The sequence below is a fragment of the Catalinimonas alkaloidigena genome, assembly GCF_900100765.1.
Taxonomy (GTDB): domain Bacteria; phylum Bacteroidota; class Bacteroidia; order Cytophagales; family Flexibacteraceae; genus Mooreia; species Mooreia alkaloidigena.
Genome location: NZ_FNFO01000014.1, coordinates 1 through 57,671 on the forward strand (window position 1 = coordinate 1; position 57,671 = coordinate 57,671).

General features: G+C 58.3%; 46 protein-coding genes (1 of these 46 running past the window's edge). 6 read left to right on the top strand and 40 right to left on the bottom strand.

The window, feature by feature from the left end; all coding sequences use genetic code 11:
• Positions 1-622 precede the first annotated feature (622 nt).
• The gene (locus BLR44_RS25625; protein WP_089687757.1) at positions 623-2,359 is read left to right on the top strand and encodes a T9SS type A sorting domain-containing protein; all 1,737 of its coding nucleotides are present in this window, start codon (positions 623-625) and stop codon (positions 2,357-2,359) included.
• A gap of 320 nt (positions 2,360-2,679) precedes the next feature.
• Here the strand turns inward: BLR44_RS25625 and BLR44_RS25630 are convergent, their stop codons facing one another.
• Positions 2,680-3,954, bottom strand: coding sequence for a hypothetical protein (locus BLR44_RS25630; RefSeq protein WP_089687759.1), 1,275 nt, complete (start codon positions 3,952-3,954; stop codon positions 2,680-2,682).
• 528 nt (positions 3,955-4,482) lie between these two features.
• Between BLR44_RS25630 and BLR44_RS25635 the strand changes: the two genes are divergently transcribed.
• On the top strand, positions 4,483-5,559 hold the full coding sequence (locus BLR44_RS25635) for a phosphatidylinositol-specific phospholipase C1-like protein (RefSeq protein WP_089687762.1): 1,077 nt from the start codon (positions 4,483-4,485) through the stop codon (positions 5,557-5,559).
• A gap of 73 nt (positions 5,560-5,632) precedes the next feature.
• Positions 5,633-6,883, top strand: a complete 1,251-nt coding sequence (locus BLR44_RS25640; RefSeq protein WP_218127190.1) for a CehA/McbA family metallohydrolase — start codon at positions 5,633-5,635, stop codon at positions 6,881-6,883.
• A 321-nt stretch (positions 6,884-7,204) separates the two neighbouring features.
• Here BLR44_RS25640 and BLR44_RS25645 read toward each other — a convergent pair whose 3' ends face one another.
• The 30 genes from BLR44_RS25645 to BLR44_RS25790 form a co-directional block, all read right to left on the bottom strand.
• The gene (locus BLR44_RS25645) at positions 7,205-8,935 is read right to left on the bottom strand and encodes a RagB/SusD family nutrient uptake outer membrane protein (RefSeq protein ID WP_245706174.1); all 1,731 of its coding nucleotides are present in this window, start codon (positions 8,933-8,935) and stop codon (positions 7,205-7,207) included.
• 61 nt (positions 8,936-8,996) lie between these two features.
• Positions 8,997-12,089, bottom strand: a complete 3,093-nt coding sequence (locus BLR44_RS25650; protein ID WP_089687768.1) for a SusC/RagA family TonB-linked outer membrane protein — start codon at positions 12,087-12,089, stop codon at positions 8,997-8,999.
• 585 nt (positions 12,090-12,674) lie between these two features.
• A complete protein-coding gene (locus BLR44_RS25655; RefSeq protein ID WP_089687772.1) occupies positions 12,675-13,595 on the bottom strand; it encodes a DUF808 domain-containing protein in 921 nt (306 codons plus the stop codon).
• Between the two features lie 178 nt (positions 13,596-13,773).
• On the bottom strand, positions 13,774-14,190 hold the full coding sequence (locus tag BLR44_RS25660; protein WP_089687777.1) for a BLUF domain-containing protein: 417 nt from the start codon (positions 14,188-14,190) through the stop codon (positions 13,774-13,776).
• A gap of 329 nt (positions 14,191-14,519) precedes the next feature.
• The gene (locus BLR44_RS25665; protein WP_089687779.1) at positions 14,520-15,149 is read right to left on the bottom strand and encodes an alpha/beta hydrolase; all 630 of its coding nucleotides are present in this window, start codon (positions 15,147-15,149) and stop codon (positions 14,520-14,522) included.
• Positions 15,150-15,207: 58 nt separating this feature from the next.
• A complete protein-coding gene (locus BLR44_RS25670) occupies positions 15,208-15,684 on the bottom strand; it encodes a hypothetical protein (protein ID WP_089687782.1) in 477 nt (158 codons plus the stop codon).
• Positions 15,685-15,686: 2 nt separating this feature from the next.
• A complete protein-coding gene (locus tag BLR44_RS25675) occupies positions 15,687-16,160 on the bottom strand; it encodes a Dps family protein (RefSeq protein ID WP_089687785.1) in 474 nt (157 codons plus the stop codon).
• 39 nt (positions 16,161-16,199) lie between these two features.
• On the bottom strand, positions 16,200-16,499 hold the full coding sequence (locus tag BLR44_RS25680; protein ID WP_089687788.1) for a GNAT family N-acetyltransferase: 300 nt from the start codon (positions 16,497-16,499) through the stop codon (positions 16,200-16,202).
• Between the two features lie 110 nt (positions 16,500-16,609).
• Entirely contained in the window at positions 16,610-17,167 is a 558-nt protein-coding gene (locus BLR44_RS25685) for a hypothetical protein (protein WP_218127191.1), read from the bottom strand.
• A gap of 58 nt (positions 17,168-17,225) precedes the next feature.
• Positions 17,226-18,041, bottom strand: coding sequence for an alpha/beta fold hydrolase (locus BLR44_RS25690; RefSeq protein ID WP_089687792.1), 816 nt, complete (start codon positions 18,039-18,041; stop codon positions 17,226-17,228).
• 162 nt (positions 18,042-18,203) lie between these two features.
• Entirely contained in the window at positions 18,204-19,022 is an 819-nt protein-coding gene (locus BLR44_RS25695) for an alpha/beta hydrolase (RefSeq protein WP_089687793.1), read from the bottom strand.
• Between the two features lie 168 nt (positions 19,023-19,190).
• Complete coding sequence (locus BLR44_RS25700) at positions 19,191-19,946, bottom strand: alpha/beta fold hydrolase (protein WP_245706175.1); 756 nt, start codon at positions 19,944-19,946, stop codon at positions 19,191-19,193.
• Between the two features lie 73 nt (positions 19,947-20,019).
• A complete protein-coding gene (locus tag BLR44_RS25705) occupies positions 20,020-21,012 on the bottom strand; it encodes an alpha/beta hydrolase (protein WP_089687799.1) in 993 nt (330 codons plus the stop codon).
• A gap of 384 nt (positions 21,013-21,396) precedes the next feature.
• A complete protein-coding gene (locus BLR44_RS25710) occupies positions 21,397-22,305 on the bottom strand; it encodes an AraC family transcriptional regulator (RefSeq protein ID WP_089687992.1) in 909 nt (302 codons plus the stop codon).
• A 309-nt stretch (positions 22,306-22,614) separates the two neighbouring features.
• Positions 22,615-24,543 (bottom strand): sigma 54-interacting response regulator, encoded by a 1,929-nt coding sequence (locus tag BLR44_RS25715; protein ID WP_089687802.1) that lies wholly within the window; start codon positions 24,541-24,543, stop codon positions 22,615-22,617.
• A complete protein-coding gene (locus BLR44_RS25720) occupies positions 24,540-26,915 on the bottom strand; it encodes a tetratricopeptide repeat-containing sensor histidine kinase (RefSeq protein ID WP_143017476.1) in 2,376 nt (791 codons plus the stop codon). The genes BLR44_RS25715 and BLR44_RS25720 overlap by 4 nt, the downstream gene beginning before the upstream one ends.
• A 4-nt stretch (positions 26,916-26,919) precedes the next feature.
• On the bottom strand, positions 26,920-29,229 hold the full coding sequence (locus BLR44_RS25725) for a tetratricopeptide repeat-containing sensor histidine kinase (RefSeq protein WP_089687807.1): 2,310 nt from the start codon (positions 29,227-29,229) through the stop codon (positions 26,920-26,922).
• Positions 29,230-29,543: 314 nt separating this feature from the next.
• Entirely contained in the window at positions 29,544-30,089 is a 546-nt protein-coding gene (locus BLR44_RS25730) for a YceI family protein (RefSeq protein ID WP_176956210.1), read from the bottom strand.
• Between the two features lie 13 nt (positions 30,090-30,102).
• Positions 30,103-31,059 carry a ring-cleaving dioxygenase gene (locus tag BLR44_RS25735; protein ID WP_089687813.1) on the bottom strand — a complete coding sequence of 319 codons (957 nt, stop codon included), beginning with the start codon at positions 31,057-31,059 and terminating at the stop codon, positions 30,103-30,105.
• Entirely contained in the window at positions 31,056-31,403 is a 348-nt protein-coding gene (locus BLR44_RS25740; RefSeq protein WP_089687816.1) for a cupin domain-containing protein, read from the bottom strand. The genes BLR44_RS25735 and BLR44_RS25740 overlap by 4 nt, the downstream gene beginning before the upstream one ends.
• 243 nt (positions 31,404-31,646) lie before the next feature.
• Positions 31,647-32,711, bottom strand: coding sequence for an ACR3 family arsenite efflux transporter (gene arsB / locus BLR44_RS25745; protein ID WP_317042814.1), 1,065 nt, complete (start codon positions 32,709-32,711; stop codon positions 31,647-31,649).
• A 2-nt stretch (positions 32,712-32,713) separates the two neighbouring features.
• Positions 32,714-33,502: a metallophosphoesterase family protein gene (locus tag BLR44_RS25750; protein WP_089687820.1), complete on the bottom strand. Its 789-nt coding sequence runs from the start codon at positions 33,500-33,502 to the stop codon at positions 32,714-32,716.
• 3 nt (positions 33,503-33,505) lie between these two features.
• Entirely contained in the window at positions 33,506-34,219 is a 714-nt protein-coding gene (locus BLR44_RS25755; RefSeq protein ID WP_176956211.1) for a low molecular weight phosphatase family protein, read from the bottom strand.
• Between the two features lie 53 nt (positions 34,220-34,272).
• The gene (locus BLR44_RS25760; RefSeq protein ID WP_089687823.1) at positions 34,273-34,602 is read right to left on the bottom strand and encodes an ArsR/SmtB family transcription factor; all 330 of its coding nucleotides are present in this window, start codon (positions 34,600-34,602) and stop codon (positions 34,273-34,275) included.
• 239 nt (positions 34,603-34,841) lie between these two features.
• A complete protein-coding gene (locus BLR44_RS25765; RefSeq protein WP_089687826.1) occupies positions 34,842-36,278 on the bottom strand; it encodes a DUF1593 domain-containing protein in 1,437 nt (478 codons plus the stop codon).
• Positions 36,279-36,666: 388 nt separating this feature from the next.
• Positions 36,667-37,752 carry a replication initiation protein gene (locus tag BLR44_RS25770; RefSeq protein ID WP_089687829.1) on the bottom strand — a complete coding sequence of 362 codons (1,086 nt, stop codon included), beginning with the start codon at positions 37,750-37,752 and terminating at the stop codon, positions 36,667-36,669.
• Positions 37,753-38,533: 781 nt separating this feature from the next.
• Positions 38,534-38,860, bottom strand: a complete 327-nt coding sequence (locus tag BLR44_RS25775) for a hypothetical protein (RefSeq protein WP_089687831.1) — start codon at positions 38,858-38,860, stop codon at positions 38,534-38,536.
• A gap of 799 nt (positions 38,861-39,659) precedes the next feature.
• Positions 39,660-40,310, bottom strand: coding sequence for a nucleotide-binding protein (locus BLR44_RS25780; protein WP_089687835.1), 651 nt, complete (start codon positions 40,308-40,310; stop codon positions 39,660-39,662).
• 362 nt (positions 40,311-40,672) lie between these two features.
• Positions 40,673-41,776 carry a Fic family protein gene (locus BLR44_RS25785; protein WP_089687839.1) on the bottom strand — a complete coding sequence of 368 codons (1,104 nt, stop codon included), beginning with the start codon at positions 41,774-41,776 and terminating at the stop codon, positions 40,673-40,675.
• Between the two features lie 217 nt (positions 41,777-41,993).
• On the bottom strand, positions 41,994-47,855 hold the full coding sequence (locus BLR44_RS25790) for a T9SS type A sorting domain-containing protein (RefSeq protein ID WP_089687843.1): 5,862 nt from the start codon (positions 47,853-47,855) through the stop codon (positions 41,994-41,996).
• 494 nt (positions 47,856-48,349) lie between these two features.
• Here BLR44_RS25790 and BLR44_RS25795 point away from each other — a divergent pair, with 494 nt between their 5' ends.
• Together BLR44_RS25795 and BLR44_RS28745 are read left to right on the top strand one after the other, a co-directional pair.
• The gene (locus BLR44_RS25795) at positions 48,350-48,916 is read left to right on the top strand and encodes an HPP family protein (RefSeq protein ID WP_089687847.1); all 567 of its coding nucleotides are present in this window, start codon (positions 48,350-48,352) and stop codon (positions 48,914-48,916) included.
• Between the two features lie 577 nt (positions 48,917-49,493).
• Positions 49,494-49,742 (top strand): hypothetical protein, encoded by a 249-nt coding sequence (locus tag BLR44_RS28745; RefSeq protein ID WP_143017477.1) that lies wholly within the window; start codon positions 49,494-49,496, stop codon positions 49,740-49,742.
• Between the two features lie 56 nt (positions 49,743-49,798).
• Here BLR44_RS28745 and BLR44_RS25800 read toward each other — a convergent pair whose 3' ends face one another.
• The 5 genes from BLR44_RS25800 to BLR44_RS25820 form a co-directional block, all read right to left on the bottom strand.
• Positions 49,799-50,803, bottom strand: a complete 1,005-nt coding sequence (locus BLR44_RS25800; protein WP_176956213.1) for a rod shape-determining protein — start codon at positions 50,801-50,803, stop codon at positions 49,799-49,801.
• Positions 50,804-50,952: 149 nt separating this feature from the next.
• Positions 50,953-51,636 carry an MCP four helix bundle domain-containing protein gene (locus tag BLR44_RS25805; protein ID WP_143017478.1) on the bottom strand — a complete coding sequence of 228 codons (684 nt, stop codon included), beginning with the start codon at positions 51,634-51,636 and terminating at the stop codon, positions 50,953-50,955.
• Between the two features lie 81 nt (positions 51,637-51,717).
• Positions 51,718-52,128: a GreA/GreB family elongation factor gene (locus BLR44_RS25810; RefSeq protein WP_089687856.1), complete on the bottom strand. Its 411-nt coding sequence runs from the start codon at positions 52,126-52,128 to the stop codon at positions 51,718-51,720.
• A gap of 60 nt (positions 52,129-52,188) precedes the next feature.
• Positions 52,189-53,133, bottom strand: coding sequence for a hypothetical protein (locus BLR44_RS25815; protein WP_089687861.1), 945 nt, complete (start codon positions 53,131-53,133; stop codon positions 52,189-52,191).
• A gap of 185 nt (positions 53,134-53,318) precedes the next feature.
• A complete protein-coding gene (locus BLR44_RS25820; RefSeq protein WP_089687864.1) occupies positions 53,319-53,573 on the bottom strand; it encodes a CBU_0592 family membrane protein in 255 nt (84 codons plus the stop codon).
• Positions 53,574-53,667: 94 nt separating this feature from the next.
• Between BLR44_RS25820 and BLR44_RS25825 the strand changes: the two genes are divergently transcribed.
• Positions 53,668-54,579: a LysR family transcriptional regulator gene (locus BLR44_RS25825; RefSeq protein WP_089687867.1), complete on the top strand. Its 912-nt coding sequence runs from the start codon at positions 53,668-53,670 to the stop codon at positions 54,577-54,579.
• 9 nt (positions 54,580-54,588) lie between these two features.
• Here the strand turns inward: BLR44_RS25825 and BLR44_RS25830 are convergent, their stop codons facing one another.
• The 4 genes from BLR44_RS25830 to BLR44_RS25845 all read right to left on the bottom strand — a co-directional run.
• The gene (locus tag BLR44_RS25830; protein WP_089687870.1) at positions 54,589-55,836 is read right to left on the bottom strand and encodes a sensor histidine kinase; all 1,248 of its coding nucleotides are present in this window, start codon (positions 55,834-55,836) and stop codon (positions 54,589-54,591) included.
• Positions 55,833-56,510: a response regulator transcription factor gene (locus BLR44_RS25835; protein ID WP_089687873.1), complete on the bottom strand. Its 678-nt coding sequence runs from the start codon at positions 56,508-56,510 to the stop codon at positions 55,833-55,835. Before BLR44_RS25835 ends, BLR44_RS25830 begins: the two co-directional genes overlap by 4 nt.
• Before the next feature lie 23 nt (positions 56,511-56,533).
• The gene (locus BLR44_RS25840) at positions 56,534-57,397 is read right to left on the bottom strand and encodes a phosphatase PAP2 family protein (RefSeq protein ID WP_089687875.1); all 864 of its coding nucleotides are present in this window, start codon (positions 57,395-57,397) and stop codon (positions 56,534-56,536) included.
• A 78-nt stretch (positions 57,398-57,475) separates the two neighbouring features.
• On the bottom strand, positions 57,476-57,671 hold the end of the coding sequence (locus BLR44_RS25845) for a phosphatase PAP2 family protein (protein ID WP_089687878.1). The gene runs 578 nt beyond the window's last position; only the last 196 of its 774 coding nucleotides appear in the window; its start codon lies beyond the right edge, outside the window; its stop codon occupies positions 57,476-57,478.

A 57,671-nucleotide genomic window follows, 5' to 3' on the forward strand; every position in this document is an offset into this window, starting at 1 on the left:
TTTATTTAGACTTAATCTAAATTGATGCAAAACTAGAGGTTCCCCCACGAGACGGATAACGCAAATGGGAATTTTACTGACGCGAACGGGAAGATCCTCCAAGCGTCTTCCCGCTCGGCGGCTGCGGCAACCGATGTCGTCCCCCGACTACCTGAGGCGATTCCCTCTTCGGCCTGCGTTAGCTGAAAGAACCATTCTCTTTGAAGGACTGCCGCACAGCATACGTACAACGCTCCCTGATGGAACGCCAGAGGAGGCATACCATGCTGATGCTCGGATGTCGTAACCCAGGGGTGGATATGAAAGCTACGGGGTGGGCCATACAGGTCAGCAGGCATGTGAGTAATAAAGAAGACTCTTCACAAGGCTCCGAGTCCTACCCAGCGTTGAGACACGTGGTGAAGATTTTCGAACCAGAGCGGGGTATTTCGCCGGATTACGCGTCCACTGTTCAGTAGCGAAAGGTCCCGGTGTGCGCATGCCAGGGCCTACGCAATAGACCTTTGGAAGAGCGGTGTTGATCCCGACCACATCGCCGGGATGCTGCATCTTTTACCACACGGGAGCCCGAAAGCGCTTCCACCTCCCCTCACAACCTGTTCACGCTTTTGGCAAACGATCTATGAAACCCCTTCTACTCTATTTTCTGACGGTATGCAGCCTGTTGTCTTGCGAACTAGCCGCCCAAACCCCCACGCCCGCGTTTCCGACGGCCGAAGGCTTCGGGAAGTGGGCCACAGGGGGGCGGGGCGGTCAGGTGGTGGAGGTGACGCGCTTGGATGACGACGAGCTTGGCAACCTGGAAGGAAGCCTTCGCTGGGCTTTAAAACAACACTCCGGTCAGCCCCTCACCATTGTTTTTCGCACTTCCGGCACCATCGACCTGAACGGTCACGATCTGCGCAGCAAGCGTAGCAACCTTACGATCGCGGGCCAGACCGCCCCGGGAGATGGCATCTGCATCAAAGGGGGAAACGTGAACCTGGGAGGAAGCTACAACGTGATTGTGCGGTTTCTGCGCATGCGGGTAGGCTTACGAAACGGTACAGATTTTATTCCGGGTGCCAGCCTGAGTCTGGAAAACGGTGGCAATTTCATCATCGACCACTGCTCCTTTTCCTGGTCGGCCGAAGAGAACACCGGCTTTTACGACAATACCCATTCGACCGTCCAGTGGTGTATCGCCTCAGAAGGGCTCTACAATGCCGGACACGGAAAGGGCGCCCGGAGCTATGGCTCAGTCTGGGGAGGACGCAAAGCGACGTACCACCATAACCTACTGGCCCATAACGTGTCCAGAAGCCCCCGCTTCGGCACCTCTACCAAGAACGACCGGCACATGCTGGTTGATTACGTGAACAACGTCAACTACAATTACGGTCGGCAAAATGCCTGTTACGGAGGTGAGAACGAGCTGGGCGCCGCCGGGTCGGTCCACATCAACCTGGTGAACAACTACTACAAACCGGGGCCGGCCTATCCGGGGGAAAGACGCAGCAACCTGGTACGGGCTTCTTATGAAGTGGGTGCACAGCACCATTATTTCTCACATTGGCACCTGAGTGGCAACTACATTGAAGGCGAGGCCAATGCTTCCATCAACGAGGACAACTACCTGGGCCTTGAGATTGAGGAATACGTGGAGCACCTGCCCTCGACGACCATCGATAGCCTGAAAGTGGATCACATTGCAGTAGAGGAGCCCGTCAGTACCCAAACGGCTCACGAAGCCTATGCGCAGGTGCTGGAACAGGTCGGTGCCTTTCCGCGGGACAGTGTTGACCGACGCCTCATCGAGGAAGTACGCACGGGCACGGCCGTTGCGTCGAGTAGTTTCAACGCCTATCGGGTAACGGGCATCATCGACAAACCTTCCGATGCAGGAGGCTATCCTGTGCTGCATACCTACCACGTCGTCAACGACACGGACCATGATGGCATCGCCGACTACTGGGAACGCGCCAACGGGCTGGATGCCACCGATGCAGAAGACCGAAACAGACGCAGCACCGAAGGGTATACGTACCTGGAAGTCTACCTCAACGGCCTGGCCGGCGAATACCTGGACGGGTTTGTGTACCCCCTGATCGACACGGTGGTGACCAACAGTCCTACTCCTTTTCATGATCCTGCCCTCCACATCAGTGCTTATTTAGACCAGTCCGGCCATCGGATGGTGGTAAAATCTCAGGCGCGTGTCCAGACCATCACGCTTTTTGATGAGTTGGGAAGACGGGTAAAGCACGTCACCGCGCCGGCCCTGACCAGCGTCAACCTGATGGATGTGCCGAGCGGGTGGTACGTCGTCCAGTTTGAAACCGATACTCACAGCATACAGCGAATGCGCCTGGTTAAATAAAGGCCAGGGTTTCGGAGCGCAACTCCCGTGCGAAGGGTCAGCTGCCTCACTTAGCCCCCTCCCTGCTTTCGCAAGAGGTGCAGGGTCGTGTTCCTGCCGGAAAAGACACAATTGACAAACAGCGATTGTGCGGTGATCCTGTTCTTTTCACCTACAACACACCTACGCGGTGGAGACGTGGCGGCATGTACGTAATCTGCTGTAACGCTTATCGTTAATGCGGCCACGTATATGCTCCCGAGGCATTGCCTCGCCTGTTCCGGCAATGCCTCTCTTTAGTCGGTTAACAGGCACACACAAATCCCGAACGGGGTTTACGCTTACGGAAGGTTACTGACGGAGTAAAGCTCCATCAGCTGGTTCTTTTTCTCGTTATGATGAACATAGTCTAAAAACGCAGGGTAGCCGTCCCGATCCAGGAGGTTTTTACCTACGCACCCCTTGTAAGAAAGACCCGAGAGGGTCAAAGTCGGATAGCGCGTTCCGAACGCCGCAGGTAGCGTTTGCAGCACCAGGTTTTCCGCGTTGTCGCGTGGGTAATGAATCGACCACCGGGTAACATCCTGGTCATTACTCCAGGCACCTACCAACACATCAAACTCCTCAGTAGCGGTGAACTGAAACGTAGCATAGGCAGAGTTCATCACCGAAAAATCTCCTTGAAAAAGCTCAATGGATAACGAGGGAGGAGGCCCACCAAATTTTTCATAGACATAATTTTTATCCGCCAGCGTAGCGGACCAGTAGGTGCGGTAAAGGTCGAATCCCTCCACGTACCCGACTTTAAAGAGAGAAGGGCTTTCCGGCTCTTGAAGCAGGATCTGTGCCAGCACATACCCATCCAATCCCTGGTAACTGGAAAGCGTTTCTTCCTGAAATGCGGTGAGTTCCATGTACATGTGCTGGACTTGGTCGAACGAGAGCTCCACCACCTGGTCTATCGGGGCGAAATCCTGTTCAAAATCCAGCACTGGGTTATTTCCCGTGAAAAGATCATGAGCAAACCATTTGTAGCGGGGGGTGAAAGTACCGTCATGGAGCACCAATAGCATGTCCTGAGGGGCCTGTTCATGCACCCTGACATTGACATCTACCTTTCCTCCACCGCTTCTTCCACCTGTATCTACCAGCCCATGTGCATTGCTCATAGACCAATTGAAGAAATTCCGGCCACTAAATTGTGGGGCATCTTCAATTTTGATGGTGGCTTCTTTACTTGTTAATCCCTCGTAACCAACTCTAGTCGGGTCAGGGATACGCCAGGTTTGGTCAACCGGCACCTGGGTGTAAGTCGTGAGTTGGTATTGATCGAAGGCCTGGTTTGCTGCGACCAGGGTGATGTTCACCCAACCCTCTACTGATTGCGTGGTTGTCAGCGTAGTATCGTTTGTCAATTCGGCTGAAGCCAGCACTTCTCCTTTCTTGTCCGAGACGACGACCCAATGCTCCAGATTATCTCCGGAAAAGTGCTCGGTAGCCGCAATCGTAATCAAAGACGTGGCAACGGGCTCCGGCAACTCGTTCGGGGTGTCATCACCGCAGGAAAGCAGCACAAATCCCGGTACCAGGAAGAGACTTTTTATTTTCAGGCACATAGCAAGGGGTTGATTTATAGAAAAAAGTGAGTCGGTATAAAAGCATCTCCAACGAGCGTGTAAAATAAAGCCGTTACGCTTCCCGTTGTGTACAAATTTCGTCCAGACCCTACCTGGGATCAAACAAATACGACAGGAAGTCAGGCAACCGTGCGTCGCCCTGGGCAACCCGCAATACTCCCGGTTTTCACGTCACTTGCCTTGCTCGTTTCGCGTGATAAAAAAGGCTACGCTCGGGTAAGCCCTCCGGAATCGCTCTCCGCCCTTTAGTCTCTGGATTCATAACCCAACCTTCACATCCGGGAAACACACAAGCGCGTAGCCCGATGCACTTTTACAGGGGGAGCGCCGTACGCCTCGCCTGTTGGCTTTAGCTACTACTCGCCGATCCGAAGCTGCACTTCCTATGGGAAGCGCAGCTTCGGATCGGTTGAGGCTCGCTGATGCCTGAAACTACAGCACCCCCTCAACGACCACCCGCCATTCGCGACCCGACCATTGCAACTATTAAGATCCAGGCTCTTACGTATGACTCTACAAAGCGCTTCTCTGTTTTTACTCGGCTTGCTGCTGCCCATCCTCGGCCGGGCACAGGACGACCAACGCCCGATCAACCAACTCCAGGTAATTGGGTCGCACAACAGTTACAAACAGGCCATCGAACCTGCCTTGTTCAAGGTGCTGGAAGGCTACGACCGGGAAAAGATGCAGGGCCTGGCCTACGAACACATCCCCATTCCGGAGCAACTGGACAGGGGGCTGCGCAACCTGGAAATCGATGTCTACGCCGATACACAGGGGGGGAAATACGCCCACCCGAAAGGGCTGACGATGGCTCCGCCCGACAAGCCGTACGACCCCGAGGGTCTGATGCAACAACCCGGTTTTAAAGTCTTTCATGTGCCGGACATCGACTTCCGAAGCTCCTGCCTCACACTGGACCTGTGCCTGTCGCAGTTGAAACGGTGGTCGGACGCGCACCCGAACCACACCCCCGTGTTCATTACCCTGGAAGCCAAAGGGGGCGGTACGTCGACCGGCAATCCGTGGGGATTGACCGTTCCGGAAGCCTTTACGGAGGCGATGTTCGACGAACTGGACCGCGTCCTTCGGCAGGGGCTCGGGGAAGAGAAACTGATGACGCCCGACGACGTGCGCGGCCGGCACAAGACGCTGGAACAAGCAGTGTTGAAAGACGGTTGGCCCACCTTGCAATCGGCCCGAGGCAAATTCCTGTTCGTACTGGACGATACGGGCGAAAAACGAGCGATGTACATAAAAAATCATCCTTCGCTCAAGGGCAGAGTCTTGTTCGTGAATGCCGAGCCGGGCACGCCGGAAGCGGCAATCCTGATTCGGAATAATCCGCAGGACGCCACCCTACCCGATCTGGTCAGGCGCGGATACATCATCCGCACGCGGGCCGATGCCGACACCCGACAGGCACGTACCAACGATTACTCCCACTTTCGGGCCGCCGCCGACTCGGGCGCGCAGATCATCACCACCGATTATTACCAGGAAAGCTCGTTTTTCGATTCGCCCTACCGGGTCGCCTTTGAGGGCGGCGTTTACGTACGGCCCAATCCACTTTTTCCTCAATAAAACGGCTTCTTTTGATTTCCGCCCCGACGCTGTTAGATCACGCTTTCGAAAGCATTCCTTCTTCTCCGTACACATGAAGTTCCTTTTTAGCCTTCCAGGCACCCCTGCCCTACGTCGTTGCACGTCCCCCCTACCCCTACTGCTCGTCTACCTCAGTTGCCTGATGCCGGCCGCCTTCCACAGTGCCCAGGGGCAGTCCGCCGCTGAAAATCCCTGGGCCGTACGCAAGTTAGCCCCCCTCCCCGCGCCGGCCAGTCTGACCGACGGCGTTTGGCTGAAAGGCGACCTGCACGTGCATTCCCGTCACAGCAAAGAATCGACCAACCACTCCATGGCCAAGATCCTGGCGAACGCCACCGCGATGGGCATGGGCTTTCTCTGCATCACCGACCACGACAATCATGTGCAGGGGGATGTGGCCCATCACACCTGGGCCGATCCCGCGTTCCGCTCCGACTCGTTGGTTTTGCTGTACGGGGCGGAATGGACCACTACCCGGGGCCACGGCAATACCTTTTCGGCGCGGCCTTACGACCACCAGCGCTTCTATAACGTGCGCGATCAGCGCGATTCCGTCGTGGGGCGGGTCAAAAACGAACTGGGCATCCATCTATCGGCCAATCATCCCAGTGGGAAAGACCACTTCGGGTACTCGTACGACTTGGTCAACTCCATCGAGGTGTGGAATTCGGCCTTGTGGGAAAAGAACCCAAATGCCCTCATGATCTGGGACGACATGCTTTCTTCCGGGCGGAAACTGACCGGGCGAGGCGGCAGCGACGCCCACCACGGGCTTCCTGAGACCCCGGAACAGGCCACCAAAGGCAGCGTCGAAGCAAAATACAATTACATCGGCACGCCCACGACCTGGGTGTTTGCCAAGGAGAAAACACCAGAAGCGGTGGTAGAAGCCCTGACGTTGGGGCGGGTGTCCATCAGCGTCAATCCCTACTCGCCGCGGGTCGAATTCTATGCGGACCTGAACGGCGACAACCAATCGGACCTGATGATGGGCGACAACGCAAATGCCCCCACGAAGCCGGTGCGTTTCAGCATCCAACTAAAAGGCCAAACACTTGCGGACTCTACCTACACGATCCGCGTGATCAAAGATGGCCGCACGTTTCAAACGCTGCAAGCCTCCGGTTCCTCTCCTGAAGTCACGTTTTCGGATACGCCGGAGGCCGTGGGGCGCACGTACTACCGCGTGGCAGTGGAAGGCCCCGCCACGCCCTTTCCATTCGCGCCGGAATCCATGGGCATCAGTGGGCACATGGTGGCCTTGTCCAACCCGATCTATTTCAACTTCGATCCGGAGTTTTAAGTATCGAACACCCGCCCACCATCCAGACCCGATCGTAACGCTTCTTGGGCATCTTTGTCAGGTTAGGTGATACGCCGCGCGGCGATAGCATTCCCTATGTACTGCTACTGCTACCTTGTCTTCGCGTGTCAGTTGCCTCAACACGCTGCTATCACAGAATTAGGAGCGCTGAACACACCGTAGTAACGAATTTAAATCCGTCGCTACGGTGTGTTTAGCGCTCCTGAGTGTCCGCCATTTCTAGCACAACAAAAAAGGTCGAAAGCCATACCGTGCCTTCGACCTTTTTTTGAGACGTTTTGAGTAATCCGTCGTACTTGCTTAGTAGCCCTGGTTCTGCACTAAAAACCCTGGTTCACTGGAAGCCCCGTCGATGGCCTTTTGAGGAATCGGGAACAACCGTTTGTGGACATCGCTGTCGGTCTTGCCCGTCCAGTTGCCTTCGTATTTGCCAAACCGGATCTGGTAGGTTCTGCGGTGGCCTTCCCAGTACAGTTCGAAGCCTGTTTCGCGGAACAGCGTCTCCAGGTCGATGGAAGAGAGGGCCGCCGGCGTCTGATCAGGGCGCGCGTTCCGGGAAGTGCGCAGGGTGTTTACATCTTCCAACGCGCCCGCAGGGTCGCCATTGCGCAGCCTGGCTTCGGCACGCATCAGGTAGATCTCGCCCAGGCGCATCAGCACCAGATCGACACTGCTGTAGGAGCAGCAGTTGGGGGCGGTGTGGCTAAACTGGTATTTCGAAAACCGGTGCCCGGTGTTGTGCAGGCTTCCCTGTTCCGTAAAATCGACGTTGAGCGTGTGGTCAACGTAGCGGATGTCGGCGCCGCTGGTGCGCTTGTTGATCACCGGGTAGATTCTCACCTTGCCGTCGTCGCAAGTCATGATGTTCCCTCCCGCATCTTTCCGGGGTCCCCAGATTACGCCACGGATCAGGCCTCGGTCGATCTCAAAGTCCTGAGCGTCGATGCAGTAATAATGCTCTTCATCGTTCGCGGGCGTAACGCCCGTCAGGTCTTGCAATTCGTCGGGGATGATCGTGTTCTTCTGGTAAAAACGGGCATCGGCCGTAGCCTGATCCACACTGCCGTAGGCATCAGCCCACGTTTGGATAAAATCGGGTGTAGCGGCGGTAGCATCGGTTCCGCGGGTGCTCGGAAACTCGGGGCGCGGCACCTGATCGCCCGAAATGGACCAATACGCCCAGCGCTGGTGCTCGGTTTCCAGCACGCCTCGCTGGTCCAACGCAAAGATCAGCTCAGGATTATCGTGGTTCCCGTCGTTGAACAACTCAAAGTATTCGGGCGACAGGGAATGCGCACCACCAATGATACTGCTCGTGTACTGGATCACCTTGTCCATGTCTTCCTTCTGAAAACTGGGGGTACCGTACGGATCGCGATAGACGGCCGCGTTCAGGTACAGACGCGCCAACAGTCCCCGCACGGCATCCTGGTTGAACCGACCCGGCCCCTGATCGTTGCGGATCACATCCACCACCGACAAAAGGTTGGCCTCAATGTAGTCGATCGCGGCCTGGCCCCGCAACAGTTCGGACACCTGGTCCGAGCTCTCTTTTTTGAACACCAGGCCCCAGTTGTCGAGCGCCAGCATGTTGAGGTAGGCGTCGGCCACGATCATTTCATACAGCGCATCCCGGGCTTCTTGGTTGCCCCCTTCCGCTTCGGCGGTTAACCGTTCCTTCGCCAGGACCGCTCTGGATAGGGTTAGCGTGATGTAGGTCCAGGCATCGCCCACCAGCGAGTTGCTGGGGGTCATCAGGTGCTGGTGTACCGCAATGAACTTGCCGCCGTCGTACCAGTCGGTACCACCCCGGTAGGGCAGGATGGCCTCGTCGGACGCCACTTCCTGAAGTCCGAAATTTACCGTATGCAGCCATACCTGACGGAGCATCCCGTACACGGGCGCAATCGATCCACTGACGACTTCGGCTTGACCGGTGCCGGTCAGCGACTCGTCCAGAATGTCTTCCTCCAGGGAAGTGCAACCTAAAAAGATGAGGATAAATAGAGTGAACGGAAGTGCTCTATTCAATTTTATAAATTTCATGGTATTTCTTTTTTGAGGAGATACAAAGAGAACGTTCGTGGTCTGATTAGAAAGTGACATTTAGCCCGATCAGGAAGGTTCTTGCTTTGGGATAGGTGAAGTAGTCGATCCCGAAGGTCTGGATGCCGCCTAACGTCGATCCGGTGTTGATTTCGGGGTCGAAGCCGGAGTAATCGGTGATGACGAAGAGGTTCTGACCGGTGAGTGACAGACGGATGCTCTGGAGCACGTTGGACAGGCCGATCCGGTCCGGCGCAAGGTTGTAGCTCAGTGTGGCGTTGTTGAGGCGCATAAACGAGCCACTCTCCAGGTAGCGGGTCGAAACGGTATTGGCGTTGGAGATGGCCTCGTTAGGATACTGGACCGCAAAATCCGTTGTGTTGTTGGATTTGGTCAACTGCGCCTTGGTGAACAGGCTCATGGCCGTGTGGTTGTAGACCTTGTTGCCGGCCACGCCGTTGAAGTTGAGCGCCAGGTCAAACCCTTTGTAAGCAACGTTCAGGTGATACGCGTAAAGCACCTTGGGAATGGCGCTACCCACCACACGGCGGTCGTTGTCGAGCGTAGCCCCGTCGCCGTTGGCGTCTCTGAACACGTTCAGGCCGTCTTCACCAATGCCCTCAAACTGAAACATGTAGAAAGCACCGATGGGCTCATTGTTGATGTACCCGTTGATGGTCGCGCCGGTTTGTCCCGACCCCTGGGCCGCGCCGGTGGTCAGCACCGTGTAGGGCGAATCTTTGACCTGATTCTGGATGTAAGTCAGGTTCCCCCCGAGCGAATAGGTGAAGTTGTCGCCTGCCGTACCGTAGTAGTCCAGCGTCAGCTCAAGCCCGTTGTTCTGGATCTTCATGTCCCGGATGTTGGTCCAGTAGGCATCCGTAAACTGCACCGGGTCGGCCGGCGGCACTTCCAGCAGAATATTCGAAGATTCCTTGTTGAAGTAATCCAGGCTACCGCTCAACCGGCTCTGGAAGAACGCAAAATCGATGCCCGCGTCGAGTTGGGTAGAGACCTCCCATTGCAAATTCGGGTTGGCCAAACGGGTGTACACAATGCCGTACGGGTAGCCGCCAATGGCATCGGCGTTGGGGTCCAGCGGATAGGTGTTGTAGCTCGCGCCACCCGTAATCAAACGGTCCTCGGCATAGCTCGCCTTGGTGATTTTAGAGGGAATTTCCTGGTTCCCGGTCTGGCCCCAGCTGGCACGCACCTTCAGGTTGTTGAACACCGATTTGTTGACGAAGTCTTCGTTGCTGAGGTTCCACCCGAGCGCCACCGAAGGGAAGTAGCCGTATTTGTTGTTCGCTCCGAATTTGGAAGAACCGTCGGCCCGCAGGGTGGCGGTAAACAGGTACCGGTTGGCGTAGGAGTAGTTGACTCGGCCAAAGAAGGACTGCAACTCGTTTTTCACGGCCGCCGCAGTCACGGTTGTGGGATACACCGTGGTACTGTTTTGGTCCTGGTACTTGGGCTCGATGTTGTTATTGGCAAAGCCGCGGTACGAAAACTCCCGGTTTTCGTCCAGGAAGGTCTGGTACGAATGCCCGGCCAAAAGCGTCAGGTTGTGTACCTCCTGTTGCCAGGTGTAGGTCAAAGTGTTTTCCACCAACTGGTTTGTGTTGGTGCTGAGCAACGAGACGAGCGACCCATCCGCAATGTTAGATTCACTGATCACAGACGGGTAAGGTTTGTACTGCTGGTCCCGGTTGGTTGCCGAATAGTCCACCCCCATGTTCAGCTTGTACACCAGGCCTTTTACCAATTCCACCGACGGCGAAATGGTGGCCAGGATGCGGTTGTTGAGGGCCTCGTCGCTGTAGATCTGGTACCTCTTCAGGGGATTCAGGGCATTGGTTATCAAGAGCGTCGGCTCACCGTTCGTGTAAGGCGGAACGGTCGGGTTCAGGCTGAGCATGTCGCTGATGGTGGAGCCGATGTTCGGACGTAGATTCTCGGTGTGCGAGGCCGTCAGGTTGTAATCGATCCGCAGCTTTCCGTTGAGGGCCTTTTGGTTGATGTTCAGTTTCCCGGAATAGCGCTTCAGGTTGCTGTTCTTCAGAATCCCGCCCTGGTCCTGATACCCGGCTGAGGCGTAGTAAGAAAATTTATCGGAAGCGCCGCCCACCGAGAAGTTGAGCTCCTGGGACAACCCCGTTTGCGTCAGTTCATCTTGCCAGTCGGTCGTGGCACCAAAGTCGTTCAACGTCCCGCCCTCGGCCTGTACCTGCCGGCGAAACTCGTCGGCACTGAACACATCGATTTTATTGGAGAGAGTCGACCAGGCCGTCGATGCCGAGAAATTCATCTCCGTTCTTCCGGATTTACCCTTCTTCGTGGTAATGACCACCACCCCATTCGAGGCGCGGGAGCCGTACACGGCCGTAGCACTGGCATCTTTCAACACATCGATGCTTTCGATATCGTTGGGGTTCAGAAAGTTGAGCGGGTTGGTTCCCAGTCCCTGCGAGGAGTTGTCGAGCAGAAAGCCGTCGACCACGTACAGCGGCTGGGTACCGGAACGCAAGCTTCCTACCCCACGGATGATGACGTTTTGCGCCGAACCGGGCTCACCGCTGGCACTCGTTACGTTGACGCCTGATACTTTTCCCTGCAAAAGCTGCCCTGGGTTGGTCACAACTCCGCGGTTAAAGTTTTCGCTGTTCACCGAACTGATCGCCCCTGTCACGTCCGATCGTTTCTGCGTACCGTACCCGACCACCACAATCTCGCTCAGCTGTTGTTTGTCGACCTCCAGCGCCACATCCACCACGGCCCGTCCGCCCAGGGCGATCTCGTGCGGCAAGTACCCGACGTACGAAAACACCAGAACCGCTTCAGGATTGCTGACCTCCAGGGTGTAACGGCCTTCGATGTCGGTGATGGTACCGTCGGCCGTGCCCTTGATGACGACGTTTACACCGGGCAACGCTTCGCCGGATTCGTCCGTCACGCGCCCGCTGACCGTGAGCAGGGTCTGGTTCACGCGTGTTTCCACCCGATGGGGTGTGTTGGCATACGCTCCCGCGAGCGGGGGAAGCACCCCGACGCCCAGCCCCAACAGGGACACCAGCAGGGGTCTGCAGACGATCGGCCTTTGCAGGGGTCGTCTTAAAGTAGGAAGAGAAAAGTGTCGCATACAATCGGTAAATAGGATAAGAATAGAATGGATTTGCAGGATTGGACAGCCCATGAGCACCGGTAGGCAGCGTTGCCATGGGACCTTACGTGTGAAGCTTGGGTGGGGTAACTCGCGTAAATAAGGGTGCAAATAGTCCCGTTTTGGGGGAAGATGGGGAAAGCGAAGATTACCCTTGCTTTAAATTATCGTCACAGGAAAGCGCCAAACAACCGCCTCGTGTTACCTATGTATTACCAATACCCACTCAATATAAAAAATAGTATGCGAAAACAAGGGCTCCGGAGAAGGGTCTGATCAGCGTCACGATCATCAGGAAACACCCCCGCAGGCGGCGACGTTTTTCCGGCGGATTTTTGTGGCTTTAGTCGCTCAAAGGGAACTTACGTGGGATAGCAAAGCGCATGCCTCCCACTAAAAAATGGTGTGCGAGCGTGATCCCCATCCGAGGGTAGTGAGGGCACCCGGAGCACCAAGGCTTCCGCCCCCCGTGTGACTCGAACCTTAACACGTCCGGCAACTTTAAAATAAGGGTCTGCGTAGGCGCACGCTTCCGTACCGCCACAAAGGTTCAGGTCAAGTGAGCTATCCCCGTGCAAAGAGTCGCTTCGCCAGGAGCACCAGCTTTTCGACCAGAAAGCCCAGCCCCAGGCCGGCGATGCCACAGGCCAGCGCCTTGGCCAACCAAGCCACCACCGGGAGGGCGGCCAGGGCATGTTCCAGTTCGTGCAGGAGGTGATTGGTAAACGGAATGCCGTGGGCAATGATTTCGCCGCCTACCCACAGCATGGCTGCCGTGCCCACGTATCCCAGGATGCGGAGAAAATGCGGCATCAGTTTGACGATTCCGCGCCCCACTTTGCGCAGCGTCGGCGAGAATTTTTCCTGCGTCAGGTGCAGGCCGATGTCGTCCGCTTTTACCAGCAGGCCCACAAACCCATACACCGCCACGGTGATGAACACTGCCACGGCCAGCATCACGACAATCTGGTTGGTCAGCTGCTGGTCAGTGACCTGGCTGTAAGCAATGGCGATAATTTCCGCCGATAAAATAACGTCGGTGCGGACGGCACTCGTCACCCGTTCCTTTTCCAGCTCTTCCGGCGTCATGACGCGCACGTCTTCGCGCTCCGGATCCACCTCGTGGTGTTTGCTGAGCATCGCGTGCACCTTTTCGTAACCTTCAAAGCACAGGTACGCCCCTCCTACCATCAAGATGGGCGTGATGGCCCAGGGCGCAAAGTAGCCGAGCAACAAGGCCGCCGGGCTGAGGATGAGCAGCTTGTTGAACAGCGATTTTTTAGCGATCCGGTAAATGATCGAAAGCTCGCGGGCCGGATTGAGCCCCACGACGTACTTGGGTGTAACGGCCGTATCGTCGATCACAATGCCCGACACTTTGCCGGTCGTTTTGGCAACCTGGGTGGGCACGTCGTCTAAGCTGGCGGCGCTGGCTTTGACCAACGCCGAAATATCGTCTAACAAGGCAAAAAGACCGGAGGGCATAGGCGCTAGTTCGCTGCGTACAGGGGTTGGTTGTCCACTCAATCCGGCAGACGGCTGTAAAATAGAGGAAATGGCCCATTGATGGCCTCCCCTTTCGCAAAAATTGTGGCGACCCCACCGCCTGACGGGCCTCCGGCAGCCCGTACCCGGTCAACAGCGGAGAACGGAAGGTTGCCCCCTAAAAGAATTTCTTCAACAGGCCCAGTACCTGTTGTCCGTTGGCTTCCTTCCCCATCAGAAGGCGGCTGAAAAGCACCCGGTCTTCCGGGGTGATGTCCGTATGAAAATCCACCTTTCCCTCGCCCAGCTTTTTTGACCCCATGTGCCAGCTGGGGAATGTTTTCTGGCGGATGGGCCCTACCGAAATCATGCGGGGCTGGTGATGGCGGGCATCGTGCTGGATCTTTTCGTATAACCCCATGAGCACCTTGTAGTCGCCTTCTACCAACTGAATGAACTGGGTGTCGGAATAGAGCAACACACCCGTGATGCCGAGGGCCGGATTGTTCTTTTGGCAGGCGGCCAGAATCCGATCTATTTCGGCAGACGTGCACGCCTTCTGGCGTTGACTGACGTAAACGAGTTGAGAAAGCATGATTGACTTATTTGGTTAAAAAATTTACTTTCTCTAACTCATATGATATTTTCTAGTTACGATGGGGCCGTTTTGGGTTCCTTGTTGGAGGTTAGTTTTCTAACAGAGTTACCACATGATTTGATTTCCGGTTCGTTTTTTCCTCCGTTATGCCTAGACGTTCTCTCCCCCTTCAGGAGAAGACACCCCTGAAGATCACCAACTTGCTACAGGAGGTAAGGCCAACCCACAGGATTTTCTTACCTACGTAAGGGAGTAGGGTCTTCGCGCAAGAAGCCGGACTGCGGCGGATGCCGCAAAAAGCAAGTGGTATAGCACGCTTCTGGTTGCTAGAAAGTCCCGTCCAGGATGCCCTGGGCGAACACCAACTCTTCCGGGTGGATGGTGTGGCCCATCCCCGGGTAAACCTTTTTCCGGACGTGTGCGCCCATCTCCGTCAGGACCATCTCGGTTTCGTCGACGCGGATGCGGGGCACGTGCGGGTCGGGATCGCTGGTCCCCAAAAATACAGGCGTTCCGGCAAAGTCGCCCCGGTAGCGCGACCGGTCGACCGTTTCGCCCAGCAAGCCCCCCGTCAAGCCCACGATGCCGCCGAAGCGCCGCGCATGTCGGGCACAAAATTCCAGCATCAGGCAGGCTCCCTGGGAGAAGCCCAGCCAGTAGAGGCGCTCGTCCGGAAAGCCCAGGCCTTCGAGGTTATCGCGCAACTCTTCCAGCATGCTCAGGCTGTTGGACAGATACGGCTCGTTCTTCGCAAGGGGTGCCAGAAAGCTGTTCGGGTACCAGGTGTGTCCGATGGCCTGCGGAGCCAGATAGGCCAGTTGATCCGTCGCCAGTCGCTCCCCGAGCGGCAGCATTCCGTCGGCGGTAGCGCCCCGGCCGTGGACCAGGATGAGCACGCGGTCGGCTTTGTCCAGGGGCACGCCCCCCCGGGCCACCCGTTCGTTATGAATGATCATGGGAAAAACGTTCGAGGTAAACAGGTCCGTATGCCGTTAAAGGTAGCGATTTTCTCACCTACATCAGATCCAGGATTACGTACTCGACCGCCCCCAGGTGGAACTCGGCCCCCTTCCGCAGGCCCTCCATTTTCTGAAACAGCGGCGATCCGGTCGAAATGCCGTACACCCGAACGCCCGCCACCTTCCGCTTCGGCACCGCCACCGCCACCAGAAAGTAGGCATAGTTCGTCCTGACCAGGCTGCCGTACCGGACCTGTTCGTGGACGTGCTCCGGGTGCAGGGCGCGTAACGCCCGTAGGTCTTCGGCCCGTTGGTCCAGGTCCGGCGTGTAGGTTGCCACGTCGTGTAATAGCCCTTCCAGAGGCGATTCTTCCAGTTGCGCGTTGTCCTGGTTTTCGCCCGCAATGGCGTCCCGCTGCTGGTGCTGCCAGGTATGCAGGCGGGTCAGCTCGGCTTCTTGCTGCTGAATCATCGCCTCGATGATCTCGCGTTTCAGGGCCAGCGTCAGGGCGGTCGTAGGGAACGGTTCCATCGTCACGAAAGCGAAGCGCGAAGCATCCAGGCCATCTTCTCGTGTTGCCGCAGCAGGCCCGTGACCAGATCGCTCGTGCCCGCATCCTTCCACTCGTCGGCAAAGCGGTCGGCCAGGGTGCGGAGTTCTTTGATCACCGTTTCGTGGTCGTCGATCAGCTGCCGGAGTTGCGTCGGAGCATCGTTGGTGTACGTCGGTTCCAGCAGGTTCGTCAGCTTCAGGAAGTCGGCCAGCCGGGCTTCGGCGTAGTGCCCCAGGGCACGGATGCGTTCCGCCACCTCGTCGACGCCGGCGGCCAGCGTCTGGTACTGAGTTTCGTACAGCGTATGCAAGGCGATGAACTGCGGCCCGGCCACGTTCCAGTGGTAGTTCCGGGTTTTGGTCAGCAGCACGTACTCGTCGGCCAGCAGCGTATTCAGGGCCAGCGCGACGTTTTGTTTGTGGTCTTCGGTAATGCCTAAGTGTGCGGTTTCCATGGGTATAAACGGATTAGGGCGTTGAACGAGGAAGAGCGTTTACGGACGAGGTGCTGTCAGGCGTAGCTTGCCGACCGGCAGGTCATGGTATTCAGGATGGCGCTGCAGGTAGGCCCGCACAAACGGGCACAGCACCACGATGGACGTGCCGGTCTGGCGGGCGTAGTCCAAGCCGGCGCGGGCCAGTTGGGAGGCAAGGCCCCGCCCGGCGATGGCCTCGGGCACCCAGGTGTGCAGAAAATAGAGTTGCTGGCCCTGAATGCGGTACTGAAGCTCGGCGCGTTCGCCGTCCAGGCGGATCTCAAAGCGCTGTTCGGTCGGATTGTGAGTTACCTCCATCGTAAAAAGGGGTGAAGCGTTGAACAAAGCTAACGCCCGCCACCAGGCAGGACAATTGTCAAACTACGGTTCGTCATGTACATATCATCGCCCACGGCGGTGCCCGCACGCTAGACCCGGAACATGGGCAGCGGATGGAGCGGATGCCGACGGAGGCGCTTTCCCGTTTCGCGGACAAGGAACACGTGGAATCCCAGGTTGGGCCACTGGCGGCGCACATGCCGGAGTTGCTGCCGGTCCACACCGAAACGGACCCACCCGAACGTAACGTCCATCCAGTCGGCGCGCCGGAAGGTTTCGACGAGGGGCGCATGCTGGCCGCGGTACGGGATAAGCTTGTGGTGCCAGTAAATCATCAGGGTGATTTCTTCCGTCCAGTCGGCGTGTCCGTGTTCGGTCAGGTAGCGGCGCGCCTGTTGCACCGACGGGGCCAGGTAATCGAACGTGTGGTCGGTCCAGATGCCCAGGTCGTGAAACACGGCGGCGACGGCATACTTCGCCGCGTGGCTTTCTTCCCGGTCCAGCAGAAGGCAATGGGAAAACACCCGGTGCACATGGTTGCGGTAGCGTGCAAAGTCCTGGCCCAGCATCGGCCGAAAGCGTTGCAGCAGCGTGTCGGGGAGCGCATGGACGGGGTGCATCAGGTTCGGAGAGTTAAGGGGAAACACGAAAAGCCGCCGACTTTTTAGGCAAGCAGCTTCTCGGGCCGTTGGAAAAAGAACGTGGTCAGTTGAGCTTGCTGATGTTGAGCAGGATCGTAGTCGTTTCCGTAGGGCGGGACAAGAAAGGACAGTGCCCGCTTTCGATCGGATAGATTCGGGTGATGCCCGCCGCGGTAAACATCATCTCCTGAAAATCGGGTCCCAGGTTGTTGTCCTGCAACGTGTGGATGAAGTACTTGTCCACCTTTCCCCAGTTCCGGTCGGTCACCGCAATCGGATCGTCAAACGGCGGGGCCGGTTCGGGTTGATACTGGTCCAGCACCAGTTGCTGTAGAGCGGGCGAGCCGTCCTGGATGAAGATGGGCACGATCTGATCGGACTTGATGCCGAAGGTCAGAAAATCTTCCGAAGGTTCCAACGCCGGGCCCAACAACGACTCCGTGTTGTAGGCGGCCAGCTCGAACAAGGTCTGTCCGTTGCCGGGCACAAACGCACCGACGTACACCAGCTTGTCGATTTTGTGGGGAATCTGTTCGGCCACCGCCGTCACCACCGCTCCACCCATGCTGTGCCCGACCAGAATGACCTTGCCGGGGATTTTTTTGATGGCGCTGACGACCGTCTTCTTGTACAACTCCATGGAAGTTTCGGCGGGAGGCGTTGGGTCGTCGCCGTGCGCGGGGAGCTGCACCACCACCACCTTCTGCCCCAACTCGTTCAGTTGGGCTTCGACAAACTGCCAAGCATACGGCGCCTGCCAGGCCCCGTGCACCAGAACGAACGTGTCGGGCGGGTGCGGAGACTCACAAGGTGGGTCGCAGGCGGTGAGCGCACACAGCAGCAGCGCCGTGCTCAGCCCGGAGACATAACGATTTTTCATGGGAGAAACGAATTCAGGAAGTGAGAAAGATGGAGGTATAGGGGTTCTGGCGGCACGGTTAGGCGGACTCTGGTGCCGAACCCAAGCGAGACGAACGCAGGAGAAGCGGTTGCAGCAGGCACCGGCCGCTTCTCCTGCGGAGAGCGGGCGGAATAAGAAAGATCAGACCGCAGCGGGCGCTACGGGAGCAGCACTGAGCTTTTTGAGCCAGTTCAGAATGTAATCGGCGTCTTCGCGCCAGGTAGCTTGTCCCAGCACAAAGTGGTTCCGCCCTTCAAATTCCTGGTACTCCATAATGGAGTTGTTCTTTTGGTAATGGTTAAAATTCCGGCGGTTGAGGTGCTCGGGGATGATGTTGTCGAGACTACCGGAGGTCAGCAGAAGCGGCGGGTGTTCTTTCTCGAAATCGACGTGCGCCGCACTGCTCAGCCCGCCCCGCGCCACCACCTTCGATTCGGGAATCGTGTTGGCTTCGTAGGCGGCCTTTTGCTCTTCCAGGGGCATCTCGTTCACAAAGGCGTACTGCCAGTCTTCGAACGACATCAGGTAGGTGTCGTCGAGCGAGGTGAGGATGCCCAGCACCTTCCAACCCGCCTTCAGAAACGAAAATTCGTACGGGAACACGCCCTGTGGCGGTACGGAGTGGATGGCTACCCCCGCGGCTACCAGGTCGCGGTTCACCAGAATCTGCGTGATGAGGCCGCCCAGCGAGTGGCCGATGGCGATGGGCCGTTCCGGCAAACTCGTCACAAACCGGGCGTAATGGTCGACCAGTTCGTCGAGGGTCAGGCGCGACAGCCCCAGGTTTTTGTCGGGATGCAGCGCCCGAAGTTCCTGCGGGGAGGCGTCTTTGAATGGCCACGGCGGCGCGTAGGTCGTGTAGCCACGGCTCTCAAAGTAGAGTTTCCAATTGTCCCAGCCGCGATGCGTCACAAACGCGCCGGTCACAAATACGATGGTTTTGCTGTTGACGGGAATCATGGGATGTGTAGTAAAGCGTTGATAAAAGGAAGCGAAAGAAAAGCGCTCCCCACGGCCACCGGGACGGCCACCGGGACGGCCACCGGGACGGCCACCGGGACGGCCACCGGGACGGCCACCGGGACGGCCACCGGGACGGGAGCGCTTCCCCCAACACAGGGAACAGGGTTATTTTTCCTGGGCGTATTCGTGCACGTCCACCTGCCGGGCCGCTTCGGCAATGAAGGCGGCCACCCGCTCCGGCTGGGAGAGCATCGGCACGTGACTCGTATTGAGTTCCAGCGTCGTGGCGCCGATCTTTTTGGCCAGGCTACGCTCCAGGTCGGGGTTGATCATGCGGTCGTTGCCGGCCACCACATACCAGGAAGGCCTGGTTTTCCAGGCGGCGTGGGTCACCTTTTCCTGCAAGGCCGAAAACGCCTGCGGTCCCTGCGTCACCAGGATCAACTCCCGCTCGGCTTCGGGCAGATCCTGCGCAAAATCCTCGTAGATGCCTTTGCGCGTCATGCTCACGAAGCCGTATGCATCGGGCCGGATTTCGTCGTTGCCGGGCGTTGCCGGAGCGGTTTGCACCAGTTCCAGAAACGACTGTCCTTCGTCAGGGACGGCGGCCGCCACGTAGACCAGCCCCTTCACGTTCGGATCGTTGCCCGCTTCGGTGACCACCACGCCGCCCCACGAGTGACCGACCAGTAACACCGGTCCGTCCTGCAAGGCGATGGCGCGTTTGGTGGCGGCTACGTCGTCGCCCAGGGAGGTCAGCGGATTCTGCACCGCGATTACATGCAGCCCCTGTGCTTCCAACAGGGGGATGATTTTGGCCCAGCTCGATCCGTCGGCCCAGGTACCGTGCACCAGCACTACGTTTTTCACACCGCCGCCGGTGCGTTGTGCGTCCGCTTCGTGCGTGAGGGAGAGTGTCATACTGATCAGGGTTAGTGCGCCCATCCAGGCGCGTGTCGAATTTTTCATCACCGTTACCGTTAGAGAAGGACGATCAGCCCAGGTACTTTTTGAGTTCGGCCGCCGCCTGGGTAAACAGGGACCGGACGGCAGGCAGCGTCGCCAGGGCGTTCAGCAACCCGAAGTCGTGAATCATGCCGTTGTAGCGCACCGTGGTCACCGGCACGCCGGCTGCGTCCAGTTTCCGGCCGTAGGCCTCCCCTTCGTCGCGCAGGACGTCGCTTTCGGCCACCTGAATCAGCGTAGGCGGCAGCCCCTGGAGCTGCTCCACCGACGCCCGAAGCGGCGAGGCGTAGATCTCCTTGCGCTGGTTCGGGTCGGTCGTGTACTGGTTGTACATCCACTTCATCAGCGAGGTGGTCAGGAAACGATCTTCACCAAATTCTTTGTACGACTCCGTCGTGAAATCCGAGTCCACGATGGGCCACAGCAGGATTTGCACCTTGAGGTGCGGCCCGCCGTTTTCCTTGGCTTTGAGGCAGGTAACGGTGCTCATATTGCCGCCCACGCTGTTGCCGACGATGCCCAGGTTGCTGCCGTCTACGTTGAGTTCCGCCCCGTTTTCGGCGACCCATTTGGTGGCGGCGTAGATCTCGTTGATGGCACGCGGATACTGCGCTTCCGGCGAAGGTGTGTAGTTGACAAACACAGCCGCGTAGCCCGACTCCACCACCAGGTCGCGGACCAGCCGTTTGTGGGTGGGATAGTCGCCCAGAATCCAGCCGCCCCCGTGGATGAACATGAACGCCGGCAGCGTCTCGGTTACCCCTTCCGGCCGGACCACGGTCAGCTTGATCGAGTACCCGTCGGCGGTGATCATCCGCTCCGACTCTTCAATCCCCGACACGTCGACGTCGACCGAGGCCTGCGCGTTGATCAGCACGTTGCGGGCTTCTTGTTTGGATAAACTCTCGACGGGCGGGCCGCCGGCATTCAGGACTTTCAGAAACGCTTTGGTGCCGGAATCGAGACGAGGGTCCTGCGCAAAAGGAACAAGGGTTGTGGGTTCTAAAATTGCGTTGTTCATGATGTGATGCATTTGAAAACTAAAAAGAGGGATAACTCAAAAAAAGAAGCTGCGGCCGCAGTACGTGAGTAGAACGAGAGCAAGGTAGCGCGGCCGGACAGGGAAGGCAATTGACAAACGACGGCTCCTGATGTACATATCATCGGCCTTGGTTTTCAGGGCTTTTGGCGTGCCTGAAACCCCAAACCACTCCTTAGGAAGAGGCGGTATCAGGTATCAGGTATCAGGTATCAGGTATCAGGTATCAGGTGGTAACGGAACTTGGGTTCGTGTGATGCGACGTTTCTGGCCTGCTTGAGTGCGCTTGTAAGCTGAAATGATTTTACTTCTCCTTGCGCAAAATGAGGCGCGTGCCGGGCGCGGGGGCGGCCTGGAAAGTCAGCGTTACGTCCCGTATTGACAGGCTACTTCTTTCTTGTAGTCGGTAAAGCTGGAGCCGGTGCCGTTCTTAAAGAATTTGCTGAAATGCGCCGCGTCCTCAAACCCCAGGTTGTAGGCAATCTGCTTCATGCTGCCCTGCGTGTAGGAGGCCTGCCGCTTGGCTTCCAGCAGAATGCGCTGTTTGATGTGCTCACTGGCGGGCAGGCCCGAGCTTTTCTTGACGATTTCATTCAAGTAATTGGGCGTCACGCACAGGGCGCGGGCATAATCGGCCACCATCTTTTTCGTGGCAAACTGCCGGTCGAGCAGCGCCAGAAACCGCGTGACCAGTCCGGCCTGGGGTTGCTTTTCTGGTGCAGGAGACACCTGCTCAAACTGCCGGGCCAGGTAGATCAATAAAATCTTCAGGAAGCCCCTCAAAAGTTCGCTTCGCATCAGAAAGTAATTCTCAAATTCCTGCTGAAGCTTGTTTACCAGAAGCTGAATTTCTTCCCGCAACGCAGCGTCAACCGCGCCGACGGGGTCGTGTGAAGCATTGTAGAACAGGCCGCTGTGAAACAACAGGTCGTGGTTGTCTTCCGTCCGGCTGAGAAACTCGGCGGTGAAGGCAATTACGTAACCCCGCGCGCCCTCGTCGGCCTGAAACAGATGTACCTGCCCGGGCGTCAGGCAATGAATCGTCTGGTCGGCAATGGGGTACTTGTCCAGGTCGATCAAGTGGTCGCCCCGGCCCTCCGTCACCCAGACGATTTCGAAATAGGTATGGCGGTGGGGTACCGAATGCTGCGGCCAGCGATGGGTCCGGACCCACTCCAGCGTACGGATTTCAAAGGGAAGAAGGCTGTCCACCTGCACGATGTCAGGGTCGGTGGCGGACGTAAACTGCGAAGTGAGGTCAATCGTTCGGATCATCACGGGAATCGTTGAAGTGAGCAGTACGGGAAGGAAACGGCAACAGCACAGGCGCCTTTTGCCGTGGTGGAGCGGAGGTGGGAGCAGAAAAGCCGGACGCAATGCACGTGTCTGTTGACCCCGCGACAAAAGCCATTTGTGTGCCGAAAGGAGGTCGTGCGGCAAAAAGAGCGGAATCCCGACCGGTTTCTTGGAATAGGTAAAATCGAGGTGTGCGGAGAACAACTCGCCTTGGCGCGCATCGCTAAAAACTCCGAATTTTTCGGAGGTAGGAAGGACGGATCTCCGAAACGTTCGGAGGCTATTTTGCTACGGTTGGTGCTTGGCGATGCCCAACCGCGCCATCCGCGATTCCAGCGTGGTGGGTTTGAGGTTGAGCAGTTCGGCAGCCCCACCCGCCCCGCGAATGCGGCCGTGGGTTTGTCGCAACACGGACGTGATGTACTCCCGCTCGGTGTCGTCCTGTAGTTTTTTTACGTCGTCGAGGGTCTTGACGGCGGGCAACGCTGCCGGTGTAGAAACAGACGGCGCCACGCGCGGATGGCCCAGCGGGCGAGGCAGCGTGAGCGGCGTGTGGCCGTCGTTCAGAATGACCGCCTGTTCCAGGATGTTTTCCAGTTCGCGGATGTTGCCCGGCCAGTCGTAGGCGGTTAGCGCAGTTAGCATCGGCTCGGCAATGCCCGGAAACGGCTTGCGAATTTTCGCAGTCACCTGCGCGGCAAAGTGGTGCGCCAGCGCCGGAATGTCTTCTTTGCGCTCCCGCAGCGGGGGCAGTGTCACCGGAAAAACGTTAAGGCGGTAGTACAAATCAAGCCGGAAGCGTCCCTCTGCCACCTCTTTCTCCAGGTGGCGGTTCGTCGCCGCGACGATGCGCACATCCACCGAAATCGGTGCCTGTCCTCCAATGCGTTCGATCTCTTTTTCCTGCAGCACGCGCAGCAGTTTCACCTGCATATCGAGGGGCATTTCGCCGATTTCATCCAGAAAAATGGTGCCGCCCCGGGCTTGTTCAAACTTCCCGACCCGGCGGGCGATGGCTCCGGTAAACGCTCCTTTTTCGTGACCAAACAACTCCGACTCGATCAGGCTGGCGGGCAGCGCCCCACAGTTGACCTTCACCAGCGGTTGGGACTTGCGAGGCGAGAGGTCGTGCAGGGCACGGGCGATCTTTTCTTTGCCCGTGCCGCTTTCGCCCAGGATCAGAACCGACGTATCGAATGGAGCCACCTGCGCGACCTGGTCCAGCACCTGCAGCAACCGGTGGCTGCGTCCGATGATGCCGTCGAACCGGGAGGCCGCTGGTCGCGGGAGGGGCACCGGGACGGCCGGGGCGGGAGTTTCTCCGGTCACGTGGGCCAGGAGCGCGGGACGCAGGCGGTTGAGAAGCGCAACGTGGGAAGCGGTGTACGTATCGGGCGTGCGGCTGTAAAAAGCGAGACGGAAGGCGCCGTTCGGCAGCGGCAGCGGGACGTACAGCCGGGCGGCCACATCGAAGGTGGTGGCCAGAAATTGTTGCAGCGGCTGGGTCTGACGCAGCTCCGCAAAGGCGTCGCCGTTGTGCCAGCCGGATTGCGCCTCTGCGGGCATCTGTGTATACAGGGTTTGCAGGTCGGCTTCCGAACGTCCGGAAATGGTCGACAGGGCACGCGCGTCCAGCATCTGGTACTGGTCAAAACCGATGCGCAGCAGGCTGCTCCACCGCGACGCCTGAGGTCGATCCAGCGTCACCACCAGGTAGTCGAACGGCAGGGCGTGCTGCAGAATGCGGGCCATGGACCCGAGCGTCTCCTCCCAGGTAGACGCTTCGTTCTTCAGTTCCAACAGTTGCGCCTGAAGGCGCGCTTCCTGCTGCAGCCGCGCTTCCAGGCTGTGTTCCAGCCGGTAGCGGGCGATTTCCAGGGTGACCAACACATCTTTTTCCCGGAAGGGTTTGACCAGAAAACCGTACGGCTGCGTGGCCTTGGCGGCCTCCAGTACTCCCTGATTTGAGTTGGCCGAAAGGTACACAAACGCGATGCCCTCATCGGCCAGCTGATACGCCAGGTCAATGCCCGTCTGCGCCCCTTTCAGGTAAATGTCGAGCAACACGAGCCGGGGATGGTGCAGCTGCAGGAGCGCCTGGGCGGCCGGAACCGAGTTGGCAATGCCACACACCAGATAGCCCGCGCGTTCCAGCATGAGGCGGAGGTCGTTGGCGACGATGAACTCGTCTTCGACAATCAAAATTTTTTCACTCATAACCCGTACGATTTTCCTGCGGCAAGCGGCAGGGTGTGGGGCATTGGCGTCTTTTCTTCTACAAAGGTCACCGCGACGGTAAGGCCGCCGCCGGGCGTGCTCTCGACACGAAAGCATCCTCCCAGCTGGTGGCTGAGGCCCTCCATCAGGCTCATGCCCATTGAACCACTTTTTTCCCGCGCAAAGTCAGGAAACAGCCCCACGCCGTTGTCGGCGACCGAAAGGCGATAGTGGCCCTCCTGCACCGCCTGCAGGCGAACCGTGATGAGGTCGGGCGCCCCCCGCTGGGGAAAGGCATACTTGATGGCGTTGGAAATGGCTTCGTTCAGAATCAGCCCCAGCGGCACGGCCTGCGCCACGTCCAGCTCCACCGCAGCGATGTCCAGTTGAAACGGGATGTGCTGCTGCTCGTCCAGGCTCTCTTGCAGGTAGGTAACCAGTTCGCGGATGTAAGCGGGCATGTGGATCAGCGCCATCCGATTCGACTGGTAGAGTTTCTGGTGCACCAGCGACATGGCCTGCATGCGGTGCTGGCTCTCGCGGATGGCGTGGCGCGCGGCCGGGTGCTCCAGGTAGGCCGATTGCGTGTTGAGCAGGCTCATGATGATCTGGAGGTTGTTCTTCACGCGGTGGTGTATTTCCTTCAGCAGCCATTCCTTTTCCACCAAAAGCTTCTGCTGTTCTTCCAGGGCCTGCTGCAGCGAGCGGGTGGTGGCCAGGTTCTCGGCTTGTTGCGCCTGGAGCTGCCGGTTACTGCGCTGTTTGAAGCGGTAGCGGTTGAAGAGCAGCCCGACGATGAGCAGCATCAGGGTCAGCCCCCCGAAAGAGACGTTGCGCGTCAGGGCCGCTTGCTGCAACCGGGCGGTCTGGATGTCGCGTTCCCGGGTCAACAGGGCAATGTCCTGTTCTTTCTGGTCGGTTTCGTACTGAATTTGCAGTTCGGCCAGCTGCCGACTCTGGGCTTCCTGCAACAGCGAATCGCTCAAGGCTTTGTACCGGTGAAAGTGCCGGAGGGCCGACAGGTAATGGCCCGACGCAGAGTCGACCTGCGACAGCATCCGGTGAACGTCCCGCACGCGCGACAACGGGACGCGCCCCGGTGCCACCAGCGCCTTGGGCAGGTAACGGGCCGCATCGGCGAACCGCTGCCGGTCGAGGTAGAAGGCGCCCATTAGAAAATAAGCATCCGACGTAATGATGTTGCCGGGGGGCTGCTGCTCTTCCCACTGCACCATTTCCAGGTAGTACGCTTCTGCCCGGTGCGACTGCCCTAACGCGTGGTAACACTGCCCCAGGGCGCCCGCCACGCTGGCTTTGTCGGCCACTTCGACGGGGGGGTAGCGGGTAGCGATGTCCTGCATCAGCGCCAGGGCCTCTGCGGCCCGCTCCTGTTGGATCAGGCCCCGTGCCAGGTGCCAGGCGATGCGGTACAGGGGATCGTGCCGAAACCGGTGCATTGGATTGAAAAGCGGGTGGTGCGCGTAGGTGTTGGGGTACTGGGCACGCAGCGCGCCGAGGGCCTTCCGGTACCAGACCAGGCTTTGCTCGGTTTGCCCCAGCTCCCGGTACACATGCCCCAGCCGGGCGTAGAAAACCCCCGCCGCTGTGCTGTCGCCACCGGCTTCCATCGACCGGACGGCCTCGGTGGCGTACGACAAGGCTTTGGAAAAAATGCCCAGGGAAGAGTAGACTGCCGCCAGTTCGTTCAGAAGTTCCGGCGGGGGTGCCTGTCCCGCCGTTTGGTAGCGCTGCTGTACGTCCTGCAGCTCCTGCGCAGCCTGCGCGAGCGCCCCCTGATGGAAATGAACCAGAGCAAGGGCCTGAAGCGCCTCCCGTTCCCCTACCCGATCGTGCAACTGCCTGTACAACGCGTGTGCTTGGTCCAGGCTGTGCAGCACCCGCGCGAAGGTGGAATCGTGGAGCGGGATGCTGTTGCCCAGCGTCAGCCACGCTGCGGCCTCCTGACGGGATTCGTGGGCCTGCCGATAACGGTCGATGACCTGCCGGAAGCACGCCTCCCCTTCTGCCAGCTTCCCGCCTTTCAGGTGCACCTGCCCCAGCAACATGCCGCTGGCCTGTTGGGACGCCCGGTCGTGCAACGCCTCGCTCAGCCGGTACGCCTGTTGGGCAAAGAAGAACGCACTGTCTAGGTCAAGGGACACAATGCCCGGCCGTTCCAGGTAGCGCTGGCTCAGGTGTAGCCACGCGTCGACCCGGTTCGTGTCCAATGGTGTGATGCGCGCGGCGTAGCGCGCCTGCAGCGACATCCAGGCGGCTCCCCACAGCGTCAGCACGACCCACACGCAACGTCGCGTTTTTAGGATGGACCGGACGGCCGCGCCACGGGTTTCGGAGGTAGGGTACGTTTCCAAAGACCTAGGATTCGTGGTGCCAGGGAAGGGCCACCTGCCGCGACGGCTCGGGTTGAAACGCGTTTTCGTCCGGAAACGAAACGAGCAGCGTCAGGCCTCGGCCGGGCCGATTGTCGAGCTGCAGCTGGCCGTTCAACTGTTGGCTGAGTCCCTGCATCAGGCTCATGCCCAGCGACCGGCTGTGCGCGACCTCAAGTTCCGCCGGCAGGCCTACGCCGTCGTCGGCAATGGTCAACCGAAACTGCCCGTTTGCCTGGGACAACACCAGGGAGATAGTCCCGCCGGTTTCGCCCGGAAAGGCGTACTTCAAGGCGTTGGTGATGCCCTCGTTCAGGATCAGCCCCAGCGGCACGGCCTGTGCCACGTCCAGTTCGACCGGCACCACGTCGAGGCGAAAATGCAGCCGGTAAGCCACGTCGAAGCTGTCGCGCAGGTAGGTCACCAGGTCCTGGATGTAAAGCGGCATGTCGATCCGCGCTACGTTCTCGGTTTGGTACAGCTTCTGGTGGATCAGCGCCATGGCCTGCATGCGGGCCTGGCTCTCGCGAATGGCCCCCAGCGCCGCCGCGTTGTCGATGTAGGCCGACTGGGAATTGAGCAGACTCATGACGATCTGCAGGTTGTTCTTCACGCGGTGATGGATCTCCTTCAGCAGCCACTCTTTCTCCCCCACCAGCTGCTCCAGCGACTGATTTTTCTGCTGGATTTCTTCTTGCTGCGCCTGCAATTGCCGATGGCTGCGCTGTTTGAGGCGGTAGCGGTTGAAGAGCAGACCGACGATGAGCAGCATCAGGGCCAGCCCCCCGAAAGAGACGTTGCGCGTCAGGGCCGCTTGCTGCAACCGGGAGGCTTGCAGATCCCGCTCCTGGGTCAGCAGCCGGATGTCTTGCTGTTGCAGCTTCAGTTCCTGGTCTTTCTTGTCGGTTTCGTACTGGATCTGCAACTGGGCGATCTGCTTGCTCTTGTTCTCGTTGAACACCGTATCCTGCCAGGCTTTGTAGTGCTGGTACTGGTCCAGGGCCGCCCGGAAATTGCCCTGAGCCGAGTCGAGTTTGAACCCGTAATAGGCGGCATCGGCGAGATACAGGGGCTCGCTGCTCAGCTCCGCATGCTGTTGAAACAACTGCAGGTAGCGGCGCGCCCGTTCGTACTGCCGGGAGTCCAGAAAGAAGCGAATGGCAATGTGATAAATGTACCGATGGTAGGTAATGGCCGCATCCTGCGCGAGGGCCAGCATCTCGTCACAATAGCGTTGCGCCGCGTCGTATTGTTTCAGCACCTGATGAATGGTCACAAAGCTCATGAGGTACTGCAACCGGTCCAGGTGCTCTGGGCTTTCCCGGGCCGGATACTGCCGGACCAAGGCTTCGTGAAACGCCAGGGCTTCGTCGGGGCGGTTCAGTTTCAGGAGGGTGTTGACGATGTTTTTATCCAGGTAGATGAGGTTGCTCTGGTCCTGATTGCGTTGGATGATGGCCAGCGACTTGCGGAAGTACAGAAGCGCCGGCTCCCACTCCGACAGGTTGTAGTACGTCAGGCCGAGGCGGTTGTAGATCGTACTCATTTGCGACGAAGAATCCTGAAGCATTTCGCCGGTTTCCACGGCCAGTAGTCCGTACCGCAACCCTTCGCGGGTGTCGCCCATGATGTTGTAAATCGAGCCCAGCAGATCGTAAACGCCCTGTACCCGGGGAAACGCAATGGACTCGTACAAACGGAGCGCTTCTTTGAGGTGGGCAATGGCCTGCGGAAACGCGCTGATGACGTGGTGCAAATCGCCCAGCTCCTGCAAGCATTCGGCCTGTCTCCGCACGTTGTGGGTTTGCGAAAAAGCCACCTGGGCCTGTTCCAGCAAGTGCATCCGTTCGTAAAAATCCTCCTCGGTCGTGTAGATCGAATAATAATGGCGCTTTTCCAGGTAAGCCTCGCCCAGGTCTTCCGGCCGATACAGGTGCGTAAAGAGGGCAATGGCCTGATCGATGTACCGCAGTCCCCGCTCGCGCTCGCCCTGTTCGCGGTCGGCCTGCGAGTAGAGCCAGTAGCTTCTGCCCAGGCCGACCGAATCGTGAAGTTGTCGGCTGAGTTGGGCAGCCTGATGCGCTAGCGCCCGCGCGCTGTCCAGGTCGGCGGGAACCTCGCCGGGTTTAAAAACGTGGTGCCGGGCCAGTTGCAACAGAAGCGTCACCCGATGGGTGTCCGGCGGGCTCTGGCGAATGGCCTCTGCCAACTGCCGGGCTTCCGGGGGCGTCAGGTGCTGACCCAGAAGTGCCGAAGAAACGAAAAACCCCAGGAGCAACCAAAGCAGCGTAGGCATAGCAACGAAGGATAGAGGTCGAAAGCAAAAGCAGGCAAGCGGGCAGCGCGGGAAACGCCCCCGTTCAGGACGCCGGATCGAGGTGGCACCGCTCCGGCATGGGCCAGCAGCGGCGGAAAAAATGCTGGGGCTCAAGATACTCTATTTTTCAATGCGTTCGACAAAGCACCGGCACTTGCAGGCCAATACGCCTTCTGCTCCACCCCGGCGAGGGCGATAGAAAAGTTGATTCCACAAAGGCTACACGACGCCCGGAAAGTCCTCGGCCACTGGGAGGCGCGGCCCTGGCGGATCGACGAAAAGGGGGGTAGCGCTCATCGCACCTGCAGCAGTTGCAGATCGCCGTAGACCTGCACTTCTTCCGACAGCAGCGGTTGCCCTGCGTCCGTCACCTGATTCCAATCCAGATGTAAAAAGCGCCGGTTAACGATGGTCTGAAACGAAAAGCCCGCCCGGGTGTTTCCGTAGGGGTCGACCGCACGGCCCAGGTCCTGCACCAGCAGCTGCGTTACCAGCGTTGTGTCTTTTACGTCCAGCAGCCCCGCCACCCGCAACCCCTCTGACCGACGGGTCACCGACGTGGACCGAAACCGGAGGACCGGGAAACGGGTGACGTCGAAAAAATCGGCCGACCGCAACTGGGCGTCCCGTACCGCGTGTGCCGTATCGACCGAATCGGCATAGAGGATGACCTCGGCCGTGGCATCCTGAAAATCGTGAGCGGTGGTCCGAATCACGCCTTCCAGTTGTGTGAACCAGCCCGTGACCGGCGCCAGATCCAGGTACCGGACTTCGAAACGGATGCGGGAGTACACCGGGTCGATCACCCAGGTCTGGTGGAGGGGCAGCGCTTCGCGCAAAGCGGTAGGGTATTTAGTCCCGGAACGGATCGATCTGGAGCGAAATGGGCGTCAGCAACCCCTCGATGGCGCTCCGGTTAGGTTCCTGCCACGGCGGAAGTTTGAGCGCTTCGCCCAGGTGCTCCGGGGCTTCGTCGACGGCAAAGCCCGGCGGGTTGGTCGCCACTTCGAACAGCACGCCCCCCGGCTCCCGAAAGTAGATCGAATGGAAATACTGCCGGTCGAGGACGGGCGTGGCGTTCAGGCCGGCGCGCAACAATTTTTCGCGGATTTCCAGTTGCGACTGGTCCGTGGGCGTGGCAAACGCGACGTGGTGGATCGTGCCGCTTCCCCCCTGGCCGCGCATGCTGTCGGGCGAGCACAGGACGTCGACCAGATCGCCGGGTTTACCGCTCGGCGAAAACCGGAACCGGTTGCCTTTTTCCTTCACCAACTGGTGGTCCATCTGGCCGACCAGCAACCCGGCCGTCCGTTCGTACCCCTCTTCGGTCAGCGCCACGCTGTAAAAGCCTTTCACGGCGTATTCCAGCGGAATCTGTCCGTAGCTAAAGCCGGGACGGTCGTCGTGCGCCGTCGCCACCAGTTCCAGACCCAGCCCGTCGGGATCTTCGAAGGCAATGAACTGCTCGTCGTCAAAGCGGTCTTCCGGCGGCGTGTGGGCAACGCCGAACTTGGTCAGTCGTTTGGTCCAGTAGTCCAGCGCGTTGGCCGGGACAGAGAAGGCGGTCACCGTGAGTTGTCCTTTCCCTTTGCGCCCCCGCATCAGCCCCTGGTACGGAAAGAAGGTCATGATGGTGCCGGGGGCGCCCTGTTCGTTCCCGTAGTAGAGGTGATAGACGTCGGGCGCGTCAAAGTTGATGGTCTTTTTGACCATGCGCAGGCCCAGAATCCCGGCGTAAAAATCGAGGTTTTTCTGGGCATCGGAAGCAAGGGCGGTCACGTGGTGCAGGCCCGTAACGAGTGCAGTCATACTTGTATAAAAAGAGATTTTCGAGGTTGTGGTGTCAAATTACGGGTCCGGTGGCCTTTGCCGGTGGTATCTTCCACCAACAGAAGTTGCCCGGCCCCGAACGTGCGAACGTCGCCGCGGCTGGTCGTGATTTCGATTTCGCCATCCAGCAACACGATGAACTGACGGGCCGGTGCCGTATGAAAGTCCCACGCGTAATCAGCCCGATTCTCGCGGAACTGCAACGAGGTCACGGGAAATAGCGCCGACAACGCCCCGACCGTGCCCCGGTCGGTCAACGGAACGTCTACGTCCTCGAAGTGGGTGTCACCGGCCGCATCGCTATAAAGTCGGGTATAAGTCATGCAATGACAGGGTTGGCTTTTTAAGACGTACGCACCCCGGCGCCGGTGGTTCGGCACGGACCTCAGGGCGTTCGTACGCTGGCAAAACTAAGGGCGTCTGCAGGGGAGAGCAATTGCCAAACTATGGTTTGTCAGGTACATATCATCGTGGCCCCCGGTTTCCGCCTCACTACGCGCAGGGAGCACGGAAATCGACGGGGAAGCTGAAAAATGCCCGCAAGGCCAGGGGCTCGCCACGAGCGGTCAGGCGTACCACCGCTTCCGAAACCAGAAAGCCAGATTGACCAGCAAGATCAGGGCAGGCACTTCCACCAACGGCCCCACCACCCCGGCAAAGGCTTGCCCGGACTCGATGCCGAAGACGCCCACGGCCACGGCGATGGCCAGTTCGAAGTTATTGCCGGTCGCCGTGAACGAAACGGACGTATTTTCAGCGTAGGTAGCCCCCAGCCGACGCGACAACCCAAAACTCAGCACAAACATCACCACAAAGTAAATCAGAAGCGGCACGGCAATGCGCACCACGTCCAAAGGAAGTTGTACGATCAACTGTCCCTTCAGGCTGAACATCACGACAATGGTGAACAGCAGCGCGATCAGCGTCAGGGGACTGATGCGTGGCAGGAACTGCCGCTGGTACCACGTCTCTCCTTTCGTACGAACCAGTGCAAAGCGCGTCAGGAATCCCGCCAGAAACGGCACGCCCAGGTAAAGCAACACACTTTCGGCAACCTCGCCCATGGTCACGTCCACGGCGATGCCTTCTACCCCAAAATAGGGCGGCAACACCGTGATGAACAGCCAGGCCAGGAGGCTGTAGAACAAGACCTGAAACAGGCTGTTGAGGGCGACCAGCCCCGCGGCATATTCTTTATCTCCCTGCGCCAGATCATTCCACACAAGCACCATGGCGATGCACCGGGCCAGCCCGATCAGAATCAGGCCGACCATGTAATCGGGGCGGTCCGACAAAAACAGCAAGGCGAGCGCAAACATCAGCACCGGGCCGATGAGCCAATTGAGCACCAACGACAGGGTAATCACTTTCACATTGCGGAACACCTTGCCCAGGTGCTCGTAGCGCACTTTCGCCAGCGGCGGGTACATCATCACGATCAGGCCGATCGCAATGGGAACGTTGGTGGTGCCGACCTGAAACCGGTCCACGACCGCATCCACATCCGGGATCAGGTTGCCCAGCAACACGCCCAGCCCCATGGCCAGAAAGATCCACAAGGTTAGAAATCGGTCCAGTACGGACAAACGCTTTTGCTTTACTGCCTGTGTAGGCATTACTTCTTCCTTCATTCTTAGTAAGCTCTTCGTAACATCTGGGCATACGCATCCGGCAGGGGGCTTTGCTCAACCGCTTTGGCCGCTTTCTCTACATCGTAGGCCACCCGGACAAACGTTACTTCAACCGAAGCGGGGTCCTGCCGGGACAGCGATTCCTCCAGCCGGACCAGCACATAACAGGCTCGGGGATCGCCGTCTTTGGGTTTGCCGACCGAGCCGATGTTGATGGCATGACGGAAACGGGTTTCCTCTCCTACCTCATAGGCCAGTTTGCGGTGATAAGGTTTATGCGTATGCCCCAAAAACAGGATGTCGGCCTGGGCCTGCTCCATGGTGCGCAGCAAGCTTTCCTCTCTGCGGTCTTCAAACAGGTACTCGTTGATGCGGCGCGGACTGCCGTGTACCATCAGGAGTTGAAGCTTGTCGGATTGTGCGGCCCGCGGCTGAAGTTCAAGCTCCAGCCGCATGTGGCGGGGCAGCGTGCGCAAATAGCGACGCTCGGCCTCTTCCACCCAGGCGTTGGTGCAGCGGATCGAGACGGCCCCCATGGCCTTGTCTTCGTCGGTTTTGTAAGCACAGCCGCAATCGTCACTGTGCAGGCCAATGCCTTCGTCGTAGTTGCCCGCCAGCGTAGGAATCCGGCGACGGCGGATTTCCCGGATGACCTCATTGGGCCAGGGCGCATACCCCACCAGATCGCCTAAGCAGTAGATTGCGTCCGGCTGACGCTGATCGAGGTCGGCCAGCACCGCTTCTAAAGCGGGCAGATTGCCGTGAATGTCACTAAAAAGGGCTAGGAGCATGAGTTAGCGGTTTTCTTCCTGGGCTACGATTTGCTGACTTTTGATGTAATCGAACAGGTAAAAGGTTTCGCGGGCAATCAGCCGACAGGTGGCTGCATACTGCGCCGCTTCGGCGTCGGTCCCGTCATAGTAACGCGGATCATCATAAGGCAGGCTGACCCGTTCCTCCGCTCCCGGAACGATGGGGCAGGAACCATCGGCTTCCGAGCAGACCATAATGGCAACAAACTCCTCATGTGGGTTCTGGGCATCGTCGTATTTCTTCGAATACATCAACACCTGCGGCATACCTTTTCCCAGATGGGCTTCATAGGTGGGGTTCTGGGGCTGCCCATGTCCGGCAAGCATGAAACCGGCCTGGCGTAGGGCTTTAACGGCATTGGGATGAAAAGCAGTGGTTTCTAGCCCCCCGGAATAGGTCTGAATCTCTCCCACTCCGTAATAGTTGGCGGCGGCCAGAGCCCAGAGCTGGCCCATCTGACTGCGGCGAGAATTGTGAGTACAAACGTAGAGCAGCTTGGCGGGGCGTCCGGCCTGGCGCTGCGTCACTACATAATCACCGATCTGGTGTAGGAGTTCTTTGCGTTCGGTAGAAATCTGGCTGAATTCACCTGGCAGGGTAGCACTGTAGCGGCGGAGAGATTTGGTCAGGGAAGGGCTTTGCCCCAGCGTCAGGAGCGGAAAAAGCAGGGATGCGGAAAGGAGTAGCGTTTTCATACAGGAGAGTTCACGTTATTTTGTAATATTACGTTGTTGTTAAGCAAATTTTTTTAGCAACAGGACGGCGGCGGGGTATACTTACCAAACAGCCGTTCCAAAAGTTGGCGGGCTTCCCCCCAGGCGTCTGCATCGATGCAGTAATTGACTTTGGGTCCTTCGATTTCGCCCTTGATCAGGCCAGCCTGTTTCAGTTCCTTCAAGTGTTGGTTGATCGTGGAGGGCGAGAGGGGAAGTTCATCGGCCAGTTCCGTGCTGATGCAGGTCTGATGTTCCAGCAAATATTCCAGAATGGCCACGCGGGCCGGATGGCCAATGGCCTTGGCCAGGGCAGCCAGTTGGTTTTGCCGCTGTTCGAACAGTTCTGTTTTCGTGATTCCCATACGATACATTGCAATATTACGTGAAGAATGCGTGCCGTGCAAACAGTGGAACAGAAACTGCTCTCCCCCACCTAGGTAGTGGTGTTCGCTATTCCCATTGTTCGCAGGTTCAGTGGTGTTGCAATTGGCCTCATCAGGAGCTCACGTGCGGCGATTCAAGTTCTGTGCGGACACCTTGCCTCCTGCCTTGAAAGGTCATGCCAGCCGTGCCTCATGCAACTCTTGTCTCGGCAGGTTGATCAGGGTTTCTTCTTCTTTCGCGTGTACGGGGTCGGCTCGAGGATGATTCTGCGGTAGCTCGTCAACACAGGCGTACCCTTGTCGGTCACTTCACAAATGAGGTGAAAACTTTTTCCTGCCGCATCGGTCGGGATCTGAAGCGTGATCTGACTTGCGTTCGTGTCGGTCAGCGTCACCTCCCCCGGGTAGGTACCGGCCTGCGTCAGCACCCACCAGCGGTACGTCAGCGGATCGCCATCAGGATCGTGCGAGGCCGAGGCATCGAGCGTGATGGACATTCCCGAAGGAGGGGTCAGCCGGAGAAAGTCCAGGCCAGAGTCGCCGTTGAGGACGACTACGGGATTTCGATTGCCCGTCCCGGTGTGTGCCCAATCCATCCGGGCGGCAAAATTGTTGAAGATCGCCGGATAGAAATAGGCTTCGTACTTCCGAGAGAGGGCGCGGGCGCTGCTTTCGCCGTGGTTGGTATACGCGTATGTCTTTTGGTCTTCGGTCAGGCCCCACGCAAAGTAGCCACCCCAGCCGCCATGGGTCGGGTGCTCAGGATCGTTCAACCCGTTGGGCAGCACGTAGAGGAACGAGGGCGTGTCGCCTTCTACGCCGAACTTGTACTTAGGGTACACCTCCCCCAGCTGCCCATGGTGCTGAATGTGCATTGCGTACTGCTCCCAATTTCGTTTGCCGGTACCGTTCTGGTAGGCCCAGGCGGATTCATCCCAGAGGAAGAAGAGCGACTTGCCAAACGCCTGCCGCATCCACTGGTGGGAGCTGATATCAAACGGCGTGCGCTGGTCGCGGTCCTGATCGGTGATGGCGTAAAACCGAATCTTCGCAAGAAACGCCTGAAGCTGCGCCGCAGTGCGGTCCTGCCGTACGCGCCAGAGCGCCTGGGCAAAGGTGTTGCCCCCGCCCCACGCCAGCACCCACAGCGGACGCTCGTCCGGTTCGTCGGCCAGGCGGATGATCAGTTCGCTGCCCGGCGAGTCGTTGTCCTCCCCGATAAACGCCATCCCACGGTTTTTGCTGCCGAATACGGTGCGCGCGCGCAGATAGTCGGCACTCGGCCAGGAGCCGATCCGTTGTCGCAACTCATCGGTCGCGAGTTCCGTTTGCCCGGAGCGTTTCTGCAGGTTGGGCAGGTCTTTTGCGTACGCGTCGGTCGCCACGTGAATCAGGTCGAAGAACTGCACGCGGGTACTGTCCAGACTCCAACCGGTGGTATAGACCAGCCCTTCGATTTCGAGCAGATCGGCGTGTACCAGGAGCCGCACCAACGATTCGCTGTCGTCTGTTTCCCAAGTAGATACATCGGTAAGTACCAGGATGCGTGGTTTCAAGGGGGCGGCCGAAGGCGCTTTTTTCGACGGGGACTGTGCGCTGAGGGCGTGCGAAAAGGTGGCACACAAAACCAACAGCCGAAGCGGTGTAAATTTCATAGGGACTGTGAGGTGTAGAAAGGGGCGTTACGGTTGCATTGAGTTAAAGCAGCGTCCCGTCGGTATGGCGGGCGAAATCTTCCTTTAGCTGTGATCCCCACCTGGAAACGTACTTTGTCCTGGCCTACGGGCGCAAGTCTTCCGCCAGGAAGCTCCACCACCTTGCCATGATTCGAGCGTGCCTCCATGGATAGAGTTCCGAATCCTTGCTGAACGGGACTTCTTTTTCAACGAAGCAAAGTAATCGATATTACTTATATTTACTTTTGCTTTGTTTTAATTTCTTTTTATTCCGTTTTAAAGACTATTACCAGGTAAAGCATAGTAAAAGCGCTCCTGATCGTAGTGATGTTCTGGAGTCTATCGTAGGAATCTGAAGCTTGTGGGACTACTCGGCGGCTTCTGAGGTGGATAGGTCGCACAACATTTTGTGAATCAGGCCTCCTCGCTTCTTAAGCTGACTGGCAGAAGGTCGGCCGCTGGCCGGCAACGCCTGACTTTTTTTCACCTCATGCACCACGGCAATGACCTGCTTGGTGGTCAGTTCACCCGCCCGCATGCTACGGTACCACCGCTCGCATCCCTGCGCATCGACCCCGTTGGTCACCAGCATCCGGGCCGCCAGCAGCACGTCTTCGGTCGGAAACCGATCGGTGGGCTCGAACCGCTGGCCGTATTGCACGTCGAAAACCGGATTGTCCGGATGCCAGAACAGCTGCCCCTCCTCGTGCGCGGCGGCAGGAAAAAGCTCCAGTTGGTCGTGCTGTTTTTTGATTGTGAACCGGATGGCAACCGCCCGGCGCTTGTGCGTAATCAGTTCGTAATCGAAGGCCATGGACGTATGGGCTAGTTCGCGCTGGGCCTGGTCGATCACCCGCTTGCGAAAATCGACAAACCGGTTGTACTGATTCTCCAGCTTGAACATCCGCTTGAGCTCCTCAATTTCGATCTCGCGCACCCCCCCTAGCCCGACGTGCTGTTTCAGTAGCCAGTAGATGCGGTACGAGTAGTGGCTGTTGAGGCTCAGGAGCTCGTCGAGCCCTCCCTGGGTAAACTCACCCCGCAACTGCAACAGAAAAGGCATAATCTGAGGCGAAAGGTGCGCCCGGATCTTGCCGCTGCCATCCACGTACTCCATGGTGGTGTAGATGACGTACCCCCGGTACCGGCGCTTGGTGCCGCCGTTGTTGCTGGTCACAATGTCCTCGATCTCAAACTTCTTACCCAACAACCGGCTACAGGCGTCGCGTATTGTCTGATAATCCACCCCCCCCAGCGAATACTCCAGGACGTCGCGGACGTCGATTTCCACTTCGCGAAATTCTTCGTCGTCCTGCTTAATCGTAGCGATGGTCTTCAAAAAAATACGCTGTTCCAGGCGTTCGAACGTGAAGCGCGCGTTGACCAGTTTGTTGCTTTGCCACACCCGTTCCCGGGACGTGGCGGAGGCGGGAGGTGAGGAGTTCTTTGCCATAGAACCAAAGATACAAATTGGTAGACAATAGTTTTAGCCTGTCCACTGTCACGGGGATGATGTCCACCATGCCTCTTGATAATGATAGAGAAGCGTAAGCCGGTTGTGAGGAACGGCTCTGACCCCATCTGTAGGAATTGAAAGCAAGATTGCCGACGGGGATGATGTCTACCTTTCACGGGGGTGATGTCCACCCATCTACCTTCCAATGAAGGCCACGGGGATGATGTCCACCGTCACGGGGATGGCGTCTACCGATGACGGGGATGACGTCCACCATGCACGGGGATGGCGTCTACCGATGACGGGGATGATGTCCACCGTTCACGGGGATGGCGTCTACCGATGACGGGGATGATGTCTACCGATGTCGGTATAACACACTGATTGTCAATAACTTACAGTGAAGTAAAAGGAATAAAAGGAGAAAAGAAATTAAAAAGATAAAAAGGAGAAAAGCCTGATGATTTTTTGAATTTTAAAAAAGAAGAAGAGTCAACCACGTTTAAGAAGGAGGAAACCGGCGTCAACCGCCTTTGTCTAACCGTGCATACGTGCCCTTAAAAAGGGAATTGGGCCGAGAACTAATTATTTAGTTATGCGCCTGTAACGCACGTAGGCCCTACATTCAGACGGAACGGTGGACATCATCCCCGTCATACGATCAGGTAGATGCCCGAAAATGATGGTAGCGCTCGGTGAAGCGACCTGTAACCTAGAGCTTCGGGCCTGGGGAGAGCAGCAGTCTTTCTGCCCTCCCCTCTTCTGCGAATTGCTCCGTTTAGCGCTTGCGTGAATCCCGTTCCAGTTTCTCTTCGATGGCGTCTACCATCCACTGGTGTCGCGACGGGCGTTTTTGCCGTCTGCCTACCGAGAGCGAGCGGATGTGTTCATCGAGTTCGTCGAGTAAACTCTGGTACAGACGCAGTTGTACCTGGCGGAGTGGGTCCTCCTCTTCCGTCGGTGTCGCGGCGGGAGCTGTGGCCTGGGGCTCGGCCGGTGCGGCAATGGTGCCACTCCCCTGGCGGATGAAACGTTCAATTTCAGCTTCGTCTGCTTTCGAGGCGGGCGTATCGGGTTTGCGCTTAGGTTTCGGAGTGAGTGCCATGGATCAGATCAATTGTTGCACAAGTTTACAAATAAGATTACAAATCACATCATGGATAAGGTAGTATGCAATATGACGCTTCATATCAAATTGTATAGGTTTAGTGATGCTGTCTTGATATGAGGATTGCTAACCATAGGCTCTTCTGGGTTGACCAGAAAGGATTTCATTCATACCAAATTCTCTGTTGCTGGTGGATGGGCAAGTAGTTCGCGTCGTTATTCTTTTCTTCGCTACCGTAGTATATCGAGATCTGTCTGTTTACGAAGCGTTTCTGACAAAGATCTGCCTCTTCAGTACGAATTCCTGTTTTACTCGAAGGTCATACTATACTACATGGTATGATCTAGCATACTGTTTTTAGTGTTAATGGCTATAGCTAATTCCTATGTATAATAATATGCATCATAGGATCAGTAACATAATGATACAGGTAGAGATCATATACTAACCTACAAGTTGAATAATATATGTTTATTGATTTGAAATATGATATTAAGACAGATACTATTTATGATGTTAGTAAATACATACACATGCTATTGCTTTATGTGTTAGATTCCTATCTTTTATGATAGGAATAAGATAGATTTTGGCAATGATTAATCCTACCAGTAAAGGTTCCAAGTACCTAAGGATTACGATATGAGCATGCTATGCAAAAAGATAGCAAACTAGGTGGTAAGAGATGTAGTAACGATGACGTTGATTAATCTACCACTTTTCATATCATAAGTGGTATGAGATAGCGCTTGAAAATGTGAGGAGTGTGCTCAGGAAAGGCCGGGAGGGAAGTGTGCTAGGCGAGCTTGGTAACGGTATCGAACAGGGTGGTGATTTCGTGAATTGCCTTGGCATCCTGGTTTTCCAGTTCAATTACGCCGAGGCCCGCGGAGGTCGCATCAGAAAAGGCTTTGCGCGAGTGGACGATTACGCCCAGGAAGGAGATGAGTTCGGATTGCTGGAGCGCTTCGGCGGCCAGCTGGTTGTCTTTGACAGCGGGGTTGGTGAAAGCATCGTTCAAAAACGAAAAAGCCTGAAGGGTCGGATTGAACGAACGTGCCTCCTCAATCAGCGCTTCTACTTTTTCCAACGTCCAGACATCAAAGGATTTCGGACGAAAGGGCACCAACACCACATCGGCCACGGTCAATGCGGCGCGCTGGCTGCCGGTGTCCCGTCCCCCCACGTCGATCACAATGTCCTGGTAACGCTCTTTCTGATTCAGTACTTGGGTGCGGAGGGTAGGACCGGTGAGTTTGACCGCCGTATACCCGGTTTTGCCCTCGAGGGCCGTATCGCGGAGCGTCGTGAAGTCACTGCTGGTTTCCTGTTCGTCGGCATCCACGAGCAGAACATCGCGCCCGCGGACGGTAAGCAAAACGGTCAGGTTCGTGGCGATGGTGGACTTTCCTGTTCCCCCTTTGGTGCCGGCAACTACATAGATCATGAGACAAACGATACGTGATGAATCTACCACAATACTACTGTATACCAATTATCAATGCAATTGTAATTGTATTTATCATATTTACAATCATATCAAATTAGATATATGTGTTAATACCTATAAGGCTTCTAAATAGCCTTTAACGCTTACTATTTATGATAGTATTGTATCGTTTTTATTGTATTGATCATATCAAAAATGATATGATAATAGGTAGCTCTTATGGTTCTGAAATAGGTATGTTGGCGAGCCTAGTGGCGAGCGATTCTGCCGATAGGGGAGGGGCATCAAACAACGATTGATGTGTGGTGAAAAGGCTATGGGCGTTAAGCGGTACAGGAGAGTCGGCTGCCCCGTTCCGTTCAGAGGGGCAGGTGATAGTGTGTACTGCGGCCGCCGCCGGCCTGTACCAGGACGCCCCACGCCAGCAGTTGCTGTAAATCGCGGGTGGCGGTGGCTTTAGAAGTTTTGGCAATGGACACGTATTTCCGGGCGTTCATTCCTCCTTCAAACCCTTCCGGCCCGGCGTCGAACATTTTTTTGACCACCTTGCGTTGGCGCTCGTTAAGAAGAGACCGGAAGCGGTCGAAGAACCGCGATTTGGCCAGCACAAAGTCTATCAGGGCGATGGTCTGCCGCTGGGCCTGTACAATGACGTCCACAAAGTAGAGGAGCCAAGGCGTGATCTCGTTGCTCTGCTGAGCTTTTTGCAGGGCAGCGTAATACGAAGCTTTGTCCGCTTCGATCGTTCTGGAAAGGCTCAGCAAGACCGGACGCCCCAGCGTTTGCGATAGGGCTTTTTCGGCCAGGACCCGCCCGATGCGACCGTTGCCGTCTTCGAACGGGTGAATGGATTCAAAGTAGAGATGGGTGATGGCAGACCGCACCGGCGCCCTTTTGATTTCATGCCTTCCACCCGGCGCCGTCTCGTTGAACCAACGGATAAACCGCTCCATCTCTTGAGGCACCAGAGAGGAGGGGGGCGCTTCAAAATGCACTTTTTCCTTCCCCAGTGCGCCGGACACCACTTGCATCGGTTCTTCGTGGGTGCGCCATGCCCCGAGGTGGAGGTGGCGCTCCTGGCGCAGAAGCATGGTGTGCCACGCAAAAAGTTTTTCGGCCGTGAGGGGATCGGCAAACGTCCTGCGCGCATCAGCCATCAGCTCGCCCGCGCCCTGTGCCCGTTTGTCCCGGATGGCTTCGGGAGTAGGGTTGAGGCCCAGGTTGTTGCGGACGGACGAGACCACATCGGGGCGAGACAGGTATTCTCCTTCAATGGCCGACGTCTTTATCGCTTCGGCCACCATGAGGTCGATGGTCGCTTCGAGCTGAAGATGATCCGGCACACGCGTCAACAGACCGGTGACCTGCCCGGTTTGTTCTGCAAAGCGGAAGAGCGCTTCTTCGAGGGGCGCTAGCGCATATCTGAAAATGGGCCAGTCGGGGTGTTGCCAATTGTACCGCATGAGCCGAATCTAGAGTTTATTCGGCTCAAAAATAAGCAAAACGTGAGTTGAATAGGGAAGATAATCGGCTCACGCACTGAAATCGAGCGTTACAAAGAAGTGTGTGACTGTGACGTGAAGGCTGTCCTGAGAAGCCCTTCCTTCAGGAGGGCCTTCATCACGATCCGAAGAAATAAAGCAACCCTCCTGAAAAGCCCTACTTTTCAGGAGGGTGGGCTTACTGGACAATGAGCTTGTGTACGACCGTAGCGTCCCCCTGCCGCAGGTGCAGGTAGTGAAGCCCTGGGGAAAGCCGGGGGAGTTGATCCGTAATCGTCGCGGGAGGACCCACGGGCATCACCTCCTTGCGCCATTCGGTGGCCCCCAGCGGACTGACTACCCATACCTGAACCGCCTCACCCTTGCCCCGGTGGTGGATGACCACCTGGATCGCCTCGCCGTCCGAAGGGTTGGGGAATACCTGAGCCTGCAGCGGGGGGGCGGTCACCTGCACGGAGAGCAGCGGCGAATAGGTCACCGCGCCGTCGAAGTCTACCTGCCGTAGCCGGTACACATAGGTGCCGCCCGTTACATCGTAATCCGCAAACGTGTAGGTGTACGGCTCCGCCGTCGTGCCCTGTCCGTCGCGTCGGCCGATCGGACGGAAGTCGGACCCGTTGTCGGAGCGCAATACTTCGAAATACGCATTTTCCGTTTCGGTCGCGGTCGCCCACCGCAAGCGCACAGCCGACGCTTCGTAGTGGCCGTCGAACGTCAGCAACCTGACGGGGAGCGGCGTATCCTGGAGGCTGCTGGAGGCGAGGGTGAAATAACTGCCGTTGGGCAGGTCGGCTACTTTAACCTGATGAAACGTGTAGCGATTTCCGGCTTGCGAGATCGTGGGCGAGACAACGGTGGCGTCTTCAAACGTACCGTCCTGGTCGACGAGGAGGCGAAGGTTGCTGGCCTCACCCACGTTCACGTCCGTGAGGTCAAAGGTCAGATCAAGCGTGCCGGAGGGCTGGTTGGTGGTGCTGACCTTCCATACCCGGGTCAGGCGCGATTCAATGCCGGAAGGCACATCGGCCACCTGGCCCTTCTTTAGATCCTGCCCGTTATCCCCCCAACCGATGAACTGCTGGTCGGCGGTGAACGGCTCGTTTTTCAACATGCTGACCGCACTGCCGGTGTTGACCGATTGCGACCACTGCTGGTGCAGGGCAGTGGCATCGTCGCGCCCGATCAGCGCAATGTCGTGGCGATAGGCACGGTAGCCGGGGTCACTGTCGACCGGATAAGTAAGCGTACCGGTAGAGGAGGTGTAATCCATGGTGCCCTGTTGCAGCGTAATGCCGTATTTGGTCGCCAGGTAGGAGTGCACCCGTTGCAGTTCCTGGGACGAGATGCGTTTGGGAAACACCATCACCTCGCTCAAGGCGCCTTGCAAAAAGTTAGCGCTTTCGCCTTTGTTCGCACCGATCACCCAGGCGCCGGTACTACTGCTCGCCGCGTAGGTCGCCGCGAGGTCGGGCTGGCCGTTCAGGTACCACTGCTGCGACGTAGTGGCGAGATCATAGGTATACCCGTAGATGCCCGGCGCGGTGGTGGTGTAGGTAGCGGACGAGTTGGTGGCGGTGCCCCCCAGGTTGGTGTAGAGCGTGCCGGCCGGAGCGTTGTCGTAGCCCAACAGGTTGCGCCCCGTCCCCCCGCCGCCGTTTTTCTGCGAGAGAAGCATGTGCAACCGGTCCTCTACCTCGGGTTGAGAGACGGTAAACACGCTAAACGCGGCGGTGGCCGGGTTCTGGGTGAAGTTGGTTGTCAGCCGCTGGCTGATCCCGTCGAAATGAAGGGCCTGATGTCCGTTCATCGCCTGGCTCGCAACGGTCGGCTGGTAGGGTGCTGTGCCCGTTGCCGTGTAGCCATTGCCGCTTTGGTCCTGCCACGAAGCCACGGGGCAGCCGCCGGTCGCACAGCTGACGCCCGCATCGGCGCGGAGCCAGAGGGCCGTTGCGACACCTCCCGGCTTGGAGGGTGCCTTGGCCGTGGCCAGGGTAAAGACCGTACCGTCCACCAGGTCGACGCCTTCGAACGTGACCACATTGCCCGCCCACGAGGTGGCTTCCAGGGTCTGGACGAAGCCATCGCTGAAATCGCCGTTGGCGTCCAGCATCAGAAGGAAGTCCTGCGCACGGGTGCCGGTCACCGTCAGGCCGCTCAAGTTGAACGAAAGGGTCACCGGACCAACCGTGCCGGTTTTTGCCACGCGCCATTCCCGCCGGAGACGACGGGTGACATTCGCGGGTGCGTCCGTCGGGTTGGGGTCTTCGGTCAGTGCCGCGTTATCGTTGCCCCAGGCCAGGAAGGAGAAATTATGGGTGAAACTGGTAGGATGCGTCACGGTGACGATGGCGTCGCTGTTGACGCTGCGGGATGCGCGCTGGTCGAGGGCCGAAAGGTCGTCCCGCCCGATGGCGGCAATGTCGTTGGCGTACAGGCTGAAGTCGGGGAGTACCTGCGTGGCCGGAAAGAGCACGGTGCCGTTGGAAGCCACGTAGTCCTGCCGGGTAGTCTGGTCGAGGGTAAGGCCGTATTTGATGGCCAGATACGACTGAATGCGTGCGTGCTCTGCATCGGCCGTTCGGTTGGTGAACGTAATCACTTCAGCCACCTTTCCGTTGAAAAAGGCCGCCGCTCCCGACGAGCCAGGGTTGGTGTTGCCGACGTTGTAGGCGGTGTTGACGATGGTGCTGAAGCTGTTGACCTGGCTGTTGTCGACGTTCACCCCGTTCAGGGACAGGTTCAGGCTGTTGGCTGCCGCATTGTCCCGCACGGCGATCAGGTAAGGCGTCGCCGCTGCATAAGTGGCGTTGCCGGTCAAGCCTCTCCGCCAGTTGGTCGAACTGCCGTCCAGGTGTAAGATGACTTCGTTGGTGAAAGAGCCTGTGATGCTGCCCAGGCCTAACCCTCCGTAGTTGTAGGTGTTGGCGGAAGAACCCATGCCGAACGGCATCTGTCCGGCCAGGGTACGGCTGATGGCCGCATCGGGCGACAGAACAATGTAGTAGGAACGCGAGTAGGCTCCTGCTGTACCGCCGATGTAGTCGTTCGTGCCGTCGAAATCGAGGGCCGGGTTGCCGTTGATTGCGTTAGGGACGTAGGTCGGGCGTGCCGCTGCTGTGGCATTAGTGGCGTGGTTGGTGCGGCCACTCTGGTCGGACCAACTGGCGACCGTCGCGCCGGAGGTGGTGGTGCTGGTGCCGGCGTTTGCTTTCAGCCACAGCCCCATGGCGGTCGCTGCGCCTCCGGGGGTCGATGGCGCGATGCCGACGGTAAATACCTCGCCACTGGCCAGGTCTACGTTTTCGAAGGTCACGACGCCTCCGGCATACGTCGTAGCGGGAATCAGACGTTGCGTTCCCGATGCAAACGTCCCGTTGTCGTCCACGAGCAGCACCAGGTTGCCGGTCGGCAGGGTGAGCCCCGATACGTCGAACGACAGCGCAAGCGCGCCGGGGGTGTTGATCTCGTACATTTTCCAGGCGCGGGCCAATCGCTGCGTAACGCCAGCCGGCAGGTCGGCGGTAGAAAAGGCCAGAGCACCACCGTTATGGCCCCAGACCGAAAACTGCCGATCCATTGCGAAGGCGCTGGTTTCTACCGTGAGGCGCGCGTCATTCTGGATGCTTCTGGATTTCCGCTGGAGGAGCCGGGAAGCGTCGTCCCGGCCAATGCCGGCCACATTCCGGTTGTAAGTCGTTTCGGTGCTTCCCGGGAAAATAACGTCTCCCGCCGAGTTCAGGTAGTTAGCACCCGGAAGCGAGACGCCGTACTTAATGGCCAGGTACGTAGACACTTTCTGTTGCTGTACGGTGGTCAGCGTGATGTCTACCAGAATAAATTCGGCCATCTCCCCGCGAAAGCGCTCGGTGGCGCTAAAACCTCCTGAAGTGAGGTTGTCCAGGTCCTGACCCAACACCAGCGCGCCGGACTGCCGCAGGTTGCCGGCGTTTAAGTTGGCTGTCGTAGGGGCCTGGTAATCGAGGCGCAGTTCGCTGTCTACCCCTGCGGCTCCGCCATCGTTGCGGTACGCACCGGCCAGAATCCGCGTGCGGCCGTCACGTACCTCGGTGGGGTGGATAAGCTGGCGACCCAGTTTAAAGGTTTGCTGCACTTGGTTGGCAGTAAGTTCCAGGTGAAAATCGTGGTCGTCGCCGGAAGTGGCCGACGGGGCCAGGTACGAGGCCACGGTCTGACGGTTGACGTTGTCGGCGGTCTGCGTGACGGCAAAGTAGGAGAGGTTCGCGGTAGGAAAGTTGTTGATCTCGGGTACGCCCAGGTAGTCGGACGGGTTGCGAAACGCAATGGACGGGTTGAAGTTGAAAGCCGTGTTGGTGGCCGCCGCGATGTAGTCCGGCGTGGTGCCGAGGGTCGTGAGCGCGGTCGTCGTAAACGGATAAGCGCCGCCGCTCTGGCCGGTCCAGCGTGAAACCTGCTGTGAGCCGTTGTAGGTGACGGCCTGGTCAGCCCGCAGCCAGATGATGAGGCTGGCCGCCGGAATGCCTCCCGGTGCCGCATCGGGTAAGTTGATCAGCGCGCAGTCGAGGTTGGAGGCCGGGGGAGACGTTAAGATCTGCAAACCGCCCACACCCCCACTGGCGTAGCTGCCCGTCCCGTTCTGGCCACCCGCGCCTTCGGTGACCTGCACGGTGCCCGTCGAGGCAAACGTGCCGCCCCGTCGGATCAGGAGTACGTTACCACCCCCGCCGCCGCCGCCGCCGGCATCGTTACCACCGGTGATGCTTTCGCTGGTCGTGCCGTTTCCTCCGGTCGCCGCGATGGTGAAGGGACTGAGGTTGTCCGTGCTGGTAAGGAGCACAATGGTGCCGCCCGCCCCACCGCCGCCACTGCCTTCGGTGTTCGCCCCCGCGCTCGATCCGTCGTCGCCGTGGTTGCCCCGTGCGCGAATCAGGCCGGTACCAGCCCCTTGAAGCGCATTGGCCCGGATGACGATGATGCCCCCGCCGGGACGGCCGCTGGACACCTCCAGCCGGTTGGTGGTTTCGTCGTCTATGCCGCCAGAGCCCCCGCCGCCGCCTAAAAACAGACGTGCGCCCGCGTCCAGGCGCAGGGCCGTGCCGCCCGCCGAGATGGTGGAAGAGTTAAAGTTGGGGGAGGCCCCGCCGCCGCCGCCGCGCCCCCCGTTGCCGCCGCCCCCGCCGCCCCCGTCTTCGGCAGAAGATCCGCCGGCGTTGCCGGGTGCGCCGTAGCCTTTATCCGGGTCGTAGATACCGCTGGTGGTGCCGGGATAGCCCTGGGGTAACCCCGTGGTGCCGACCAGGGCTGTAAACGTGTCGTTGAATCCGTAGACCTGGCGGGGCGTACCGGCGATGCCTTCGCCGCGGTAGCCGGTATCGTTGGCGGTCCGCTCGTTCAGCTGGCGAAATCCTCCCCGGAAGCCAGCGTAGTCGGCATCGAGGGTGCCGTTGAGCGTAAACGTATGGTTGACGTCCAGGGCAATGACTCCGCCCGTAGTGCCGTTCCAGGGGTACGTGGTGATTTTGCCTCCCGTTTGTAGCGTCAGGTCGTAGAAACTGGCGACTTTGACCACCTGAAAGGTCCTGCGCCCGATGGTGCTGGTGGGGGTAGTTTCTTGCAGATACGAGTTGGTCAGGGCTGCTTGCAGTTGCAGGGTGCCTCCGGCCGCACCGAGGGTATTTTGCGCCACGGCGTATTCGTACTGCCCGGCGATGTAGTTGGGGTTGGTCACAAAACCGGCTCGGTCCTGTCCACCCGGCCCGTCGCCGTAATTGCCCGTGTTGTCCGGCAGGGTCGGCACAATCTCCGCGCCTTGCATCTGAATCACGAGCACCAGGTCACCGGCCTGAATGGTACCGTTGGCCCCGCCGGCACGTTCTGCGCCCAAGCGGATCGTGGTGCTCCCGGCCAGCGCGTTGCCCGCCCCCGGATGATAGGCATTCAACACCACGGTGGACGTGACCGTCAGGCTCGTGGTAGACTCCAGGCAGTTTTGTCCAAAAAGTGGAGACGTAATGCAGGCGCCCCACCACAGGAGCACCGGGAAAAGATACCGTAAACGCATCTACCTCAAAAGGTTAAGTAAAAGGGGGTTGGCTAAAAATCATGCGAAGTAAATGCGGCGTCCGGAAGTATTTTCTGCCAAAAGAGACGCTTTTGTGGGATGTATGAAAAGCGTAGTTTGATCCGTTTGGTGTATATGATGTTTTTGGGTGATTGGGTTTCATCGGAAACCCATGCCGCAAATTTCATATGCTAAAGCGGTCATCTGTCAGCGGCGAGGGAGAGGGGCGTTTCTGTCTCGGCCGTTCGGGTTGCCAGCTTCCTGAACGGTAGCGTATGATTTCGGGAGCCGCGCAAGCCGATGGTCGTGCCGCACGCATAAACGAAACAAATCTGTCCTAAACGTCGGAGGGGAGTCACGAGCGTCCCGTCACCTCCTGCGCGATTCGCCGGAAGCGCATCTCACCCGGCGCCTCCGTATATTTTACGATGGTGGCCCAGCAAAACCCTACGTAGGTTTGTGGTTTCGCACCCGCACGCCGTTTTTGTAGTGGCATGAAATCAAAAAAAGCTTTTCGGAAAGCCCGGTACATCGTCTATCGTCAGACGATCCTCGACCCCTGGGACCACCTGTGGACGTTCTTAGGCGCTTTGATCGGCATCGGCCTCATCGGCTTGTTGCAGCACTACTTTTTGTCACAGACCGAAAATTTATTCCTGATCGGTTCTTTTGGTGCCTCGGCCGTGTTGATTTACGGCGCTACGAACAGCCCCCTGGCCCAACCCCGCAATCTGGTGGGTGGGCATCTGATCAGTGCGCTCCTCGGCGTAACGGTCGCCTGGCTGTTTCAGGGCACGGAACTGGCCTGGCTGGCGTGTGCGCTGGCCGTGGCGCTGTCGATCGTCGCGATGCAGATTACCAAAACCATGCACCCACCCGGGGGCGCTACCGCCCTGATTGCCAATCTGGGCAGCGAAAAGATCACGAACCTGGGATTTGGCTATGTGCTGATGCCGGTCCTAAGCGGGGTGGTAATTCTGTTGGGCGTCGCGTTGGTGTGCAACAACTTGCCTAAAAACCGCCGTTACCCGTACCGCCCTCCCAAACGATCGCCGCGCTGATGAACCAATCAGCACTCCTACGGTCTAGCGTAAGGTGGTCGAATTCATGCTCGGTTGAGCCTGTACAGGTTGGCAACAGGTTGTCGGACCAACAAACTACGACCTAAACGGCATCGGACTGTTCGAGGGCTGGCACCGGCTGGCGGTTGTCATCGCTCGCGATGAGCAATCGTTCAGATAGGACATGCTTCCCATGCGCGGCCTTCCTCGCCTTCAAAAACACCTCGACCTACATGTTGGGCAGGGCCCGGCCCACGTAGCCATAAAAGCGTTAAATTCAACCCAGGGTGTTACTGGGAATCGGGTAGCTAAATCGACTCGATCGAAAGTAACGGAGGCTGTTTACTGCGCGAAAATTGAGTAGCGCAGTTTACCCTTACTTTGCTCATTCCCGTCCCGTCAGTGTCATAAAGGCTGGTAGCGTGGGAAAAGACAGCCCCAAAATGTGAGGTTCCGTACAGGAGCTTTTTTCGTCGAGCTTCTCTAATTCCAGGGTAGCTGATTCGAGAGTCCTAATTTTTAAAACTGTATATTTGCAATTGTAAAAATGATTTGACTACTCTATTCCGTTCGGTCGATGAAATACTTACCCTGCCTACTCTGTTTGCTCGCTTCCTGTTCGGAAATTGCCCCTGCGTATGTTGTGGAGCCCCCTTCGGTAGAGGAAGGGCGTATTCGCTGGATCATCACCCACAAGTTTGGGGTGGTTGAACTGGCAGGCTGTGAGTATATCGTAAGTCCGGTGGACGGCGGCTATCACCTCACTCATAAGGGGAATTGTGCGCATTGCCACACCCGGGATACGGCCGCCAAAGCGCCCCTTTAAAGTGCTCCCTCGTGTCTTGTAGGCGCTACACCGCCCGTTGCCGTCACCTGAAGAGTTCAGCGCAGAAGGGCCGGGTAGTGGGTAGGGTGTTGCAACAGGTAATATAACCCCTGCGCTACCGAAAAAAGCGGAAACGTGGGGATGGAGACGGGCACCCCCAACGTCGTCGCCAAACGCAGGCGAAGCCCTCGCAGCAACGCACTTCCTCCGGTCAACTGAATCCCCTGCCGGGCGATTTTTTCGGTCATCCCGGCCGGACCCTGGGCCAGCATTTCCTGTAGCGCCTGTTCGAGGAGACGCAGGGGTGCTTCCAGGGGCGAGAGCAGTTCCTGGTACCGGATCGTCCGCTGCACCGGGGTACCGTGCCGCATATGGTGGCCCGTCAGGGTATACGCCTGGGGCGCAATGGTCAGGGCTTCCGTCGCGGCGCCAAGGTGCAGCTTCAGCTGTTCGGCCGCCTCCCAGGAAATGTCTAGTTCGTAGGCCGCGTGGACGTACTCCTGCAGGGCTTGCGTCAGGCGATCACCGGCCACCGGAATGGTGCGGTGGGCAACAATCTCGGGAAACGAAAGGAGGGTGATTTTGGCGCTTTCTCCCCCCAGGTCCATGAGCAAGGCACAGGATTCGGGGGGTAGGGCGGGCCTGAAGCTCAACGCCGCCGCCAGCGGTTCGTACACCAGGGCGGTGCGTTGCCCCCCTAGTTTGCACAGGACCTGACGCCGGGCTTCCTGTTCCTGGATCGTCGTTTCGTACGGCAGGTTGCCCAGCACCCAGGCAAATTCCTGCGCGGGCAGCACGCCCGGATAAAGCTTTTCTACGAAGGCAGAAAGCATGTGTGATGCCAGTGTGGAATCGGTCACCGCGCCCTGGCAGAACGGTTTGGTCACCCGGTAGTGCCGGCGCGGGAGTTTTTGCATCTCGAACGCGGCGCCCCCCACGCGGACCGGCCATTGCGGCGACAGCGCTACCAGCGACGGTTCTTTGAGTTGCAGCCCTTCCTGATTGGCCACCACCGTGCTGTGGCATCCCAAGTCAAAGGCGATACTCGCGTTTCCAGGCATATGGCCGGTGGCGTACGACCTGGTCACGTCCGGCCGTACAGACGATACGCGTGGTGAAGGAAGGACCGTAAGAGGGGATGATGAAACGTGTGACATAGCGTGGTGGTGATGTAGATTCAATGAGACGGTAGGCTTTCTCTGGACAGCCTTCAATTCAGTGTGGGTTTAGGAGGCGTGCGCAGAAAAACTCGTGACTCCAGCAAGAGCACCTGCGCGGCCACCCCCAGCAGGAGTGTAACCCCGATGAGCAGGTACGTCAGGAGGTTGGCTTCCAGTAACTTGTGATGCGAGCCTTCGTAGAGCGTCAGTCCCTCGGACGTTTGCAGCGAAGTCAGGGTTTGAAGTGTACGGGTCAGTTGTTGAAACAGCGGTTGACTTTCCGAAGCATACAAAAGGGCCGCCTCCTGCGTATGCCCGGCGTTGCTCAGCGCCAACAGATGCTGTTGCTGCTGCTGGTACTGGTGCAGGTCGCGGAGGTACTGGGCAAGAGACTGCACCTCCTGGTCGATCAGGTACGTATGCGCGAATTGAGTCATGTAAAGATCCATCTCGCGCAGGTGGTCCTGCATCTGCGCTTCCAGGCGTCGACGCGTTTCCGGCGAAGGGGCGTGGAGGTGTTCCTGAAACAAGAGTTCGTTTTGATACAGCCGCTCCTGCACACAGGCCAGGTCGCGGGTCGGGAGCAGACGATCCAGGTAAAGGGACATCACCGACCGGTCGGCCGCGAGCACGTGCCGGCGAATCAGGGAGGTGGCCAGCAGACTCAGCACGAAAACGAGGAGCACCCCCAGCGCCAGCCGATACGTTTTGCGGAAGATGACGACGTGTTTCATGGCATCAAAAGCTTTTAAAAGCACTTCAGGCACGGATTGAATCAGAGGGTTGCGCTGCAAGAATATGGTGAAGAAGGCGTTCTACAGACAATAGGATTCTGCTGTCTCCGGCTGGTAGACGATCTGCTCAATGCAGATGGGAACCGTGCAGGGGTACGCGTCCAGGAATAGGGTGTCGCCCACCTTTCTGCCCAACAGCGAAAGGGCCATCGGGGTCAAGATGGAAATGAAGTGTTGCCTGACGTCGGCTACCTCAGGGTAAACCAGGCGGATGTCCTGGCGGCGATTCTCGTGGACGTAGCGAATTCTCACGACCGAATTCATCGTCACCACGTCGGGTGGCATGTCGCTAGGTTCGATCACGGTCGCCGCGTTGACGCTATCCAGCAAGGCCGTTACCAAGGGCATGGTGGCCTGACCATAGAGCTGCGCACGAAGCGCGCTCTTGCGCAGGCGGGAATAATCGGTTGTGGTAAGAAGTAAACGAGCCATACCTCACACGTTAAAAGGTTAAAAAAAGCAGACCAAGGAACGAGGCTTGGCCGCATCTAATTAGAGCGCCAAGGCGGCCAACTGATGCAGGGCCTTTTCGTCTAAATCGTAGCGATCGCGGATGGTCAGTGAACTGCGGCTGTTGAGCAGCGCATAGTTGATGGCATTGTACACGAGCCACAGGGACGAATCGACCCGCAACAGCTTTTCTTCTTTGCGCAAGCGTTCCAGCGCAATGCGCGAGAGTTGTTTGGGAAGGCCCGTCTCCGCCATCAGGTCCTGCAACTGCGGGGGCGCGGGTACCTGCGCCAGCCAGTCGTAGACCTGAGCCGTCACCGAACTCTCCTGGGTCATGAACCGCGCAATGAGGTCCTGAAGAAAGTCCCGGAAAATGGTTAAGTCCAGCTTTTTGTGGGAGATGCGCTTGTAGAGATCCGGTGCGGCGGGTGCCACGCTTTTCCGGGCTTTGGGCGATCGGCCCGCCTGCAACCATTGCTGGTATTGCGTCAGCGAGGAAAAATCGTCGGCCCAGCCCATCAGGCCGTTGGAGCACACCGTGCGGTAGTAGCTCACGCGCGCCTGGGTGCCGTGTTGGCCTTGCAAGGTAGAACCCTGAATGGTAAACGGAGATTTTCCGCTGTAGGAGTTGTTGAAAATCAGCGACTTGAAAAGCGCTTCCTGCCCCACGTTCACTTGTTGGGGCAAGATGATGGTGATGCTGAATTCCCCCCGATCCGTATAGTGAATGTCCAGCCGATAGTCCGGGATGCAGGCATCGACCACTTCGCGGAGGAGTTGGTTGGGAATCAGGCTGTAGTCTTTTCCTTGCAACGCAAAAACCTGGAATTTCCCCGGTGCCGCTTCTCCGACGATGGCCTTTTGCCGGTCGGTCGCCAAAAGCTCGTAGTGGGGGGGGAGAAGCGTCTCCAGGGGGCGGGTCTGGACGGGAAAGCAGATCTCGTCCCACTTGTCCGCACGCTCGAGGGAAGTACTCACAAAGGTCATAGCGATCAATTTTTTCTAAACTTACAATTGTAAATTTGCAATTGCAAATTATAAAGCCCACTCTTGCGATCTCTCCAGTCCTTACAAAAACAAAGCGTCCTGCCCACCGGAGTGAGCAGGGCCGTGGACCAAACTAGTTACGGAGGGGCTCAGTAAAGGGCTCGGTTGGCGTTGACGAAGCCCGCTCAAATCCTTTGGTACAGCTTCAGGAGGGCGGCCGCCGTAATCAGCAGCCAGATGGCGTTCAGCACCCAACTGGCCGGGGCTTTTTTGAGCACCGCGTACACGATCAGCAGAAAACTCCCCAGGATGTTCAGGGCCAGGTACTGCACCGACTGGCTACTGAGCATACTCAGGCTGTTCAGGGCAAAGGCCATCAGCGAAAAGAAGGCTCCCAGCCAACCGACCGCTTCCCGCACGTACTTTTGCAGCATCATCATTATGATTCGACTTTAGGCTGCAAAAGAACGCGGTGCGCAGCATCGGAAAAATGCCAAATGTTGATTGACTCATGCACAAATCAGATCAGTAGCGGTGGACCTACAACAAATACGATACTTTATTACGCTGGCGCGCGAACTGCACTTCTGGCACACGGCCGAAAAGATGTACATCACCCAGTCGGCCCTGAGCCGACAGATCAAGTCGCTGGAAGAAGAGTTGGGCGTTCAGCTGTTCGAGCGTACCAAGCGAAGCGTGAAGCTCACGGCCGCGGGCGCTTTTCTGCGCGACCGGTGGGAGCTTCTGCTGGACGAGATTGATCAGATCCATCGGCAAGCCCGGAAGATGCACGCCGGAGCCTATGGTGCGCTGGTGATGGGCTATCCCGGCTCCATTGCCTACGGTTTTTTGCCCGAAGTGCTGGCTCGCGTGGCCCACAGCTTTCCCGAGCTCAAGATCGAGCTGATCGAACCTACCGACATTCAGTTGGAACAGCTGCTATTGCAGGACAAAATGGACCTGGCTTTCCGGCGAGAACCCGCCCAAAATCCGACCCTGGCGTCGGTCTGTCTGTATTCAGAACCCTTTTCGGTGGTGGTGCCGATGGCCCATCCGCTGCAAGCGCATACGTTTCGGGGGCTTGAAGATTTGAAAGCGGAGCGCTTCATTTTGTCGGGCCTGCACCACCCTACGTTTTATGCCAGTTGCCTGCGTCAGCTTTTTCAGGAGAACCAGTTTGAGCCCGACGTCTACATCGAATCCGACTTCGGCGCGATGATTCTGAGCCTGGTGGCCAAAGGGTTGGGCGTCACCATTCTGCCAAGTTCCTACGCGTACAGCAGCCTGCCGGGCGTGCGCTTCATCGATCTGCCGCAAACCATCAGCCTGTATGCGCTCTGGCGCAAAGACAACGCTAGTCCCGTGGTGAGAAATGTCCTGCAACAGGCTCAACAGCTGGCCGAGACGTTTCGCAGCCAGGACCGCGATTCCGCATCCGCGCTTTAAACGATCCTCCTAACCACGGAAGGTGGTACGAAACGTGTGCAGTGCTGCCTCCCGCCGGTAGCGGATCTGCCATCCGTGGGTGCGGGCAATTTCCTGCACAATGGCCAGGCCCAGCCCGTGCGAACTGCTTTCGGGGTTGCCCTTGCGGAACCGTTGGAACAACTCATCGATCGGAAGCGCCAGGACCTCGCCGCTGTTGGCGATGGTGAGGGCGTCGGGCGTCAACGCCAGGTGCACGTGTCCCTGCGGGGGCGTGTAGCGCAGCGCGTTCGACAGAAGGTTGGAGAGCAGCATCTCCAGAAGCAGCGGGTTTCCCGACACCACGACGTGCGGCAGGGGCGAAATATCCAGCGTAACCTGCCGGGCCTCGAACAGTTCTTCCAGCCCTTCGAGTTGCTTTCGCAGAAGCCCGGTCAGGTCTACGGATTGCGCGGTATCGAACTGTTGGTTTTCGAGGCGGGCCAGCAGCAGCAGGCTCCGTCCGAGGCGGGAGAGCCGGTCGGCCGCTTCGCGCGCCACCTGAATGTCGTCGGCCATCGCCGCATCGACGGCCGGATGCTGACTCAGGCGATTCAGTTTGGCCTGAAGGATGGCCAGCGGCGTCTGAATCTCGTGGGAGGCGTTTTCGGTGAATTCCCGCAGGGTGGTGTAGTCGGCCTGTACCTGTTGGGTCAGCGTCAGCAGAGCGGTGCGCAGTTCACTGAATTCGGTTACCGGCGTGGCGGGCAGTTCCAGCGGCGCGGGGGCGCGGAGGGAGAAGGTGCGAAGCGCCTCCAGAAACCCGAAAAACGGCTGCCAGAGGCGGCGGGCGCTCCAGGTGGTGACGGCGGCGTTGCCCAGCGTGAGCAGCAGGGCCATGACGAGAAAGATCACAAAGATGCTGGTCAGCAGCTCTTCCCACGCCAGCCGGGAGGCAATCACGCGCATGCGGTACACGGTGCCGTCGACCGGGCGGACCACGGTCAGCATGCGGTAAGGTTCCATTTCGTCTTCCAAGGCATCGTACATAACCGTGTCTTTCCCGACGACCGAGGGGGGCGTTGCGGGCGCTACCGGCTCGATCAACACGAACGGGTCCGGATGGGCCTGCGCAGACTCCAGGTGCGCGAACAGGTAATCGGCCCGCAGGGCCAGTTGCTCGTCGATCTCGTCGGTCACAATCGCGTCCAGCACAAAGAACAACGCGCTGCCCGCCACCACCAGCACCAGGGCAGCGTAGCGGAACTGGGTACGGCCGATCTGCTGCAACAGGTTCATGACGCGCTGAGTTTGTAGCCCATGCCGTAAACGGTGCGGATGTAGTCTTCCAGCCCGACGGCCGCCAGTTTTTTGCGCAGGTTATTGATGTGGACGTAGACAAAGTCCAGGCTGTCGACCGAGTCGTAATGGTCGCCCCACAGGTGCTCGGCAATGGCCTGGCGGCTCACCACGCGGTTTTTGTTCACCACCAGGTAGAGCAGCAGTTCAAACTCCTTGCGGGTCAGGTCCAGGGTTTCGGGGCCCGCCTGTACCGTTTTGGCCTGCGTGTCGATGGCCAGTTCCTGAAACCGTACCCGCGAAGCGCCCTGGAAACTGCGCCGCCGGATCAGGGCGTTGAGCCGGGCGTTGAGTTCCTCGAAGTGAAACGGCTTGGTCAGGTAATCGTCGGCCCCGCGGTTGAGTCCCGTCAGCTTGTCGCGCAGCGAATCTTTGGCGGACAGAATCAGTACGCCCGTTTCGGGATGTTCCTCCTTGAGAACTTGCATCAGGTCCAGGCCCGTGCCACCGGGCAGCGTGATGTCGAGCAGCACCACGTCGTAGGCGTAAAGTCGCAGCTTTTCCTGGCCTTCCCGATAGGTGGAGGCCCACTCGCACAGAAATCCCTGTTCGGCCAAAAAGGCCCGCAGTTCGTCGCGCAGCGCCGGTTCGTCTTCCACCAGGAGGATTTTCATACGGAGCAAGTTACGGTAAATCGCTAGGGAAGGTGATACACCAGATAGAGGCCATTGCCCGCCAACCCGAAGTCCAGCCGACGGCTTTCCAGGTCGGGCGGTAACTGGAAGCGATGCAGGTGGGGGATGAGTACCCCAATGCCCGCGCCCACGGCGTAGCCCACCAGAATGTCGGTCGGAAAGTGGCGTCCCGCTTCGAAGCGCAGCAGGCCCACGGTGGCGGGCACCAGCGCGGCCCCGGTCCAGGCGACCGCTTTCACGGTGGGTTGTTCGGAGTAGCGGGAAATCAGGTAAGCCGTCAGGAAACTAAACGCGGCCGTGTTGGACGTATGACCTGAGAAGAACGAGTGCCGGGCATCGGACACACTTTTCTGCGCGACGGGCACCTCGGGGTTGTAGACGTAGGGACGGACCCGTTGCACCGATCCTTTCACAATGTTAGTGATGCCCAGGGTGGCCGTGGCGGTTTCGGCGTACACAACCAGCACCGGAATGAACTCGCGCCGCACGTCGCGCGCGGTCAGCAACAGCAGCGGCGACACCGCCGCGACACCCGCCACCAGATCGCTGGCCCGGGCGATGCGCGGATTCCACCGGTACGTGGCGGGCCGGTCGAACGCGTTGATTTGCTCCCGGTTATAGGCCGCGAGCTGATCCGGCGAGAGGGCGTGCGTTTCCTGCGCCAGGTATTCTCCCAGAATGGCCAGTCCGCCCCCGCCGAGGAGGAGGGGCACATCCCGCTGCCACCGAAACTCGAGGGTGCCGGGCCGGAGGGGCTCCGGATCTGCCAACGGTTGCGCCCCGCCGTAGCCGGGCAAAAGCCAGCAAAGCCAGACCATAACCAAAGGAGCGGGAGACCGGAAGAGGGACGATTTATAAAAAGGCATACGTTCGTAACTAGGCCTGCAAAAGAAGGGAACGACTTTAAAGAAAACTTAAAGCCGGCGCCGGCCTGGCCCCTCGACCTACGGAGAAGTTGATTCCGTCGGGTTGCGCCACCGCATCAGCATGATGCCCAGCACGAGCCAGCTGCCCCCGAGCAGATACCCCGCGGCCACATCGCTGAGGAAATGGACGCCCAGGTAGATGCGGCTGAACCCCACCACCAGAACAAGAAGGGTACAGACGGCCAATGCCAGCACACGCCCGCTGCCGGCTAGG

Excerpts from the sequence above, each read along its gene's own strand:
- BLR44_RS25665 (WP_089687779.1), bottom strand. The coding sequence starts at position 15,149 with ATGATCATTCATAACGAACGGGTGGCCCGGGGGGGCGTGCCCCTGGAC.
- BLR44_RS25655 (WP_089687772.1), bottom strand. The coding sequence starts at position 13,595 with ATGCCCTCCGGTCTTTTTGCCTTGTTAGACGATATTTCGGCGTTGGTC.
- BLR44_RS25780 (WP_089687835.1), bottom strand. The coding sequence starts at position 40,310 with ATGATCTATGTAGTTGCCGGCACCAAAGGGGGAACAGGAAAGTCCACC.
- BLR44_RS25750 (WP_089687820.1), bottom strand. The coding sequence starts at position 33,502 with ATGCTCCTAGCCCTTTTTAGTGACATTCACGGCAATCTGCCCGCTTTA.
- BLR44_RS25705 (WP_089687799.1), bottom strand. The coding sequence starts at position 21,012 with ATGAACAACGCAATTTTAGAACCCACAACCCTTGTTCCTTTTGCGCAG.
- BLR44_RS25670 (WP_089687782.1), bottom strand. The coding sequence starts at position 15,684 with ATGGAACCGTTCCCTACGACCGCCCTGACGCTGGCCCTGAAACGCGAG.
- BLR44_RS25775 (WP_089687831.1), bottom strand. The coding sequence starts at position 38,860 with ATGGCACTCACTCCGAAACCTAAGCGCAAACCCGATACGCCCGCCTCG.
- BLR44_RS25660 (WP_089687777.1), bottom strand. The coding sequence starts at position 14,190 with ATGCTTTCTCAACTCGTTTACGTCAGTCAACGCCAGAAGGCGTGCACG.
- BLR44_RS25765 (WP_089687826.1), bottom strand. The coding sequence starts at position 36,278 with ATGAAATTTACACCGCTTCGGCTGTTGGTTTTGTGTGCCACCTTTTCG.
- BLR44_RS25810 (WP_089687856.1), bottom strand. The coding sequence starts at position 52,128 with ATGGCTCGTTTACTTCTTACCACAACCGATTATTCCCGCCTGCGCAAG.
- BLR44_RS25725 (WP_089687807.1), bottom strand. The coding sequence starts at position 29,229 with ATGCCTACGCTGCTTTGGTTGCTCCTGGGGTTTTTCGTTTCTTCGGCA.
- BLR44_RS25835 (WP_089687873.1), bottom strand. The coding sequence starts at position 56,510 with ATGAAAATCCTCCTGGTGGAAGACGAACCGGCGCTGCGCGACGAACTG.
- BLR44_RS25635 (WP_089687762.1), top strand. The coding sequence starts at position 4,483 with ATGACTCTACAAAGCGCTTCTCTGTTTTTACTCGGCTTGCTGCTGCCC.
- BLR44_RS25630 (WP_089687759.1), bottom strand. The coding sequence starts at position 3,954 with ATGTGCCTGAAAATAAAAAGTCTCTTCCTGGTACCGGGATTTGTGCTG.
- BLR44_RS25840 (WP_089687875.1), bottom strand. The coding sequence starts at position 57,397 with ATGCCTTTTTATAAATCGTCCCTCTTCCGGTCTCCCGCTCCTTTGGTT.
- BLR44_RS25625 (WP_089687757.1), top strand. The coding sequence starts at position 623 with ATGAAACCCCTTCTACTCTATTTTCTGACGGTATGCAGCCTGTTGTCT.
- BLR44_RS25795 (WP_089687847.1), top strand. The coding sequence starts at position 48,350 with ATGAAATCAAAAAAAGCTTTTCGGAAAGCCCGGTACATCGTCTATCGT.
- BLR44_RS25710 (WP_089687992.1), bottom strand. The coding sequence starts at position 22,305 with ATGATCCGAACGATTGACCTCACTTCGCAGTTTACGTCCGCCACCGAC.
- BLR44_RS25650 (WP_089687768.1), bottom strand. The coding sequence starts at position 12,089 with ATGCGACACTTTTCTCTTCCTACTTTAAGACGACCCCTGCAAAGGCCG.
- BLR44_RS25690 (WP_089687792.1), bottom strand. The coding sequence starts at position 18,041 with ATGAAAAATCGTTATGTCTCCGGGCTGAGCACGGCGCTGCTGCTGTGT.
- BLR44_RS28745 (WP_143017477.1), top strand. The coding sequence starts at position 49,494 with ATGAAATACTTACCCTGCCTACTCTGTTTGCTCGCTTCCTGTTCGGAA.
- BLR44_RS25755 (WP_176956211.1), bottom strand. The coding sequence starts at position 34,219 with ATGAAAACGCTACTCCTTTCCGCATCCCTGCTTTTTCCGCTCCTGACG.
- BLR44_RS25640 (WP_218127190.1), top strand. The coding sequence starts at position 5,633 with ATGAAGTTCCTTTTTAGCCTTCCAGGCACCCCTGCCCTACGTCGTTGC.
- BLR44_RS25760 (WP_089687823.1), bottom strand. The coding sequence starts at position 34,602 with ATGGGAATCACGAAAACAGAACTGTTCGAACAGCGGCAAAACCAACTG.
- arsB (WP_317042814.1), bottom strand. The coding sequence starts at position 32,711 with ATGAAGGAAGAAGTAATGCCTACACAGGCAGTAAAGCAAAAGCGTTTG.
- BLR44_RS25815 (WP_089687861.1), bottom strand. The coding sequence starts at position 53,133 with ATGACCTTTGTGAGTACTTCCCTCGAGCGTGCGGACAAGTGGGACGAG.
- BLR44_RS25770 (WP_089687829.1), bottom strand. The coding sequence starts at position 37,752 with ATGGCAAAGAACTCCTCACCTCCCGCCTCCGCCACGTCCCGGGAACGG.
- BLR44_RS25805 (WP_143017478.1), bottom strand. The coding sequence starts at position 51,636 with ATGAAACACGTCGTCATCTTCCGCAAAACGTATCGGCTGGCGCTGGGG.
- BLR44_RS25790 (WP_089687843.1), bottom strand. The coding sequence starts at position 47,855 with ATGCGTTTACGGTATCTTTTCCCGGTGCTCCTGTGGTGGGGCGCCTGC.
- BLR44_RS25695 (WP_089687793.1), bottom strand. The coding sequence starts at position 19,022 with ATGATTCCCGTCAACAGCAAAACCATCGTATTTGTGACCGGCGCGTTT.
- BLR44_RS25735 (WP_089687813.1), bottom strand. The coding sequence starts at position 31,059 with ATGACTGCACTCGTTACGGGCCTGCACCACGTGACCGCCCTTGCTTCC.
- BLR44_RS25800 (WP_176956213.1), bottom strand. The coding sequence starts at position 50,803 with ATGCCTGGAAACGCGAGTATCGCCTTTGACTTGGGATGCCACAGCACG.
- BLR44_RS25820 (WP_089687864.1), bottom strand. The coding sequence starts at position 53,573 with ATGATGATGCTGCAAAAGTACGTGCGGGAAGCGGTCGGTTGGCTGGGA.
- BLR44_RS25715 (WP_089687802.1), bottom strand. The coding sequence starts at position 24,543 with ATGAGTGAAAAAATTTTGATTGTCGAAGACGAGTTCATCGTCGCCAAC.
- BLR44_RS25785 (WP_089687839.1), bottom strand. The coding sequence starts at position 41,776 with ATGCGGTACAATTGGCAACACCCCGACTGGCCCATTTTCAGATATGCG.
- BLR44_RS25700 (WP_245706175.1), bottom strand. The coding sequence starts at position 19,946 with ATGACACTCTCCCTCACGCACGAAGCGGACGCACAACGCACCGGCGGC.
- BLR44_RS25680 (WP_089687788.1), bottom strand. The coding sequence starts at position 16,499 with ATGGAGGTAACTCACAATCCGACCGAACAGCGCTTTGAGATCCGCCTG.
- BLR44_RS25830 (WP_089687870.1), bottom strand. The coding sequence starts at position 55,836 with ATGAACCTGTTGCAGCAGATCGGCCGTACCCAGTTCCGCTACGCTGCC.
- BLR44_RS25740 (WP_089687816.1), bottom strand. The coding sequence starts at position 31,403 with ATGACTTATACCCGACTTTATAGCGATGCGGCCGGTGACACCCACTTC.
- BLR44_RS25675 (WP_089687785.1), bottom strand. The coding sequence starts at position 16,160 with ATGGAAACCGCACACTTAGGCATTACCGAAGACCACAAACAAAACGTC.